Source organism: Nonomuraea sp. NPDC050680 (assembly GCF_040654555.1).
In the GTDB taxonomy this organism is placed as follows: domain Bacteria; phylum Actinomycetota; class Actinomycetes; order Streptosporangiales; family Streptosporangiaceae; genus Nonomuraea.
Genome location: NZ_JBFAIF010000005.1, coordinates 228432 through 285759, shown reverse-complemented (window position 1 = coordinate 285759; position 57328 = coordinate 228432). Strand labels below are relative to the sequence as shown.

The window sequence follows — 57328 nt, the reverse complement described above, 5'->3', positions numbered from 1 at the left end:
CAGAAGGCAGCAATATTTCGACGACATTTCGCAAAGAATTGACTGACAAGTGACGGCTGCAGCCCTCCCCTCTGGCTGGTCAGGAGGCGTAAGTCCGCTAAATATCGGCGGCGACCGGCCGCAAGCGGGAGACGTCGGATCCGCGTAAGCGGTTGCAAGCCCTTGCGTGATCGGCCTTATAGTTTGCGCATGACACGACGACTCGCAGAGGTGGCCAAGAAGGTCGGGGTGAGCGAGGCGACCGTGAGTCGCGTGCTCAACGGCAAGCCCGGGGTGTCCGAGGCGACCCGCGAGGCCGTGCTGACCGCGCTCGACGTCCTCGGCTACGAGCGCCCCACCCAGCTGCGCGGCGACCGGGCCCGGCTGGTCGGCCTGGTGCTGCCCGAGCTGCAGAACCCGATCTTCCCCGCCTTCGCCGAGGTGGTCGGCGGCGCGCTGGCCCAGCAGGGCTTCACCTCGGTGCTCTGCACCAGGACGGTCGGCGGCGTCTCCGAGGCCGACTACGTCGATCTGCTGCTCCAGCAGCAGGTCAGCGGCGTGGTCTTCGCCGGGGGCCACTACGCGCAGGCCGACGCCTCGCACGCCCACTACGCGCTGCTGCACGAGCGCAAGCTGCCCACGGTCCTGGTCAACGCGGCCGTCGCCCACCTCGACTTCCCGCAGGTGTCGTGCGACGACATCGTGGCCGCCGAGATGGCCCTGGCCCACCTGCGGGCGCTCGGTCACGAGCGCGTCGGCATGGTGCTCGGACCGAAGGACCACATGCCGTCGCGGCGCAAGCTGGAGACGTTCCTCGCGGGTGGCGGCGATCCCGAGCTGGTCGAGCACACGATGTTCGCGCTGGAGAGCGGGCACGCGGCGGCCGCGAGGCTGGTCAGGCGAGGAGTGAGCGGCATCATCTGCGCCAGCGACCTGCTCGCGCTCGGCACGGTCCGGGCCGCCCGGCGCGCGGGGCTGACCGTGCCGGCCGACGTGTCGGTCATCGGCTTCGACGACTCGGCGCTGATGAACTGCACCGACCCGCCCCTGACCACGGTCCGCCAGCCGATCGACGCGATGGGCCGGGCCGCCGTGGACCTGCTGGTCGCCCAGATCGACAAGGCCGTGGTCCCCGCCGACGAGCTGCTGTTCGAGCCGGAGCTGGTCGTACGGGCGTCCACGGCGCGCAAGGCTTAATCCAGTCGTTATCTTGCAATCCACAGTCGTAATATTGCGGAGATCGGTCGGCGAACCTATGGTGTGGGCACCTCGCATTAGAAGGGTCAGCCCATGCAGAGATCCACAGGACTGTTAGTCGTCACCGTTCTCGGCCTGTCCGCCACGGCCTGTGGTTCGGGCGAGCCCGCCAAGTCGACGGCGGGCGGAGCCGCCCCGGTGTCGATCACGGTGGCCTGCCAGCCGGCGAAGTCCGCGCCCAAGGAGCGGCAGGCTTGGGACGACGACGTCGCCACGTTCATGAAGGCGCACCCCGGCGTGACAGTGAAGAGCACGGACCAGCAGCCGTGTTACGACCCCAAGACGTTCGGGCCCAAGCTGGCGGGTGGCCAGATGGAGACCGTCTTCGTGGTGCCCGTGACGAACTACAACGACGTGATCGGCCAGGGCCAGGCGCTGGACATCACCCCGTACACCAGCGAGATCAAGAACTGGAACGACCTGCGGCCCGACGTGAGGCAGTTGGTCACCAAGGACGGCAAGGTGTACGGCGTGCCGAACGTGCACTACGGCGTGGGCCTGGTCTACAACCGCGCGCTGTTCACCAAGGCCGGGCTCGACCCGAACACGCCGCCCAAGACGTGGGCCGAGGTCCGCGAGGCGGCCAAGAAGATCGCCGGCCTCGGCGCCGGGTACGTCGGCTACGGCGAGTACTCCGGCGGCAACACCGGCGGCTGGCACTTCACCCAGGCCATCTACGGCCGCGGTGGCAGCATGGTGACCGACGACGGCAAGAAGGCCGCGTTCAACTCGCCCGAGGGCAAGGCCGTGCTGCAGAACCTGCACGACATGCGCTGGGTCGACAACAGCATGGGCAACAAGCTGCTGGTCGGCTGGGAGTCGCTGATGATGGCGATGGGCAGCGGCAAGGTCGGCATGATGCTCGGCGCGCCCGACGTGGTCACCGACGTCGTCAACAAGTTCAAGGGCAGCGTCGCCGACTACGGCATCACCGGCCTGCCCGAGGCCAAGGCGTCGCTGAGCGGCGGCGAGGCGTACATGATCAACCCGAAGGCCACCCCCGCCGAGGCCAAGGCGGGACTGGAGTGGGTCGACTTCCGCTTCAACACCGCAGGCAAGGGCCGCTTCGACTTCGCCCGCGGCAAGACGCTCGGCAACCCCGTCGGCGTGCCCGACAACGACGTCTACGGCGACTCGGCCACCGGCAAGGCGATCAAGCAGGACCGCACGGCGAACGCCACGCTGCCGGTCGCGAACTACCAGCCGTACGTGGACGCCGCGGCCACCATCCCGCCGAAGGCCGAGCCGGTGCACGCCCAGGAGCTGTACGCCATCCTCGACGTGGCCATGTCGGGCGTGCTGAGCCGCCAGGACGCCAACATCGACAGCCTGCTCTCCGACGCCGAGACCAAGGCCAACTCGATGCTGGCGACCAAGGGCTGACCTGGATGCGTGTCCTCAGGCGCAATCTGACGGCCTACGGGTTCCTGTGCGCGGCGCTGGCGTGCTTCGCGGTCTTCGCGTGGTACCCGATGATCAGGGAGTTCGTCCTCAGCTTCCAGAAGACCACCCTGGTCAACCCGCCCACCTGGGTGGGACTGGACAACTTCCTGACCGTCGTCCAGAACCCGTCGTTCGGCAAGGCATGGCTGAACACCGTGGAGTTCACGGCACTCGCCCTGCTCTGCGGCTACGCCGTGCCGTTCGTCATGGCACTGGTGCTCAACGAGTTGCGCCACGCCCGGGCCTACCTGCGGTTCGTGGTCTACCTGCCGGTCATGCTGCCGCCGATCGTCGCGGTGCTGCTGTTCAGGTGGTTCTTCGACCCCGGGCCCGGACTGTTCAACCAGCTGCTCGACTTCTTCCACCTGCCGGCCCTGGCCTGGCTCGACTCCTCCTCGACCGCGCTGATCTCCCTGGTCATCGTCGCGACCTGGATGAACATGGGCAGCGCGACACTGATCTACCTGGCCGCGCTGCAGAACATCCCGCCCGAGCTGTACGAGGCGGCCGAGCTCGACGGGGCCGGCATCTTCAAGCGGATCAGGCACGTCACCATCCCGCAGACCCGGCTGATCCTGCTGCTCATGCTGATGCTGCAGGTCGTGGCCACCATGCAGGTGTTCATCGAGCCGTACATGCTCACCGGCGGCGGCCCGGAGGACGCCACGATGACCGTCGCCTTCCAGATGTACCAGTTCGCGTTCACGCTCCAGGACTACGGCGCGGGCGGCGCGCTCGGCATGATGCTGATGATCGTGCTCCTCGCCTTCGCGGCCTTCCAGCTGCGATTGACCAGGGAGGACAAAGCATGATCTCCGTCGGTGCCCGGGCGGCTACCGGGGCGCGGCGGGAGAAGAGAGCGCCTAAGCGGATCGAGGTCCAGTTTCGTACGATCGTCTCGCCGCATCAGCTCAACAGCAGGTGGGGGCGACGCATCTACTGGGCCGTCCTGATCGCGGTCGTCACCGGCTCCACCCTGGTCTTCGTCTTCCCGCTCTACTGGATGATCACCGGCGCCATGAAGACGGGCGAGGAGATCGCCCAGATGCCGCCGACCCTGTTCCCCGCCCACCCCACGTTCGACGCCTTCATCGAGGCGTGGGACCTGTTCGACATCGGCGTCCTGCTGAAGAACACCGCCTTCTACGCGCTGGGCGCCTGGCTGTTCTCCATGGCCGTGGACGTCGCGGCGGCGTACGCGCTGTCGAAGCTGCGGCCGATGTTCGGGAACGTGGTGCTGGGCGCGATGCTGGCCACGCTGATGATCCCGCCGATGGTGGTGATCATCCCGCTGTACGTCACGATCGTCGACCTGCACCTGCTGAACAACGCCTGGGGCCTGTGGTTCCCCGCGGCGGCGAACGGCTTCAACATCTTCCTGCTCAAGCGCTTCTTCGACTCCATCCCGCGGGAGCTGGTCGAGGCGGCCCAGATCGACGGCGCCGGGCCGCTGCGGGTCCTGTGGTCGGTGATCCTGCCGATCTCCAGGCCGATCCTCGGCGTGGTCTCCATCTTCACGATCGTCACCGCCTTCAAGGACTTCCTGCTCCCGCTGCTGGTCATGACCGACAGCGAGAACATGACGGTCAGCGTCGGCCTGTCGCAGACCGCCGGCGCGGTGAGCCAGAACCAGATCATGGGCGGCCTGGTCATCGCCGGCATCCCGATGATCATTGTTTTCTTCATCTTCCAACGGCACATCATGGCGGGTCTCACCGCCGGGAGCATTAAGGGATAGCGCATGTCGCAAACGTGGTGGCGGGGGGCCGCGATCTACCAGGTCTACCTGCGCAGCTTCGCCGACGGCAACGGTGACGGCATCGGCGATCTCGCCGGGCTGCGCTCGCGCCTGCCGTACCTGAAGGAACTCGGCATCGACGCCATCTGGCTGAACCCGTGGTACCCGTCGCCGATGGCCGACGGCGGCTACGACGTGGCCGACTACCGGGGTATCGAGCCGGTGTTCGGCACTCTGGCCGAGGCGGAGACGTTCATCGAGGAGGCGCACGAGCTCGACATCAAGGTCATCATCGACGTGGTGCCGAACCACAGCTCCACGGCGAACGCCTGGTTCCAGGAGGCGCTGACCGACCGCGGGGCCAGGGACCGGTTCTGGTTCCGTGACGAGCCGAACGACTGGCAGTCGATCTTCGGCGGGCCCGCCTGGACACAGGTCGCCGACGGACAGTGGTACCTGCACCTCTTCGCTCCAGAACAGCCGGATTTCAACTGGGACAACCCGGAGGTCCACCGCGAGTTCGAGGACGTGCTGCGCTTCTGGTTCGAGCGCGGCGTCGACGGCTTCCGGATCGACTCGGCGGCCCTGCTGTTCAAGTCGGACACCTCGTACGAGGACCTCGACGAGGTGCACGAGGTCTACCGGCGCTGGCGCGAGGTCGCCGACGAGTACGGCGACCGGGTGCTGATCGGCGAGGTGTGGCTGCCCGACCAGGAACGCTTCACCCGCTACCTGCGCCCCGACGAGCTGCACACCGCCTTCAACTTCGACTTCCTGGCCTGCCCGTGGGAGCCCGCCGAGCTGCGCCGGGTCATCGACCTCACACTGACCACGCACGCGCCGGTCGGCGCCCCGCCGACCTGGGTCCTGTCCAACCACGACGTCACCCGCCCGGTGACCAGGTACGGCCGGGCGGACACGACGTTCGCGCACGGCGGGCGCCTGCACGGCGTGCCCTCCGACCCGGAACTCGGCTACCGACGGGCCAGGGCGGCGGCCCTGCTGGCCATGGCGCTGCCCGGCAGCGTCTACGTCTACCAGGGTGAGGAGCTCGGCCTGCCGGAGGTCGAGGACCTGCCCGACGAACAGCGCCAGGACCCCATGTACCACCGCTCGGGCGGCACCAACCGGGGCAGGGACGGCTGCCGGGTGCCGCTTCCGTGGGCGGGCGACGAGCCGCCGTTCGGCTTCGGCTTCGGTGGGGCCCGCACCTGGCTGCCGCAGCCCGACAGCTGGCGCAAGGTAACGGCCGAGGCCCAGTCGGCCGACCTCGGCTCGATGCTCAACCTCTACCGCACCGCGCTCGCCCACCGCCGCGACCTCCTGGGCGACGGCACGCTCAAGTGGCTCACGATGGGGCCAGACGTCCTGGCCTTCACCCGGGAGTCCGGCCTGACCTGCGTGTCCAACCTGGGCACCGCTCCCGTACCGCTGCCGCCGGGCCGGGTGCTGCTGACCAGCGGACCTCTGGAGGACGGCGCCCTGCCGTCCGACACGACCGTCTGGCTAACATCGCCAGCGTGAAACGCCTGCCGTCCAAGCCACCGGCCCATCTCGACGCTGACGCCCTGTCCCTCTACGAGAAGATCATCGCGGGCCCACGCGGCACCTCGATGCTCGACGACGAAGGCGGGCTGATCGGCCCGTTCAACGCGATGCTGCTCAGCCCGCCGGTGGGCGACGCGCTGCAGGAGCTCGGCGCGGCGATCCGCTACCGCTCCGTGCTGAGCTCCCGGGCCAGGGAGATCGCGATCCTGGTCGTGGCCGGCCACTGCGACAGCGCCTTCGAGCAGCGCGTACACGAGGAGATCGGGCGCGGGCTCGGCCTGACCGACGACGAGCTCATGGCGCTGCGCACCGGCGCGCCACTGGACCTGCCGGATCCGGAGGAGGCCGCGGTGCTCGGCGTCACCAGGGCGCTGGTGGCACGGGCCGACCTCGACGACGCGGAGTACGCGCGGCTGGGGGAGCGCGTGGTGTTCGAGCTGACCACGCTGGTCGGCTACTACACCACGCTGGCACTCCAACTGCGCGTCTTCCGCGTCTAGGCCGTCAGCCGTCCCAGCCGTATGTTGAGATCAACGAAAGGGACAACATGCATCGAACGGTCACAACCTGCCTGACACTCGCTTTCGCCGCCATTACCGCCGTCCCCCTCTTCGCCGCTCCGGCATCGGCTGCCGCTCCCATAGCGGCTGCGGCCGCGAAGCCGCCGAACGTACGCGCGTGCTTCGACGGGAAGTGCAAGATCACGATCACCAAGGCGGTGAGATTCCGCATCTCCAGCCGGTACGGCTTCACCCGGCTGTCCATCGCGCGAGTCGGTTCCGGCATGGTGAAGGTGCAGGGCACGGGGCCCGGCGTCTCCTCGACAGTGGTGCTCGGCTCGGGCGGCCGGGGGACGATCAACAACCTGTCCGTGAGGGTGTCGGTCGCCCAGAAGTCGGCGACCATCCGCCTCACACCACGCTGACGCACTCCCGTTGCGTGTCTTCCGGGTCTCGGCGTTCTTCTCGTCACTACCCTTGGTAGCTGATCAGTCACATCAGGTCGCTTGACCTGACGGAGACCACCGAAAGGGACACCATGCATCGGATGGCCACAACCTGCCTGGCGCTCGCCTGCGCCGCCGCCGTCGTCGTCTCCGGCGCGTCCGTCGCCGCGGCTTCGGCGGGGAAGACGCGCGACGTCAGCGAGTGCTTCGACGGGAAGTGCAAGATCACCATCACCAAGCCGGTGAGCTTCCCCGTCTCCAGCACCCTCGGCTTCACCACGCTGTCGATCGCGCGCATCGGCGCCACGGTAAAGGTCGAGGGGACGGGGCCCGGCGTCTCCTCGTCCACGCAGCTGAGCGTGGGCGGCAACGGCTCGGTCGGCGCGCTGGCCGTACGAGTGCTGTCGATCACCCACAACTCGGCGACCGTCCACCTGGCACCCTCCTCATCCCGCTGACCACCCGCGCCCGGCCATGCGTCAGGCAAGGGCCGGGGCGCAACTCCGACCACTGAAACCACTGGAGAGTCACTGGAACCATTCGGCTAGGCACCAAGTTTCGGGCAGGTCTGGGGAGTTCTCCCGAGCAGATCGGGATCCTTCCATGAGGCTCGGCACCGGAGACCGCAGGGGCGTCGGGGGACGTTCACACGCCGCGGTCCTCAGGTCATTTCCGGAATGCCCGGAAGGGGATTGCACGTGCCTAAACCACGCCCACGCCAGACCGCGGGGGCCATCGCCCTGACGCTGGCCGCCTCCGGCAGCGCGGTGGTGATCCAGCCGCTGGCCTCGGCCCCGGCCATAGCCGCGAGGGTGAGCGCCACCTGCGTCAACACGGCCGCCGACGCCAGGACCATCCAGGCCGCCATCGACGCCTCCAAGGAGGGCGACGAGGTCGTGTTCAAGGGCCCGTGCCTGATCAACAGGACCATCACCCTGCGCGGCCGCCGGACGTACCGGGGTGACGCCAAGGCCGGGACGGTGATCAAGCAGGCCGACGGCGCGAACCTGCCCGCCATGCTGGCCTCGGAGTCCTGGGTCACCGACCAGGCGTACAGCTCCGACCCTGTCCGCATCGAGCGGCTAACACTGGATGGCAACCGCGACCACAACACCGGCACCGTGGGCCTGATGCTGCGCTCATGGGACAGCCGGATCTATGACGTGGACATCCTCGGCACGCCCAGCGACGGCATCCGCGTCAGCAACCCCTCCAAGAACGGCACCCGGCTCCGCAACACCATGGTCAACAGCGTGATCAGCGACGTCTACATCGAGCGGGCGGGCGGCTCCGGCCTCAAGGTGGTCGACCCCGGCAACGCGGTGACCGACTGGACGTTCCAGCGCTCGTGGATCGGCTTCAGCGGCGAGAGCGGCGTCGACGCGGAGAACTCGGCCGGATGGACGTTCAGCGACCTGCACCTGTACGCGACGCCGAAGAACGCCATCGACGCCCACCGCTGCTTCGGCACCTCCATCCACAACAACTACATCGAGGACTTCGGCACGAAGGCCACCGCGAGGCAGACCTATTACGGCATCCGCTGCGACCTCCAAGGCGAGGCCGGCACCACGATCTCCAACAACCTCATCCACAAATTCGGGCCCCGACCCGCCGTGACCCAGCCCGCGAACACCCGCCAGTACGGCAAGGCGCCCGCCCCGCAGCAGGACCCCTCCTTCGTCTACCTGGCCCTCGACTCCGTGAACTACGGCACCGGACACGCCACGGTGACCGGCAACTCCATCCTCGGCCACGGCACCAGACGGGAAACCGGCCTGCTGTTCAGGAGGGGCAGAGGCAACGGGCTGTCCATCGCGTCGACCGGCAACCTGGTCGACAACGTCGGCATCCCACGCTCGATCGGCTCCGGCGTACGGGTCACCGGCGGCTACTGACGCCGAAGCGACTGCCTGGCGTCAACGCGAGGTTGACGCCATGCGTCCGTCAACCTATGGTTGACGCATGTCGTGTGTCAATCGTTCACGTTCTGGCAGGATGTCCTGGCAGGGCCTCGCATGAGAGGCACGCGCCCGGTCCTCTCCAGAGCCCTCCGCTTCACTCTCGTCGCGCTGATCCTGGTCGCCGTGGTGATCGGAGCGCTGTGACCAAAGGGACGCTCTGGCGGCCGTCCCCGGTCAGACAACACGATCAGGCCGATGGACGCGGCCACGCCGAGCATCGGCGTTCTCCGGGAATCGGCGGCGTGTTCTGACCACTGTTGATCATCGACCCCGACGCGGACAACCTTGGCGAAAGTTCCAGGCATTTCGAAATGGGACGATCGCCCACCATGTCTGGATAGCGTCCTTCTCGCTTGATCATCCATATGCAGCTTGGTCATCCACACGCAGGGGGAACGCATGAGAAGAACGACTATGTACATCGGTGCGCTCGCGTTGGCGAGCACGATGGCCGTGGCCTCGGTCTCACCAGTGGCCTGGGCGGAGGTGAAGCGCTCCACGGCGGCGGTGAGCGCCGACCGTACCGTATGGCTGAACCCCGGTCAGACGCTGACAGCCGGCCACTCCGTACGCTCGTCCGGCGGGGCCTACGTCCTGCAGCAGCAGGAGGACGGCAACCTGGTGCTGTACCGGGGCAGGACGCCGCTGTGGAGCAGCCAGACCGGTGACAGCCCAGGCGCGTTCGCCGCCATGCAGAGCGACGGCAACCTGGTCGTCTACCGGGGGAAGACGCCCCTGTGGGCGTCCAATACCGGCGACAGCCCAGGTGCCCGCCTCGCGGTGCAGGACGACGGCAACCTGGTCATCTACGACGGCAAGACGCCGGTGTGGAACCGCCATGCCACGATCAGCGTGCTCGCCCCGGGCTACGCGCTCAAGCCCAACCAGTACGTCCGCTCCCGCAATGGTGACTACCAGCTCGTCCAGCAGGAGGACGGCAATCTGGTGCTCTACCGCGCCCGCCGGGCCCTGTGGGACTCCAAGACCGGAGGCAACCCCGGGGCCGTCACCCAGATGCAGAAAGACGGCAATCTGGTCGTCTACCTGGGCAAGACGCCGCTGTGGAACTCCGAGACCGGCAAGAACCCCGGGGCGCGACTCGAGGTGCAGGATGACGGCAATGTGGTCCTCTACGACGGCAGGACACCGCTCTGGTCCACGAAGACGGGCAGGTAACCAGCCCGGGTCATTGCCGGAAGGCGTCGGCGTTGTCAGCGACCCATTCGGCGTAGGTGCGAGGGGGGCGGCCGAGGATCCGCTCCACCTCGCCCGTGATCGGTACGGGCTTCCCGATGCTGTCCGCGAAGTAGCTCAGCAAGGAGTCGACCTGCTCCTTGCGCACCCCGTGCGCCATCATCGCCTGCGCGGCCATGTCCGGGCTGATCTCCTCATACCGCAGCGGCCGGCCCACCACCGAGCCGATGATCTCCACCTGCTCGGCGAAGGACAGCCCCTGCGGTCCGGTCAACGTGGGCGCCTGTCCCAGCAGGTCGTCTCCGAGCAGCGCCCGTACGGCGACGGCGGCGATGTCCGCCTCGTGGATCGGCGAGGTACGGGCCTGGGCGTACGGTCCGCGGACCACGTCTCCGGCCTGGAGCTGGGGGGTCCAGCGCAAGGAGTTCGCGGCGAAGGCGCCGGGGCGCAGATGCGTCCATTCCGGGACGGCGGCCTCCACCGCCGCCTCCAGCTCCCGGTGGATCGCGGCATTGCTGCCCTCCTCGGGGTCCTCCTCCTCGGCGACGACCAGGGCCGAGACGGTGACGACCCGCCGTACCCCCGCCGTCCTGGCCGCCTCCAGCAGGGCGACGGAGCCGCCCGTGATGTTCAGTACGAGGGCGGTCACGCCGTCGAAGTCGGGCCTGGCGCTGTCGCAAGCCTCGACTCCCTCGGGGAAGCGGGCCGTCTCGGGGGTACGGGTCAGGGCGCGTACCTTCACACCCTTGGCGGCCAGCTCGGCGACGAGCGGACGGCCGATGTTGCCGGTGGCTCCGGATACCAGAATCATGAGGTGCCTCTTTCCAGGTGGGAGAGTTTGTCGGGGTTGGTCACGGCGTAGATGCCGCATACCTGAGTCCCGTCGGGGACGAGGTCGAGGACGATGACCGCGAACGTGGTGTCACCGGACAGCAGCAGCGCCGACGGATCGCCGTTGACGGTCCGGAAGCGGATGTTGAGATCCGTGACAGGATGCAGGGTCGCGTTTCCGACGATCAAGCGGGCGATCTTGTCCCGCCCGTAGAGCGGCCGCAGCCCGGCCGCCCGTGCCTTGCCCCCGCCGTCGGCCCACATGACCACGTCCGGCGCCAGGACCCGCATGAGCGAGTCGAGGTCGCCGCCGGCCACGGCCGCGATGAACCGCTCCGTCACCTCCTGCCGAATCCGCGGGTCGGCCTGGTAACGCGGGCGGCGGGCGTGCACGTGCTCGCGGGCGCGGTGAGCGAGCTGGCGGATCGCCGACGGGCTGCGGTTCAGGATGCCCGCGATCTCAGTGTGGGCGTACCCGAAGACCTCGTTCAGGACGAACACCGCCCGTTCCAGCGGGGTGAGCGTCTCCAGCACCACGAGCAGCGCCATCGACACCGACTCGGCCCGCACCGCCGGATCCACGACATCTGGCTCCTGGGTGATGAGCGGCTCGGGCAACCAAGGACCGACGTAGTCCTCCCGGCGCCGGCTGATGCTCTCCTGCCGGGCCAGCGCCCGGTTGACGGCGATCCGCACCAGGTACGCGCGCGGGTTGGCGATCTCCTCACCCGTCTCGCTCCTGGGCGCCCAGGCGAGCCAGGTCTCCTGCAGTACGTCCTCGGTGTCGGCGACGCTGCCCAGCATGTTGTAAACGATCGAGAACAGCAGCTCGCGATGGCCGTTGAAGACGCTTGTCGCCTGCTCGCTCATTGTGCGCTCCTCCCTTCCGGGCCACGGGGTCATCAATGGAGAGCGGCGCCGCACCCTGGAGTGTGACCCGTTCCCCGCGAATGTGACCGGCATCTCACTGAAAGAATTTCGCCCGGCATGTACAGAACACGCGGACGGCTCCGACCCCCTCGTGAGCGGCGCGAGACGAGCGCCGGAATGTGGAAGGCAGTGAGATGAGCAAGGTCACCTGTGACATCGCGATGTCCGTCGACGGCTTCGTGGCGGGACCGAACCAGAGCCTGGAGAAACCGCTCGGCGAGGGCGCGGAGGAGCGTCTGCACCGCTGGATGTTCGACGAGCCCGAGGCGCACGCGGCCGTGATCGAGGGCATCACCGCGGCGGGGGCCTTCATCATGGGCCGCAACATGTTCGGCCCGAGCCGGGACGCCTGGGACATGGACTGGAAGGGCTGGTGGGGCGACGAGCCGCCGTACCACGCGCCGGTCTTCGTCCTCACCCACCACCCGCGCGAGCCGTTGACGATGCAGGGCGGCACGGTGTTCAACTTCGTCACCGAGGGGATCGAGGCGGCCCTGGCCCAGGCCCGTGAGGCCGCCGGAGACCGGGACGTCGCCATCGCGGGCGGCGCGCTGACGGTGAACCAGTACCTGGCCGCGGGTCTCATCGACGAGCTGCGCCTGCACGTCGCGCCGGTGATCCTCGGCAGGGGCGAGCGGCTGTTCGACGGCGTCGGAGACACCAACCTCGAACCGGTCAGCGAGGTGTCGGGCACCGATCTGGTCACGCACCTGATGTACCGCGTGATCCGGTAGCGGCGAGGGTTGCATCCGGTACCTAGGTCCAGGTTTACCGTCGAGGTATGAAACACCAGAACATAGCTCTTGGCCAGCAGTGGGTCCCCTCGGCGTGCACACTGCCCACTGCCGAGCAGCCGTTGCGGGTGGCCGAGTTCGACGCGTTGTTCGCCGAGGTCGTGCTGGCGATCCAGCGGCCGGACCCTACCCGGCTGCGGCTGGAGCTGATCATCACCGCGGAGAACGCGGCCCGGGCCGCTGAGCTGGCGGCCCGGGAGAACGGCTGCTGCTCCTTCTTCACCTTCACCCTCACCATCGCCGACGGCGCCATGGGTCTGGAGGTTCGGGTGCCCGAGCAGCGGGTCGACGTGCTGAACGCACTCCAGCGGCAGGCTGACGCGGCCATCCCGTCGGCGTGAACGCCGGACCGATCATGAGAGGCTTCTTCGATGGCCGCAGCGCGGGTCAGGGCGTGGCGGCTGACGGGGGCACGCATGCCGCATGAGATTCGGGAGCCGTTCCTGCTCATTGGGCAGGTCGCAGAGCCTGCCGAGATCAACGTCGAGACCCTGCGCACCGGACAGGTCGCCGAGCGCGCTGGGGTCAACGTCCAGACCCTGCGCTATTACGAGCGGCGCGGCCTGATCGCCGAACCGGGGCGCAGCCCTGGTGGGCACCGCGCCTACCCGCCCGAGACGGTCACCCTGCTCAGAGTGATCAAAGCCGCACAGCGGCTCGGCTTCACCCTGGAGGAGGTTTCCGAGCTGCTGGAGACCGGACGGCGCAGCCGCCCTGCGCCGGACTTGCAGGAGCGCGCCAAGCGCAAGCTCGCCGAGATCGAAGCCAAGATCGCCGACCTGCACACCATCCACGACGCCCTCAGCCAGGTGATCGCCGCCCGCTGCGCCAGCCTGACCCACTGCGCCTGCCCTGACTGCCCGCTGCCCTATGTACAGCTCGCTGACTAGCGAAGCACAGGACAGTGCCCACTGCCGCCCCCGCCACCGACGCCCGAGTATCCCACCAGCACGCAACGAGTCCAGGCCCGCACTATTCCCGGGCTGCGCCCTCTGGCCAGATCACGGTCACCTTCACCCCACGCGTCCTAGCCTCGGCAACCACCTCAGCCGTCCCGCCTGCCCCTGTGCCTGGCTGGCCATCCCAGACGGCCACCATCTCGTCCACAGACCCGAGCATGGCTTCATTGGCCGCCTCGTAGGCGCCCCTGTTGGCGTGGTCGAAATCCATGACGCGGACCAGCTTCGCGACGTCCATCAGCCGGTCGAACTGCTCGGCATGGTCTGCCTTCACCTTGGCCTGCCGGTAGTCGCGCGACGGGATGACCACTTCGAGTGTTCCGCCAGCTGCCAGGACGGCATCGGCGAACAACGAGTCGGCACCGCGAGCGATGCATGATACGCCCGTCAGGTCGTCGCCCACCTGTGCGAGGTGCTCGCGGATCGCTGCGAACATGAGGGAGCTTGTGCCTTCCGTCAGGTTCATGTGGCCGGTCACGCCGATCCGCATAGTCATACCCTTCACGTCAGGTGATCTCTAGCGGGCCAGCGTGTCGCGGATGTGCTGGCTCAGGTCCGCCGCCGCAGGATCATTGCGAGTTTTGACCTCAAGGTAGAACTCGCGGAGCTGCACGCGCACTCGATCCGCACCTGATCACGTCAGCTGGGTGAAGGAACTGTCCCGCTGGCTCCTGGAAGGCGATGGCCAGCGCGAACACGACGCCGAGCGCCACCTTGAGCCGATCGGGAACATGCACGGCGTCCAGGCTAGGGCAGGGGTTCCGGCGGTCTGTACCAGCCGAAAGTACTGTTGCGTTCCCTTCTTTCAGTCGATGTGGACACCGGGTCCTGTTGTGCAGGATGAGGTCCCATGCCACCTGAAGTGCCTCAACGACGCCTGGGGATCGCGGGGCTGGACGTGGTCCGTGGGTTCGCGTTGTGCGGGATCTTGTCGGCCGACGTCCAGCCGATCGCCAGTATCGGGGCTCCGCCCGTTGCGGCGACCTCGGCGAGCTCCGCGGACGCCTGGCTCGGGCTGCTCGTCGAGCAACGCTTGACCGGCCGCTGCCGGCCGGCCGCTCCCGCTTGAGGCGCTCAGCCCCGCCTGAGCGGTGCTCCGCCTCACGACCACCAGATCTCGCGACGGCTTTTCCCGGCCCCACAGTTTCCGCTCCATGCCGCGCGAGGAGTTCCCCACCAGCCGGCCGTCACCACCGAAAGACGGAAGAAGGACACCCTCATGACTCATACGACCGAGCCGAAGCCCACGGCCACGCCGCGCCGTCCTCTCCTGCGCCGCGGCCTGGCCGCTGCCGCCGGGCTGGCCACTCTCACGGCGTCCGCCTGGCTCACCCTCATCCCCGGCGCCTTGGCCGACGCCACGCCCACCCCGGCTCCCACGCCCACCCCGGCTCCCACGGCCACACCGATCGCCACCCCCTACCTGCCCGCGCCCACCGGCCCGCATCGGGTCGGCACCGCCTCCCTGTACCTGAAGGACAGCTCCCGGCCCGACCCGTGGGTCCCCGAGGTCAAGGCCAGAGAGCTCATGGTGTCCCTGTGGTACCCGACCGAGGCGCGCAGCGGGCAGCGGGCCCCGTACATGACGCCGAAGGAGTCGGAGCTCAACCTGAAGGGCTCGAAGATCACCGGCGTGCCGTCCGACATCCTGAGCAAGACGCGGACCGGCAGCCTCGTCGGCGCCGCGCCCGCAGGAGGCAAGCACAGCCTGCCGCTCGTGGTGCTCTCACCCGGCTTCACCCGGTCCCGCAGCTCGCTCACCGGCCTGGCCGAGGACCTGGCGAGCCGAGGGTACGTCGTGGCCGGCATCGACCACACTTACGAGAACTACGCCACGACTTTCCCCGACGGGCGCGTCGCCACCTGCGCCGCCTGCGAGCTCGACACCGCCGAGAACATCGGCCAGAAGGTGGTGGAGAACCGACCGGCCGACATCTCCTTCGTCCTCGACCAGCTGACCGGCCCGCACCCCAAGTGGAAGGGCGGCGCCCTGATCGACACCTCCCGGATCGCGATGGCGGGCGCCTCCGTCGGCGGCGCGAGCGCCGCCGGGGCCATGCTGAAGGACTCCCGGATACGCGCCGGGATCAACCTGGACGGCAACATGTTCGTCCCCGTTCCCGACAGCGGACTGGCCAGGCCGTTCATGTTCATGGGCCAGCCGGCGCACCAACCCGGCGGCCAGGACACCACGTGGGATCGCGACTGGAAGAACCTGACCGGATGGAAGCGCTGGCTGGTGCTGGAAGGAGCGGTGCACCCGTCCTTCACCGACCTCGACATGCTGGCCCGCCAGATCGGCGTCAACCTCGGCAGCACCCTGACGGGAACCCGCTCGGTGGACCTCACCCGCAAGTACGTCGCAGCCTTCTTCGACCTGCACCTGCGCGGCAAGCGGCAACCCCTGCTCGACAAGCACTCCACGCGTTACCCCGAGGTCGCATTCTGCTCACCGCCGACGACGACCTGCCAATAGCAGATCGCCCACATGCAGCCAGTCCACCGAGATGATCAAAGGCCCTGCCTCTTCGTGGGCGGGCCGCGGCGGCACTCCCCTGAGCTCGGGACATGGCCATCAAGGTCCATCTTGGAAGTGGTTAACCGCCGGGGGGCGGGGGCCGGCAGGCCCTCGCCGAATGGCGAAGCCCCCAGGAAGACAGCCCGAGCGAAGAGCGAGGACCTTGCTGGTAAATGGGGGCGTCAGCCCCTGGCAACACAGCCCGAAGCCCCAAGGCGCGAAGCGCCCCATAGGGGAGGTCATTGCTTTCAGGCGGATTCGCGGACGACCAGTTCGGTGGGGAGGATGACGGGCTCGGCGGGGCCGCCTGTGAACAGGCCCAGCAGTAGGCGCACCATGGCTGCCGCCTGTTCGGGCACCGGGTGGCGCACGGTGGTCAGTGGGGGTTCGGTGTACTTGGCGGCCTCTATGTCGTCGAAGCCCACCACGGCCACGTCGTCCGGCACCCGCCGGCCGGCCAGGCGGAGTGACTGCAGAGCGCCCACCGCCATCAGGTCGTTCGCCACGAAGACGGCGTCCAGGCCGGGGTCGTCGCCCAGCAGTTGGCGCATGGCCACCGCGCCGGACTGCCGGGTGAAGTCGCCCACCGCGACGATGGAGCGGCGGTCGGAGTCGCGCAGGATGTTGCGGTAGCCCGTGAGGCGGTCCTGGCCGCCGATCATGTCCTGGGGGCCGGCGATCGTGGCGATTCGGCGTCTGCCCGCCTCGACCAGGTGGCGGACCGCCGCCTCGGCGCCGCCGACGTTGTCGTTGTCGACGTACGGGATGTTGACGGGTACGGCGGGCCTGCCGTACGAGACGACCGGGACGCGCAGGTGGGACAGCGCGGCGGGCAGGGGGTCGGCGCCGTGCATGGAGATGAGCATGACGCCGTCCACGTGGCCGCCCGCGATGTAGCGCTCCACCCGCGCATGGCTCTTGGGGGAGGAGGCGAGCATGAGGACGACCTGCTTGTCGGCCGCTTCCAGTTCGACGCTGGCCGAGCGGATGGCCGTGGCGAACAGCGGGTCCTCCGAGAACACCCTGGTAGGTGGTTCGGAGACGACCAGGGCGATGGAGTCGGTGCGCTGGGTGACCAGGCTGCGCGCCGCCGGGTTGGGCAGGTAGCCCAGTTCGTCGATGGCACGCAGGACGGCGTCGCGGATTTCCGGCGCCACCGTCGTCTGCCCGTTGACGACCCGGGACGCGGTGGCGCGCGAGACCCCCGCGCGGGCGGCGACCGCCTCCAGCGTCGGCCGTCTCACGGCCGTGCCACCGTCTCAGCGCGGGAGTCCGCCATGTGGGAGAGCACGGAAGGAATCTACAGGCCGTTCCTGCGGATCACGCCCCGATACCACAGCGCACTGTCCTTGGGCACCCGAGCCGGCGCGTTCAGGCCGGGTCGTGGCGCAGGCGCTCGACCATCTCGGCCGCCCTCGCCCGCCAGATCGGCTCCTCGACCAGGTCGAGACAGAGCTGGAAGTAGTGCAGCGCCTCGTCGGGCCGGCCCTGCTTCAGGCTGACCTCGCCCCGCGCGTAGAACGTCATCCCCTGGCCATGGCCGTCGCCCGCCCGGGCGAACATGGCGGCGCACCGGTCGAGCGTGGTGGCGGCGAGCTCGTACCGGCCCAGCTCGGAGTACGCCTGGCCGAGCCTGCGCAGCGCCATCCGCTCGCCGGTGCCCCAGCCCAGCTCGCGGCTGGCCTCGATGCTCGCCTCATAGTGCCCGATCGCGGTCTCGACCTCGCCCAGCTCGAAGTGCGCGATGCCGAGCACGCGGCGGAACCTGATCGCGAAGTCGGCGAAGCGCGGGTCGGCCGCCAGCTCCAGGCCGCGCCGGCAGGTCGCTATCGCCAGGTCGTACTCGGCCCGGTCGAGGTGGATCCCCGAGGTCGTGACCAGCGCGCTGATCAGCCCGTTGGTGTCCCCGTACGCCTCGAAGAGCGGCAAGGAGCGGGTGACGAGTGTGAGAGCGCTTTCGTAGCGGCCGGAGATCAGCTCGCAGATGGCCAGCGTGGCCAGCGCGTACGCGACCGCGTGCCGGTCGCCCGCGCCCTCGAAGTAGTCGATCAGCAACCGCAGCTCGGGCTCGGCGAGCGCGGTCCGGCGGCGGTCCGTGAGGATGTCGGCTCTGACCAGGCGGATCAGCATGGTCGTGTGGGTGTCGCCGGTCCGTTCGGCGACGTTCTCCAGCAGGCCGATCGCCTCGGCGAAGAAGCCGTGCGCCACGAGGAACGGCGCCAGCCGCTGGGCGAGCTCGGCGGCGGTGACGGGCTCGGCCAGCGCGACGGCGTCGGCCAGCGTCTTGCGCTCGGCGTGCAGCCACGCACGCTGCCAGCCGCCGTCCACCCGCGCGGACTCCACTGGTGGCGGCACGGTGTCCATGGAGGGCCTCATGGGCGGGGGGTACTCCAGCGCCGCCGCGCGTAATCGGGCCAGGCACTCCTCGACGAACCCCAGGAGCGCGGCGGCCCGTCCGGCCGGGCTCTCCTCCGCCTCCGCGCGCTCGCGGGCGAAGGCGCGCAGCAGGTCGTGCATGCGGTAACGGGGCTGGCCGCTCTCGTCCACCTCGTTCGCCGTCACCAGCCCGGCCAGCGCCAGCGTCTCGACCGCGGACTCCGCCTCGCGCCGCGGTACGCCCATCAGCGCCGCCACGCTCCAGTCCGCCGCGCTCTCCAGCCCGGCCAGCCCCAGCAGGCGGAACGCGCGGCGCGCGGGCGCGGACAGCACCTCGTAACTCGCCACGAAGTGGGCCCGTACGTTCTGCCCGCCGAGCGCCAGTTCGTCGAGCGGCGCACCGGTGACGGCCAGTCGCGCGGCGAGGTCCTTGAGCGACCAGGCGGGCCTGGCGGCGAGCCGGGCGCCGGCGATCCTGACGGCCAGCGGCAGCCGTCCGCAGGCGTGCAGGATGGCCCGCGCCGCGTCGGGCTCGTCCCGTACGCGTGAGCCGCCCGCCACGCTCTCCAGCAGTTCCCGGGCCTCGCGCTCCGGCGGCACGCCCAGCGAGACCGCGACCGCGCCGGGCAGCGCGATGAGCGGACCCCTGCTGGTCACCAGCACGGCGCAGCGCGGCGTACCCGGGAGCAGCGGCGCCACCTGGAGCCCGTCGGCGGCGTCGTCGAGTACCACGAGCACGGCCTTGTCGGCGAGCAGCGACCGGTAGAGCGCGGCCCGCTCCGCCACCGTGTCGGGGATCGAGTCGCCCTCGACCCGCAGGGCCCGCAGCACCTCCGCCAGCAGCGCGCCGGGCTCCTGCGGCACCGGCGAGGCGCCGGAGAGCCGCAGGTAGAGCTGGCCGTCGGGGAAGTCCTCGCGCAGCAGGTGCGCGGCCCGCACGGCCAGGGTGCTCTTGCCGACGCCCGGCGGCCCCGTGACGGTGACGATCGGGAGGGCGGCGGGCGTGATCTCGGGGCGCAGGAGCGTGGCGATGGCGGTCAGCTCCTCGGACCTGCCCACGAAGTCGGCGATGTCGGCCGGCAGCTGGCAGATCGCGCCCCGCTGCTCCGGTCTGTTCGCGGAGGGGGCGCCGGACAGGACGGCGGCCTGGAGCAGCCGCAGCTCGGGTCCTGGCTCGATGCCCAGCTCGGTGACCAGCGCCTCGCGGGCCTGCCGGTAGGTCTCCAGCGCCTCGGCCCGCCGGCCGGAGCGCGCCAGCGCCAGCATGAGCTGCTGCCAGGCCCGCTCGCGCAGCGGCTGCTCGGCCACGAACACCCGTAACGCGCCGATCACCTCATCGTGCATGCCGAGTTGGAGTCGCAGGTCGGCCCAGTCGGCGCGGACGTCGGCCAGCCGCTCCTCCAGCTCGGTCAGCCGGGGGGTCATGACGTTCCCCAGCGAGGCGTCCTCGGCGGGACGGCCGCGCCACAGGGCCAGGGCGTGCTCGAGCCGCCGGGCGGCCGACGCGGGATCGGATTCGACCCGGGCCCTCCGTACCTCGTCCTCGAACAGGAGCAGGTCGAGCTCGTCGGGCGCGGCCTCGAAGAGGTACCCCGCGCCGCTGGTGTGCAGCCGGGCCTCCGGCTGCAGCGCCCTGCGCAACTGGGCCACGTACGTCTGGAGGTTGGCCACGGCGGACGGGGGCGGATCGTCCCAGACGGCGGCTATGAGGCGGTCACGGGAGACGGTCGTGTTGACGTTGAGCAGCACGGTGGCCAGCACGGCGCGCTGCCTGCCGCTCAGACGGATGTGGCGCCCGGTCGCGTGACGTGCGCGAACAGGACCGAGGACGCCGAAGATGGCATCAGCCAACGGGCTCCGCTCCCTGCTGTAACCATTTTGTGGCGATTGTATGGGGACTTAACAGATTTCATCCCGTGAACGAGCAGAGGATTTCGGCTAGCCGCTAAGGACGCGGCCGACCATCCGGGCGTACATCCGGCCCGGGCTCGGCGACCTGTCCAGGAAGCCGGGCAGCATGGGCAGCCCCACGGCGAACGGTTCCAGCCGCTTGTACAGCGTGTTGGCGTCGGCGGGACGGTGGCCCGGCGTCTTCTCCAGCAGCCCGGCCAGGAGCGCGCCCAGCGCGTCCGGCAGGCCCGGAATCGCGGGCGGGCGCTCCTTGACCTGCTTCTCGAAGACCACGTAGTCGGTCGGCCCGGTGAACAGCTGCCGCCCGGTCAGCATCTCGTGCAGCACGCAGCCGAGCGCGTAAAGGTCGCTGCGCGGCTCGGCGACCCCGTGCTGGATCTGCTCGGGAGCCATGTACGCGGGCGTGCCGAGTATCTGGCCGATCCTGGTGAACGTGGTGACGTCGGCGTCGCGCAGCAGGGCCAGGCCGAAGTCGAGCACCTTCACGCTGCCGTCGGGACAGAGCATCAGGTTGGTCGGCTTGAGATCGCGATGGCAGATCGACAGGGCGTGGGCGGCCGACAGGACCGCGCATGCCTGGGCCGCGATCGCGGCGGCCCACGGCACGGGCAGCGGGCCGTGCTCGCTGACCACGTCGGCCACCGTGACGCCCTCGATGAACTGCATCACCTGGTAGAGGCGCTGCTCGTGGGCGCCGAAGTCGTAGAGCACCGGGGCGCCAGGATGCTCCAGCCGGGCCAGGATGCGGGCTTCGCGGATGAAGCGGCGTTCGAGCTCCTCGTCGGGGCCGCCCGGCAGGTGCAGCAGCTTCACGGCCACCCGGCGATCGAGGTGGCGGTCGTGGCCCGCGTAGACGGCGCCCATCCCACCCTGACCGAGCGGGAGATGGTCGAGCACATAGCGGTCACCGATGACCATTTGCCCCTCCCAGCCCCGCCTTTTCCCGGAAAAAGCTACACCGTCAGGACTGCGGACGCAGGTGGCCGTCGGTCAGGCCGTCGAGACCGAGGCGGATCAGCGCCTGGCCGAGAGCCGAGGTCTCGCGCAAGGCGTCTTCGAGCACGGCCAGTTGCCGGAAGGCTTCGCCGTAGGACTTCTGCTCCTTGAGCGAGAGGCGGGGCAGGCGGGTGCGGCGCACGTCGAAGCGGCTGGAGCCGGTGGTCGCGCGCCCGCCGGCGGCCCGCAGGTGGCCGGCCAGGAAGTCGGGGTCGAGCCGGCGCGCGTCGACCCGGTAGAGCGTCAGATGCGGGCCGAGCACGCAGCCGCCTTCGGTCATCACCCGCACGCTGGAGTAGGACGCGACCACGTCGCCCGGCTGGACCGGGACGAGCCCCTGCTGCGCCGGAGCCCGGCCGGAGGCGCCGCCGCCGCCGGTCACGTCGTCGGCGGTGAGCATCGGCAGGTCGCCGCCGCCGGTCGCCATCTTGGGCGGCGCCTGCAGCGTGGTCAGCAGACCCTCTTTGATCAGGTCGCCGACCGTGGTGACGGGCTGGTCGAGCGGCTCGTCGAGCACCTTGAGATCGGGCGGAGTGGCCGCGGCGGCCAGGAACCGGTCGCGCGCCTCGGTGAACGCCCGGCCGAGGTCGTCGCGGCGCTGGTGGCGGGCCGGGGTCATGTCCACCTCGTCGGCCAGCAGGTCGATGATGCGTACGGTCTGGTCGGAGCGCTCGTCGAGGTAGGCCCGCCACGCGGGATCGACGATGGACAGGTCGGCTGTGGCGTCGACGATCAGCACGTCGGAGGGCGGGCGCTCGCCCGCGGCCGGGCGGCGCAGCAGCCACAGGTCAGAACCCGTCAACGCGATCACGGCCCGCAGGGCGCCGGCGCGCAGCAGGTTGGCCCGGATCCGCCGCCCCGCCTTACGGCTGGCCGCGGCCGGGGGCATCAGCACGGCCACCATGCCGCCGGGCCTGACGTGGGTGAGGCAGTGCTGGACCCAGGCCAGCTCGGGCTCGCCACGGGGCGGCAGGCCGTACTCCCAGCGGGGGTCGCCGGTCAGCTCCTCGTAGCCCCAGGCCCGCTCGTTGAACGGCGGGTCGCAGACGACCGCGTCGGCCTTCACGCCCGCGAAGCCGTCGTGGCGCATCGAGTCGCCGGGCACGACCGCCGCCTCGGCGCCGCGCAGCCGCAGCCGCGCGGCGGTGATGACCGCCGAGGTCTCGCTGAGGTCCTGGCCGAGCACCTTGACCGCCCCGGAGTTCAGCAGGAGGGTGCCGACGCCGCAGGCGGGGTCGAGGATCGTCGCGTCGTCGGTGCGGACCAGGCCGACCATCAGCTCGGCCACGTCGTCACGCGTGACGGACAGCTGCCTGGAATGCGCCTCCAGGTAGCGCTCACAGAGGAATTCGTAGGCGGTGAGCGGATCGTGCTGTTCGGCCAGCTCGGCCACCAGCCCGGCCAGCTCGGGCTCCAGCTTGCTCTCGCCCGTGGTCAGCAGCACGCCGGCCTGCGCGACCAATTCGCCCAGCCGCAAATCGCCGGCGGCTTTCAGGCGTTGCCACACGCGATCACCCAGCGAGACCTGGTAGGACTTCCCATAGCGCCGCAACCATGACTCGACCTGGCGCAGCGAGAACAACGGTTGATTGGCGGTGCCGCCGATGGGCAGAGGGAAGTCGTCGTGGCGGCGGCGCCAGTTGCTCACCGCGGCCCGCCCGACACCGGCGAGCCGGGCTATGTCCCCGGCGTTCACGGTCGGGTCGTGGGTCATGTAGCCCACAGTAGTTCACAAGAGTCTTCAGTGCATCTGCTTGTGAAGTCTTTCAACCAATGATTTACTGCTGGGTATGAAGCACAACATCCGCTATGCCGCCGGATCAGACGTGGGCCGCCGCAGGGAGCAGAACGAGGATTCCGGCTACGCGAGTGGCCGATTGCTCGTGGTGGCCGACGGAATGGGCGGACACGCGGCCGGCGAGCTGGCCAGCTCGGCCGCGATCGCGGTCATGCGCGAAATGGATGCCACGCTTCCCGAGACGGGCTCGGACCTGGAGGCAGGCCTGGAGGGTGCCGTGCACGAGGCGGCCCGCAGGCTGGTGGAGCTGGCCGACATCGACCCGGCGCGCAGGGGGATGGGGACCACCGTGACCGCCATGCTGTGGGACGGTTACCGGTTCGCCCTTGCTCATCTTGGTGACTCCCGCGGATACCTGCTGCGCGATGGTGCTCTCTACCAGATGACCAAGGATCACACACTTGTGCAGTCCATGGTGGACGAAGGACGGATAACGGAGGATCAAGCGGCCGTGCACCCGCGCCGGTCGATGGTGCTGCGCGTGCTGGGCAGTGAGGGCAGAGCGGAGCCCGACATGGCGCTGCGTGAGGCCGAGCCGGATGATCGCTACCTCCTCTGTTCGGACGGGCTGACGACCGTCCTCGGGCCCGAGGTCCTGCACGAGGTGCTGACCACGGTGACAGACCCGGCGGCGGCCGTCCAGCGGCTGATCGACCTGGCCAACGAGGGCGGCTCGCCGGACAACGTGACCGTGATCGTCGCCGATGTGGTGGCGCCGGGCGCGGGCGACGAGCAGATCTTCCGGGTGGGCGCGGGGGCCTGAGGACGATCACGCCTGGTACGGAGCCTCAGGAGTCCCACCAGTCACATAGCCGAAATTTCGCCTCATAGGTTGACACTTTCCCGGTGTTCGGCGCGCGCATGGGATCTCCCTATTACAGTCCATCCTGATCTGCCGGTTTTTCTGGGAGGAGTGGGCTCTGGACCCGATCGCGGAGAATCTGCTGAAAGAGGTGCGTGGGGAAGTCGGCTACCGCGAGAAGGGCGGCCAGCTCACCAAGTTCGGACAGTGGTACGCGGATCGCGTCAAGGACCCGCAATACCGGGACGCGCCGTGGTGCGACATGTTCATCGCCTGGGCGGCCGACAAGGCCGGGGTCGGTGACTACGTCGGCCAGTTCGCCTGGACCCCCTCGCACGCGTCCTGGTTCATGAAGCAGCGCGCCTGGTCCCAGCAGCCCGAGCCCGGAGCCCTCGTCTTCTTCGACTGGGGCGGCGGCAAGAGCTACAAGGGCGTCGACCACGTCGGCATCGTCGAGCGGGTCGACGGCAAGAAGATCCACACGATCGAGGCCAACGTCGACCACGTCTGGCTCAAGCGCAAGTTCCGTGACACGGACAAGGTCGTCGGCTACGGCTTACCCCGCCTGGTGAAGGCCAACGCCACCCTGAACGAGATCCGGACCACCGAGCAGCCGCTGGCCCGCCAGCCGGAGCCGGTGTCACAGGGATCGCCGATGGACGTCCTGGGCTCCCCGCTGGCCCTGCTCACCGTGATGGTGCTCACCACGGTCGCGATCTCCTTCCGCCTGGCGGGCCGCCGCCGCGGCAGCCACACCAAGCCGGAGCTGCGGGCCGCCGCCGCCGAGAAGAGGGCCGTCGAGAAGAAGGCTGTCGAGGAGAGGGCTGTCGGGAAGAAGGCGAGGTCCGCCAGCTACGCGGAGGCGCCACCCGAGCCGGTCCGGGTGGGTGGTCCGCCCGACCCGGACGAGACTCCCGCGCCGGCCAGAACGCTCGTGGCCGCCCACCGCTCCACCACCCGCCGCAATCCGTACGAGCGGCCCTGACCGCTACAGGTCGCTGACGACCTCCCGAACCAGCACCCGGCTGTGACGTCGGCGTCCGCATGCCGGATTACTGCCCGCCTGAAACCTTGGGATTTAGTAGGACGTCCTAGTATCTTGTAAGAGGACCCCTCACAAAGGAGTGATCAGGCGTGCACGTTCCGGCGTACCCAGTCCGTTTCGTGACCGCCGCGGCGCTGTTCGACGGCCATGACGCGGCGATCAACATCATGCGGCGGATCCTCCAGTCGCAGGGGGCGGAGGTCATCCATCTCGGGCACAACCGATCGGTGGACGAGATCGTCACCGCCGCCGTCCAGGAGGACGTCCAGGGCGTGGCGATCAGCTCCTACCAGGGCGGCCACGTGGAGTTCTTCAGCTACCTGGTGGATCTGCTGCGCGAGCGCGGCGCCGGGCACGTGAAGGTCTACGGCGGTGGCGGCGGCGTCATCGTCCAGGACGAGATCGACCTGCTGCACTCCCGCGGTGTCACCCGCATCTTCTCGCCGGAGGACGGCCAGCGGTACGGCCTGCCCGGCATGATCAACAAGCTGATCGAGGAGTGCGACGTCGAGCTGGACGGCCTTCCCTCGGTCGAGGCCGTCGGCTCCGGCGACCAGGCGGCCCTGGCCAGGGCGATCACCCTGATCGAGTCGGGCCGCGCCCCGGCCGAGCTCCTGGACGGCCTGCGCGCCGGTCCCGGCTCGGGCGACGGCCGCGCTCCCGTGCTCGGCATCACCGGTACGGGCGGTTCCGGGAAGTCATCGCTCACCGACGAGCTCGTACACCGCCTGCGGGTGGACAACGACGACAAGCTGCGCGTCGCCATCATCGCGATCGACCCGACCCGCAGGCGCGGCGGGGGAGCGCTGCTCGGCGACCGCATCCGGATGAACAGCCTCGGCCCGCAGACCTTCTTCCGCTCGCTGGCCACGAGGGGCGCCGCCAACGAGGTCCCCGTCTGCCTCGACGACGTGACCGCCGCCTGCCGGGCCGCCGGATACGACCTGGTCATCGTGGAGACCCCGGGCATCGGGCAAGGCGACGCCGGGATCGTGCCGCACGTGGACGTGCCCATCTATGTCATGACCCCGGAGTTCGGCGCGGCGTCCCAGCTGGAGAAGATCGACATGCTCGACTTCGCCGAGGCCGTCGTGATCAACAAGTACGAGCGGCGCGGCGCCGAGGACGCTCTGCGCGACGTCCGCCGCCAGATGGTGCGCAACCGCGCGGCCTTCGGGGTCGCGCCCGACGACATGCCGGTGTTCGGCACGATAGCCGCCCGCTACAACGACGCCGGTGTCACGGCGCTCTATCACCACCTGAAGACGCTGCTGGCGGACAGGGGCCTGCGGGCCGGGCCGGGCCTGCTGGCACCGGTGCGCGGCCGTACATCCCAGGTGGCCGCCGCGATCGTCCCCCCGGCGCGGGTCCGCTATCTGGCCGAGATCGCCGAGACCGTCCGCGACTACCACGCGGAGACGCTCGCTCAGGCGGAGGTGGCCCGCCGCCGCCAGCAGCTCACGGCCGTCCAGGCCCTCCTGGACGACGGCGCCGACGGTACGGGCGACGGCGACGGTACGAGCGGCGGCGCCGACGGTACGCGCGGCGGTCGGCCCGGCCCGGGCCGGACCGATGGCAGGCTGGCCGAGCTCGCGGCCGAGGCCGAGCGGGAGCTGAGCGACGAGAGCCGCGCGCTCCTCGACGACTGGCCCGCCACCAGGGAGCGGTACTCCGCCGACGAGCTGGTCGTGAAGGTACGCGACCGGGAGATCCACACCCCTCTCTGGCGCGAGACCCTCTCGGGCAACCGCATCCCCCGCGTGGCCCTGCCCCGCTACACCGACCACGGCGAGCTGCTCAGGTTCCTGCGGAGCGAGAACCTGCCGGGCCGGTTCCCGTTCACGGCCGGGGTGTTCGCCTTCAAGCGGGACGACGAGGACCCCACCAGGATGTTCGCCGGAGAGGGCGACCCGTTCCGCACCAACAGGCGCTTCAAGCTGCTGTCCGAGGGCCAGCCCGCGACCAGGCTGTCCACCGCGTTCGACTCGGTGACCCTGTACGGCCACGACCCGGACCTGCGGCCCGACATCTACGGCAAGGTGGGCACGTCCGGCGTGTCCATCGCGACGCTCGACGACATGAAGGTGCTCTACGACGGGTTCGACCTGACGAGCCCCAGCACCTCGGTGTCGATGACGATCAACGGCCCGGCCCCGACGATCCTCGCCTTCTTCCTCAACGCCGCGATCGACCAGACCCTCGACCGGTTCGAGGCGGAGCACGGGCGCCGGCCGCACGAGGAGGAGGAGCGCGAGCTGCGCGCCCGGACCCTCGCCACCGTCAGGGGGACCGTGCAGGCGGACATCCTCAAGGAGGACCAGGGGCAGAACACCTGCATCTTCTCCACGGAGTTCTCGTTGCGGATGATGGCCGACATCCAGCAGTGGTTCACCCGCAACAGCGTCCGCAACTTCTACTCGGTGTCGATCTCCGGCTACCACATCGCCGAGGCCGGGGCCAACCCGATCAGCCAGCTCGCCTTCACCCTGGCCAACGGCTTCACCTATGTGGAGGCGTACCTGGCGAGGGGGATGCGGATCGACGACTTCGCGCCGAACCTGTCGTTCTTCTTCTCCAACGGCATGGACCCCGAGTACAGCGTGCTCGGCCGGGTGGCCCGCCGCGTCTGGGCGGTCGCGATGCGGGAGAAGTACGGCGCGGCGGAGCGCTCGCAGAAGCTGAAGTACCACATCCAGACCTCGGGCCGGTCCCTGCACGCCCAGGAGATGGACTTCAACGACATCCGCACCACGCTGCAGGCGCTGATCGCCATCTACGACAACTGCAACAGCCTGCACACCAACGCCTTCGACGAGGCCGTGACCACGCCGTCGGCCGACTCGGTGCGCCGGGCGATGGCGATCCAGCTCATCATCAACCGCGAGTGGGGTCTGGCCCGCAACGAGAACCCGCTCCAGGGCTCGTTCATCATCGACGAGCTCACCGACCTGGTGGAGGAGGCGGTGCTGCGGGAGTTCGAGCGGCTCTCGGACCGGGGCGGCGTGCTGGGCGCCATGGAGACCGGCTACCAGCGGGGCAGGATCCAGGACGAGTCGATGCTGTACGAGTCGCGCAAGCACGACGGTTCGCTGCCCATCATCGGCGTCAACACCTTCCGCAACCCACGCGGCGACGAGCCCCACCAGAAGAAGGTGGAGCTCGCCAGGGGGACCGAGGACGAGAAGCGGTCCCAGCTCGACCGCCTGCACGCCTTCCACGACCGCAACCGGACCGAGGCTCCCGTGGCACTGGCCCGGTTGCGGGACGTCGCCATGTCGGACGGCAACGCGTTCGAGGTATTGATGGAGGCGGCCCGCGTCTGCTCACTCGGCCAGATCACGGACGCGCTGTTCGAGGCCGGAGGACAGTACCGGCGCAACGTCTGAACCGGCCCAACGTTCTGAGTCAGCAGTACTTCGCGCCGTCGAACGTGCGGATGCCCCTGGGCACCGTGCTCCAGATGGTCCCCTTCGGGGCCACGGAGTGGCAGGCCCCATCGGAGCCGTGTGCCCAGACGATCTTCATGTTCAACCGGCGGCCGCATCCGTTGTAGGCGTAACCGGTCTTGTGGGCAGTGCCGGTCTTCTGCCAGACGCTCACGCAGGACGGGACCTTGCCCAGCGTGCTGGCCTGTGCGGGGGCGGCGGCCACCAGGCCGGCGGACGCGGCTCCGGCGATGACCAGGGCGGCGAACGACTTGCGGAGGGTGATGTTCATTGTCGTGTTCCTCTCTCGATGTGCTCGATCGATGTGCTCGATGAGAGGAAGGTAGGTCCGTAGGTGTTGAGGATCTGTTGAGGTTCTGTTCGGTCCTGTGGGCGTCGATAGGATTGCGGGTCGGGGCACTATCGCTAACTGGAGGCATTCATGGCTGACGTCACTTTCAAGGGCAACCCGATCACCGTGGGCGGGACCTTTCCGCAGCCTGGCGACCAGGCGCCCGCGTTCCGGCTGGTGGGCGGGGACCTCGCTGACACCACGCTGGCCGGTTTCGGCTCCGCGACCAAGGTGCTCAACATCTTCCCGAGCGTCGACACGGGCGTCTGCGCCGCCTCGGTGCGCCGGTTCAACGAGGTGGCCGCCGGGCATCCCGGCGTCGCTGTGCTGTGCGTCTCGGCCGACCTGCCGTTCGCGCAGAAGCGGTTCTGCGCCGCCGAGGGGCTCGAAGACGTGACCATGCTGTCGCTCATGCGGGGCCGCGAGTTCCTGCGCGACTACGGCGTGGCGCAGGAGAGCGGGCCGCTGGCCGGGCTGGCCGCCCGCGCGGTGGTCGTGCTCGACGGCGACAACCGCGTCATCTACTCCGAGCTGGTGCCCGAGATCACCCAGGAGCCCGACTACGAGGGCGCGCTGAGCGCGCTCAAGTAGGCCGGACCAGGCCGTACGCGGGGTCACCCCAGCGCCCGACCAGGCCGTACGCGGGGTCACCCCAGCGCCCCACCAGGCCGTACGCCGGGTCACCCCAGCGCCCGACCAGGCCCTACACCGAGCCGCCCCGGGTCTCAGTTCTTCCTGCCCACCCCGCAGAGGATGAGCGACGACTCGGGGCCGGCCGCGAGGTCGATCAGGTCGGCCTCGTCGGGGCGCCACTGCGGCAGCCAGGTCAGGCCCGGCTCGATCAGCTCGAACCCCGCCCACAACTCCTCGATCCGCCGGCGGGTGCGCAGGGTCAGGGGAGCGCTGGCCCGGCGATAGACCTCGGTGCCCTTGCTGACGGCGGCGGCGCGGGCGTCGCTCGTGCCGTGGGACATGACGACATAGCTGCCGGGGGCCAGGGATTCGCGGATGGCGGCCATGATGCGCAGGGGGTCGTCGGCCTCGCCGATGTAGTGCATGATCGCGACGAGCAGGACGCCCACCGGCTGGTCGAAGTCCAATGCCCCCACCACGTCCGGATTTTTCAACAGGTCGTGGGGATCGCGAAGATCGCCGTCCACCACGGTGATCCCTTCGCTGCCCGCCAGCAGCGCCCTGGCATGCACCAGCACGACGGGGTCATGGTCGACATAGACCACCCGCGACTCCGGCGCGACCGCTCTGGCCACCTCGTGGACGTTGTCCCGCGTCGGCAGACCTGTACCGATGTCGAGGAACTGGGTGACGCCGGCGCCGGCGAGGAAGCGTACGGCACGACCGAGGAAGGCCCGGTTGGCGCGGGCGGCGGTACGAACCTCGGGAGCCACCCGCAGCAGCCGTTCAGCGGCTCGCCGGTCGGCCGGGAAATGATCTTTCCCGCCGAGATAGTAGTCGTACAGCCGGGCGACGTTGGGCGTGTTCGGGTCGAAGCCCAGCGATTCTCGCTCCAACCAGCGATCCCCCGATCGATAGTTAACGATCTTTTCTCGGGATTCTACGGATTTGTGACCTGCCTTGGGGTGATATTCCCGCAGGCTGGGCGTTACTTGCCTTTAGTCCCTTTTGTCGTCCGGGTGGCGGTCTAAGGTGCGAGTGTGAGCCTCGACGACACCGGTGTACCCGTCCCCGTTCCCTCGAACGTCCGGCGGATCGTGTCGCTGGTACCCTCGCTCACCGAGTCCGTGGCCGCGACCCTCCCTGAGGCGCTGGTCGGCGCGACCGACTGGTGCTCGCACCCGGCGGACCTGGACGTGGTCAGGGTGCGGGGCACCAAGAACCCCGACCTCGACGCCATCCGGCGCCTCGCCCCCGACGTGGTGCTCGCCAACGCCGAGGAGAACCGGCAGCCGGACGTCGACGCGTTGCGCGAGGCGGGCCTCGCGGTGTGGGTCACCAGGATCGAGACGGTGGACGAGGCGTTCAGGTCGCTCGACCGGATGTTCCACTACGCCTGCCGGACCGGGCGGCCCGACTGGCTCGACCGGGCGGAGTCGGTGTGGGCCGAGCCGGTGGAGGTGCGCCGGACTGCCATCATCCCGATCTGGCGGCGGCCATGGATGGTGGTGGGACGCGACACGTTCACCGGCGATGTGCTCGCGCGGCTCGGAGTGGGCAATCTCTACGCCGGTCATGCCGAGCGCTATCCCAAGATCCCGCTGGCCGAGCTGGTGGCGCGAGGCGCCGACCTGGTGGTCCTGCCCGACGAGCCCTACGCGTTCAGCGCCGAGGACGGGCCGGAGTCGTTTCCCGGTCACCGGTGCGCGCTGGTGAGCGGACGCGATCTGACCTGGTACGGTCCCTCTCTCGTCCAGGCGCGCGACCGCCTCGTCCGAAGCCTGGACTGACAGAGGCCAGGCTCAGATCGAGCCGGGTTCCAGGATCAGTTCCTGGATGTCGCGGAGCGACAGCGTCACCGTGTAGAAGAACGGGAACGCGGTGATCACGAACAGAAAGAGGATCACCAGCGGCTTCAACGCCCGGAACAAAGAGCGCTCGAACCGATCCCTGCTCATCGGTCGCGCTCACCTCCTGAGAAGAACCGGAGATACAGGGCCAGGAACACGACCAGGACGACCGCCAGCACGATCGCCTGGGCGGCCGAGGCGCCGATGTCGTCGCGCGCGGTAAGGAAGTTGTAGACGCGCACGCTCACCGCCTCCGTGCCGGCCCCGCCGCCGGTGCGCGCTCCTACGTCCGGGGATATGCCGCACTTACCCCCGAGCGTGAAGGCGCAACTACGTAGGCGATTCCGAGACCCGTCTGTACTCCGTCTCTGTTCCGTCCCCAGGCTTTCTGGCGCGCCGATCACAGAAAGCGATCTCCAGGCGGGTTATGTCGGTAAGATCGCTTACCGGAAGACAGTCGGGGAGAAGCCCTAATTCGCTGGTTGCCGGCGGTGGCCGTCATTTGACTTAAGGGTTCCGGGAGAGCAACTATGGTATAGAAACGCCTACTAAACCTTTAAGTTGCGATTGATCATAAAGCGTAAGTGTGGGGAATGCGCGTCATCACCTTTGAAGAGCCAGGCCGTGTCCGCGTCAGCCTGGAGTCGCCCGCCGATCTTGAACCGGGTTGCGTGCGGGTTCGCACGATCTATTCGGGCGTCTCCGCCGGCACCGAACTGACCGCCTATCGCGGCACCAACCCCTATCTCACCCGAAAGTGGGACACAGAGCAGCGGCTGTTCCTCGACGGCCAGACGCACGCCTATCCGCTGACCGGCTGGGGCTACCAGGAAGTCGGTGAGGTGGTGGAGGCGGCGCCCGACGTCACCGATCCGCCGGTCGGCCACCTGGTCTGGGGCGTCTGGGGCCACCGGGCCGAGGCCGTGGTGCCCGCCGAGAGGCTGGTCGGCCACGGGCTGCCGCCGGACGCCGATCCGCTGAGCGGAGTCTTCGCCCGGGTGGGCGCGATCGCGCTCAACGCCGTACACGCCGCCGACGTGCACCTGGGCGACCAGGTCGCGATCTTCGGGCAGGGCGTCATCGGCCTGCTGGCCACCCGCCTCGCCGTGCTGAGCGGCGCCCGGGTGGTGGCCGCCGACGCCATCCCGGCCCGCCTCGAGCTCGCCAGGCGTTACGGCGCGGCCGAGACGTTCGACATCGCGTCCGGCTCCGTGGCCGAGTTCGTCCGCAAGCGGATCGAGGGCGCCGACACCGCCATCGAGCTGAGCGGCAGCCACCTGGGCCTGCAAGAGGCGATCAGGACCGTCCGCAAGGGGGGCAGGGTCGTGGCCGGCGGCTTCTACCAGGGCGAAGGCGTGGGGCTGCGGCTGGGCGAGGAGTTCCACCACAATCAGGTGCAGCTCGTCTCCTCCCAGATCGGCGGCGTCGCCTCCTGGCTCGCCCACCGCTGGGACGTCGAACGGCTGCAGCGCACGTTCATGGACCTCGTCCACGAGGGCCAGGTCGACGTGAGCGCCCTCGTCAGCCACGTCGTGCCCGTCGGCGACGCTCCCGGGGCCTTCGACCTGCTCGACAAGCACCCGTCCGAGGTGCTCCAGCTCGTCTTCGCCTTCGAGGAGGAGCCACTGCAACAGGAGCCACTGCAACAGGAGCCACTGCAACAGGAGCCACTGCAACAGGAGCCACTGCAACAGGAGTCACCGCAACAGGAGTCACCGCAACAGGAGGAGTCACAGTGAAGCTCGCGGCACAGGAGCAGCTGCTGCCCGGCCGTTCCCTGCAGGAGAAGTTCGCGTTCGCGACCGAGGCCGGGTTCGACGCGATCGAGCTGCGCGGGAAGGGGGACTTCCACTTCGCCAACCGCCTGACCGAGCTCAAGCGGGCGCTGGCCGACGGCGTGGTCATGCCGACGGTGTGCGTGGACATGCCGCACTTCATCGGCGACTTCGACCCCGCCAAGCGCACGGACGCGATCCAGCAGCTCCGATCGCAGCTCACGGTCATCGCCGAGCTCGGCGGCGTCGGGGTGATGACGCCCGCCTCCTGGGGACAGTTCTCGCGCCGCCTGCCGCCGTTCGAGCCGCCGCGCAACGCCGCGGAGGACCGCGAGGTGCTCACCGAGGCACTCGGGGTGCTCGGCGAGCACGCGCAGCGCAACGGCGTGCTGATCATGCTGGAGCCGCTCAACCGCTACGAGAACCACATGGTCAACACCCTCGCCGACGCCGTGTCGTACTGCTCGATGGACTCCATCAAGGTCGTCGGCGACACGTACCACATGAACATCGAAGAGGACGATCCCTGCCGCTCGCTGATCGAGGCGGCCCCCTACCTCGCGCACATGCAGATCAGCGAGTCCAACCGGAACGAGCCCGGAACCGGCCATCTCGACTGGGGCGCGCAGCTGGCCACGCTCGACGCCCTCGGCTATGACGGCTACCTCGCGCTCGAATGCCGCCTGCGCGGCGAGCCCGAGATCGTCCTGCCGCAGACTGCCGCCTTCATCAGGAAGTTCCTGTGATCCTCCGCGACGCCGTGCGCGTGCTGGTGGCCAACTGGGACGGCAGCTACACGGTTCCCTCCCGGCGTCTCTATCCCCACCAGTGGAGCTGGGACTCCGCCTTCGTCGCGATCGGCAACGCCCGCTGGTCCCCGCGCCGGGCCAGGTCGGAGCTGCTGGCCCTGTTCGGCTCGCAGTGGCGTGACGGCAGAGTGCCGCACATCGCGTTCAATCCCAGGGTGCCCGAGGGCGCCTACTTCCCCGGCCCAGAGTTCTGGCAGTCACGGGCCCCGTCCGGCTCGGCGACCTCCGGCATCGTGCAGCCGCCCGTGCACGCCCTGGCCGCCTGGCAGGTGTACCTGGCCGAGCCGGACCCGACCTTCCTGCGCCGGCTCTATCCCCGGCTGGTGGCGCAGCAGCAATACCTCCGCACCGCGCGGCGCTCTCCCGAGGGGCTGATCTCGATCGTGCACCCGTGGGAGTCGGGCATGGACAACAGCCCGGCCTGGGACGGTCCGCTGGCCGCCGTCGACGCGGGGTCCGTCGCGGTCACGCGCCGAGATCTGGACACCGTCAGCGCCGACGAGCGGCCCACCGACCTGGACTACGAGCGCTACATCGCGCTCGCCCGTGCCTACCGCGACACCGGCTACCGCCGGGCCGGCGCGTTCTGCGTCGAGGACCCGCTGTTCAACGCCGCGTACGGCGTGGCGGAGCTGACGCTGGCGAAGATCGCGAAGGTGTGCGGCGGCGACCCGGAGCCGCACCTGCGCGAGGCCGCCGCGGTCACCGAAGCCATGGTCGAGCACCTCTACGACGACGGCCTGTTCCACTCCCGCGACGTGCTCACCGGCTGCCCGATCCGTTCCAACAGCGCCGCCGGGCTGGTGCCGCTCATGCTGCCCGACCTGCCGCGCGACATCGTCAACGGGCTGATCGGCACGGCACTCGACCGGTTCGGGTTGAAGGACGGCGTGCTGCCCAGCTTCGCGCCCGCAGCGCCGGAGTTCGACCCGGCGCGTTACTGGCGCGGGCCGAGCTGGATCAACCTGACCTGGCTGGTCTGGCAGGGCCTGCGGGACCGCCGCCCGGACCTGGCGGGTCCGCTGGCCGACGGCATGATCAGGGCGGTCACCGAGTCCGGTTTCCGCGAGTACTTCGACCCGTTCAGCCTCCAGGGACACGGCTGCCGCGACTTCAGCTGGTCAGCCGCGCTCATCCTCGACGTGGTCGCGGAGCACGGCCTGGACGGTATGCCTCCTACGGGCGGCGAGATCGGCCAGGAGCTGGGGGGCCTCGGCGAAGCCGACGACATCGGTGATCAGGTGCTCGCGTAGCAGGTCGCCCCGCTGCCTGAGCAGCGCGATCGTCTCGTACGACAGCCGCTCCCGGTCCCAGGCGTGGGCCAGCCCGCGCGGCACCCGGCCGATCTGGGCGCAGCGTAGCGACAGGCCGTTGTGGTGGAACTCCTCACCCAGTCGCACCTCGTCGGCGCCGTCGGTATAGAAGGCCAGGTCGATCACCGTGCCCTGCGGCCTGAGCAGCTTCAGCGCCATGGCGAGGGCGCGGGGCCTGCCGCGGCACTGGAAGACCACGTCGGCGCCGCGGTCACTGGGCGCGTGCCGCCAGCGTCGCTTCAGCTCGATGGCCGGGTCCTCGTCGAAGGCCAGGCTCCCGGCGCCGAGCGCCACGGCGATGTCCAGCCTGGCCGGGGTCTCGTCCACGACCACCACCTCCGCGGCGCCGTACGAGAGGGCGAAGGAGGCGGTCAGCAGGCCGACCACGCCCGCGCCGACGACGGCCACGCGCCGCCCGCGTACCCCGTCACCGAGGTCCGCGACACCGGGACCGTGCAGGTCGGTGGCCGCGTGCAGCAGCCCGTTCGCGCAGATCGGCCCCATATGGGCGACGAAGACGCCGAGCATCGGGTCGAGGTCGCCGGGCAGCTCCACAAAACGGTCGTTCATCGGGTCGGCCACGTAGCCGGTGCGGTGCCCGTAGGCCATAGCGACCAGCGCGCCCTCGCGGACCGCCCGGGTGCGCGTCTCGACCACCCGGCCCACCTGCATGTACCCGATGCCGCGCACCGGATAGCCGATCGACGGGGTGCCCTCGGCGAACAGCCCGAGCGCCGGATCCCAGGTCGCGGCCAGGTAAGGGTTGCTGCCCTTGACGTAGGTGAGCTCGGTGCCCGCCGAGATCCCGCTGTGCGTGGTAATCACCCGGAACCCGCCCTCGGACACGGCGCCGAGCTTCTCCGCCACCAGCCTGACCTCGCCGGGCGCCTCTATGCTCAGCACCTCACCCATCGAGCGTCGTCACCGGCTTCCGTGACGCCGCGGACCGGGCCAGGGCGAGCGCGAGCCGGTGGGTCTTCAGCGCCTCCCGGTACGGCACACGCACGTCGGCCTCCTTGCCCTGTACCGCGTCGATGAAGGTCCGGTCCACCCGCACCTTCGCCGCCCCGCCGTCCTGGACCGTGGTCTCGCCGTCCACCAGCAGCCGATCCTCGCTCAGGTCGAGCGAGACGCCCTCGGCATGCACCTCCAGCCCCGCCCGGTGCTTGCGCGCGAGCAGGCTGGTCGCGGCGAGCAGTCCCGCCGCGCCGCCCGCGAACCGCAGCACCGCCGCCGTGGCCCGGTCGACCTCTCCGTCGGTGTCGTTGTCGGCCGGTACCGCATGCACCATCGTCACCTCGCCCACCAGGACTCTGGCCAGGTCGAGGACGTGGATGGCCTGCTCGACCAGCTGGCCACCCGACATTTCAGGCTTCAGCCACCAGCCGACCGGCGGTACCTTGTCCAGCCAATGGCCCAGCGCCAGCCGTACTGGACGGTCGCCCAGCACTTCGCGTGCCTGGTCAACGATGTCCAGGTAACGCCAATGATGTCCGACGGCCGAGGGGAGGCCCCGGCGATCGATTTCATCGGCGATCTTTTCCGCTGTCGAGAGGTCAAGTGAAAGCGGCTTTTCTACAAAAATCGGCAGATTGAACTCTAGGACCTCCTTTTCCGGGTTACCGTGCGCAAAAGGAGGCACACACACATAGACAGCGTCCAAACCGCCGGCATCCAGAAGCTCGGTATGGCTGCTGTAGGCAGGGGAGCCATACCGCGCGGCCAGAGCCCCGGCCCTTCGGGGATCTGTGTCGGCGATCCCCGCGATCACCACGTCGGAGAAACCGGACAGGACATCCGCGTGGCGAGCAGCGACATTTCCGGCACCGATGAAGCCGACCCGCGTGATGGGGAACACAGACCGGCTTATCCCACATTTACGGAGAATGAAACAAACATGTTCGAGGATGCATCGTCGGGGCAGATGTCGCCAACCTGACCAGATGAGATCGGGGCTAACCGTATGGAGACAGATCTGCGCGCCTTGGCCAGGGTCCAGGACTGGTACGGACCCCACTCGAGCGTCGCAGCCGAGTGGCCGGTAGAGGCGCTCCTCCGGGCCAAGGGACGGACCACGATCAGTGTCATCCTGCCCGCTCGCGACGAGGAGCGGACGGTCGGCGAGATCGTCACCGTGCTCCGTCGCGACCTCGTCCAGCGGGCGCCGCTCGTGGACGAGATCATCGTGGTCGATTCGAACTCCACCGACGCGACCGCCGCCAGAGCGGCCGCGGCGGGGGCCCGCGTGGTGGCGCAAGGCGCCGTTCTCTCGCATCTGCCGCCGCTGAGCGGCAAGGGAGAGGCGCTGTGGAAGGGGCTGGCGGCCTCCAGCGGGGATCTCATCGTGTTCGTGGACTCCGACCTGCGTAATTTCGGCTCGCACTTCGTCTCCGGGCTGCTCGGGCCGCTGCTCGCCGACAATGCCATCCAGTTCGTCAAGGCCGCCTACGAGCGGCCCTTCACCGGCGCGGACGGGGTGGCGTGGCGTGGCGGGGGCGGGCGGGTGACCGAGCTGGTCGCCAGGCCGTTGATCAACATGTTCTGGCCGGAACTGGCCGGTTTCGTCCAGCCGCTCGGCGGGGAGTACGCCGCCCGCCGCGCGGTGCTGGAACGGGTCCCGTTCGTCACCGAGTACGGGGTGGAGTTCGGGCTGCTGGTGGACCTGCTCGAGCTGGTCGGGCTGGACGCGATGGCCCAGGTGGACCTGGGTGTCCGGGCGCACGGGCACCAGGCCATGCCCGCGCTCGGCCGGATGGCCGGCCAGATCATGCTCACCGCGTGGTCGCGGCTGGAACGCCAGGGCCGCGTGCTGTCCGCCACCTCCCCGGACCACCGGCTGCTGCAGTTCGGGCTCGACGGGCAGGTCGACCTGGTGGATATGTCCGTGGCGGAGCGCCCGCCGCTGGCCTCCCTCGCCGTCGAGGACGTGGCATGAACGTCCTGGTGAACGCCGGGCCGTGGCTGCGGGTGCCGCCACCGGGTTACGGCGGGATCGAGAACGTGGTGGCCACGCTGGTCCCCGCCCTGCGCGAGCGCGGGGTGCGGGTGGTCCTGGCCTCCGTGGGATCGAGCACGCTCGAGGTGGACGAGCTGATCAGCGTCTTCGACGAGGGCCAGTTCGCCGAGCTGCAGAAGCCGTACAACCAGGTGATGGGCCTCGCGCACGCGCACCAGGCCCGCGTGGCGCTCGAAATCGGCCGCCGCGACGACCTCGACCTCGTCCACGACCACCTGGAGGTGGTCGGCCCGGCCGTGCTGTCCGCGCTCGGGGGCCCGCCGGTCCTGCACACCCTGCACTGGGACCTGCGCAAGCACGCCGCCTTCTATGGGGCCTTCCCGCGGTCGATCGCGGTCAACGGCGTCTCGAACTCCCAGCTCGCCCGCGCGCCCGACGCGCTGCGCGCCGCCTCGCTCGGCGCCATCCACCTGGCCACCCCGCTCGCCGACCGCGATATGCGAACCGAACGAGGCGAGCACCTCGTCGCGATGGGCCGCGTCTGCGGGCTCAAGGGCACGCACGTGGCCGCCAGAATCTGCCAGAAGCTCGGCCTCCCGCTGGTCCTCGCGGGCCCGGTGAGCGGCCTGAACACCCCCGCCGAGCTGGAGGCCGTCGTCCAGGACCCGGACCATCCGCTGAACGGCCACCCCGACGTCCGCTACCACGTCAACGCGGTCACCCCTTACCTCGACGGCGATCTGGTCAGATGGGTCGGCTCCGTAGGGGGCGAGGCCCGCGACCACCTGTACGCCTCGGCCCGCGCCGCCCTGTTCCCCATCCAGTGGGACGAACCCGGCGGCACCGCCGTCGTCGAGGCCCTCGCCCTGGGCGTGCCGCCCGTGGGGCTGCGCCGCGGCTGTCTGCCCGAGATCATCGACCACGGCCGGACCGGGTTCCTCGCCGACACGGAGGAAGAGCTGGCCGAGTGGGTGCTGCGGGTGGCGGAGATCGACCCCGAGGAGTGCCGCCGGGAGGCCCGCCGCCGTTTCTCACCGGCCGTCATGGCCGACCGCTACCTGGAGCTGTACGCGGAGGTAAGGAGGTACGAGGGGATCAGGAGAACCCGCGCGGCAGCACGGTGACGGGACACGACGACGCCCGCAGCACCTTCATCGCCAGTTCCCCGAGGAACACCCGGTGCGGCTGCGCGTCCTCGCTGGCCGCGCAGACCAGCAGCTCGCCCGGCAGCCAATCGATCGCCTCCAGCGCCGCGGTCACGTCGTGCCCCTCGGCGATCTCCGTCTCGGCCTCGATCCCGCTCGACTCCCATGCCAGTCGTACGGCCAGCGCCAGGTCGTCCCCGAGCCGGCCCGGATCGTCCGTACGCAGGTCGAGCGTGATCAGCCGGAGCGGCACCCCGAGCCGGAGCGCGGCCTGCGCGACCCGCTCGACGGCCTCGTCACACTGCGGGCGATGGACGTAGGCGAGCGTCAGCCGCGAGGGCTCACCCGGCGCCCGGTAGCCGGCGGGCGTCAGCATCACCGCCTCGGACGACAGGTGGAGCAGGCTGTCGGACGTCGCCCCGATCGAGATGCGCCCGGCCTGCCCGCCGCCCGCCGAGCCGGCCACGATCAGATCGGCCTTGATCCGGCCGGCCAGCACCGACAGCCCGCGCCCCGCGCCCCTGCTCTCGAACGCGATGTACTCGGCCGGCACCCCGCCGAGCTCCTCCGCCGCGTGCGCCAGGCCGGCCTGCGCCTCGACCGCCAACCCCGGGCTGCCGGGCGGGTAGATGGCGGCCACGGTGAGCTCGCCGCCGGTGACTCGCGTGATCGCGGCACCCAGGGCGAGAGCGTCGTGCCCCCCTGACTCGCCGGTATAGCCGACGACCACGTGCTCTCCGATCACGATTACCTCCCTACCCGCTCTGAACTGGGACCACGCGATCTGCCGGACCTCTCCTAGGGGGATCGGCAGGCCTCTCAGCTGAAGATCGGGCGATCGTCCGGACCTTTGGCCGTTCGGCGGAGGCGGCGAGCGGTGATCGTTCGTAGGGTTATGTCCATTACCCGTTCACGGATTGGACACCTGTTGTACCGCGACATCGTCGACTTCGCCCTCTCCACGCCCGCGTGGCTGCACACTCTCGCCGAGAAGGGCACCGACGCCGGGCTGTTCCTCTTCGCGGCGCTGTTCGCGCTGTGCTGGTGGCGGGCGAGGAACGCGCCGGCCCGAGACCTGGCCATCACGATCGCCGGACCCGCCGGTGTGGTGTGCGCGTACGTCCTCAGCGAGGTGGTGAAGACCTTCGTCAGGGAGGACCGGCCGTGCCGCGGCGGGATCCCGACGATCGCAGAATGCCCGTCCCCGAGTGACTGGTCGTTCCCGAGCAACCACTCCGTCATCGCCGCCGGCGCCGCCGGGGCGCTCATCCTGGCCTGGCGCGCTCTGGCCTGGGTGGTGCTCCCGCTGGCGGCGGTGATGGCGTTCTCGCGGGTGTTCGTCGGCGTGCACTACCCGCACGACGTGGCCGCGGGCTTCCTGATCGGCGTGGCGCTGGCCCCGCTCTTCACGCTGCTGCTGGTGGGGGCCGTCACGCCGATGGTACGGCTGGCGCGAAGCCGTCTGTCGCCGCAACGAGCCGACTGACGATGCCCGGCTCGGTGGCGGCGTGCCCGGCGTCGTCCACCACCTCGAACCCCGCTTCCGGCCACGCCTTGTGCAGGTCCCAGGCGGTGGCCATGGGCGTGCACACGTCGTAGCGGCCCTGCACGATGACGGCGGGGATGTGGCGGATCCGGTCCACGTTCGCGATCAGCTGCCCGGGTTCGAACCAGCCCAGATGCGTGAAGTAGTGGTTCTCGATCCGCGCGAACGCCAGCGCCATCTTCTCCTCACCGAACTCCTCGACCAGCCCGGGATCGGGCAGCAACGTGACCGTGCTGCCCTCCCACTGCGCCCATGCCTTGGCCGCGGCCAGCCGCGCGTCGGGATCGTCCCCCTCCAGCCGGGCGCGGAAGGCGGCGATCAGATCGCCGCGCTCCTCGACGGGGATCGGCGCGACGAACGACTCCCACACGTCAGGGAAGAGGCGGGAGGTGCCCTCCTGGTAGAACCAGCCCAGTTCGTCGGGGCGGAGGGTGAAGATGCCGCGCAGCACCAGCTCGGTGGTCCTGTCCGGATGCGTCTGCGCGTACGCCAGGGCCAGCGTGCTGCCCCACGACCCGCCGAACACCTGCCACCTGTCGATGCCCAGGTGCTCGCGCAGCCGTTCCATGTCGGCGACCAGATGCCAGGTGGTGTTGGCTTCCAGCGAGGTGCCAGGGTCGCTGGCATGCGGCAGGCTACGACCGCAGTTGCGCTGGTCGAACAGGACGATGCGATACAGCTCCGGGTTCCACTGGCGGCGGTGCTTGGCGCTGCACCCGCCACCGGGGCCGCCGTGGAGCATGACCGCGGGCTTGCCGTCCGGATTGCCGCAGACCTCCCAGTAGATCTGGTTACCGTCACCCACGTCGAGCAGGCCCGAGTCGTAGGGCTCGATGGCGGGATACAGGTTTCTCATGCGCGCTCCTGTGGTTGATTCCTTCCGGAACTTAGCCGATACGGCCTGCTCTCGCCTGGTGCCGATCACCGAAGATCAGGGTGAGGTATGGAGCTGGTGACGATCGATGGCATCCGGGACGCGGCGGAGCGCATCAAGCCGGTCGCGGTGCGTTCGAGGGCCGGACGGTCCTGGTGCTGTCCGGCGGCAACGTCGACCCGGACCTGTTGCGCGAGGTCGTCCAAGCCAGGTCGTCTTAGACGTCCAGTCGTCTAGGAAGTCCACTCATGGCGGGCAAGGAACGACCGGTCCCCGGTGGCGTACTCCTGAAAAGCCCGCCGCACCTCCGCCAGCTCGGCCACCATCGTCCGCGCCAGCGCCTCCTCCTTGTACTCCAGCTCGTAGCCGGGGGAGACCTGGATGAAGTGGCGCCCGAAGTTCACCAGCGTGACGAACGGGTTCTGCGGCGACATGGTGGCCAGCACGTCGTGCACCAGCCCGAGGTCCGGATCGTGGACGATCATCCCGTCACCGGTGTGGAGCTGCATGCCCTCGTAGACGCCGAGCGGCGCCACGTTGTGCACGAGATCGCGCTGCGGGTCGTAGCAGACGAGCCCATGAGCCCGCGCGACGGTGAACACCTGGGCCGACATCTCGTCCATCGTGTCGAGGTCCATCGTCACCAGCACATGCCCCGGATAAACCGTGACCACGCCGGGCAGCTCCTTGGCCACCTCCGGCACGTCGCCCGCGACGGGTTCGCTCTTCTTGACCGCCAGGTAGGCGGCCCGCGCCTGATCCCTGCTGATCGGCGCGGACTCGTCCCAGACCATCAACTCAACGCTCACCCGCCCATCTTGTCGGATAGAGCAGCAGTTGGTGGCGCTCACCCCCGCACAAGCGGGAACGCCCACCTTCATGACCGCGTCTAGCGCGGCTTCTCGGACTCCGGAACCAGCTCCGCCGTGCAGTGAGCGCATCGGCGAGCCTCAAGGGGGATGTCACTCAGACATTCCGGGCACTGCCGGGTCGTCGCGGCCTCGTTCTTGTCGAACAGGCTGATCAGCCGGTTCATCGGCAGCACGATCAGCCAATAGACCACCGCCGCGATGATCACGAAGGTGAGCAGGTGGTTGAGGAAGTCACCGTACTTGAACTGGCTCCCGTTGACGGTGAAGGAGTATTCGGCGAAGTTCGGCTGCCTCCCCCCGGTGACCGCCCCGATCAGCGGTGTGACCAGGTCGGCGACCAGCGCCTGCACGAGTCCGCTGAAGGTGGCGCCGACGATCACCGCGATCGCCAGCTCGACGATGTTGCCGCGTAACAGGAACTTCTTGAATCCGCCCATGGCTTGGGTAAATAGCCAGGCAAGGAATGGTCAAACCCTGCCCTGCCGCTACGGGCATATATCCATTCCCTCTACGTGGGTCGCCTCTGACCCCGCGCCGTCAGGGGCGGCCCACCGGCGGGAAGCGTGCGAAGCCGTCTGGTGGGAAGGACCTGTGATCAGCCAGGGCCGGACGCCTCCTTCGAGGCCGGGCTTGTCCGGCGAAGCGAGGGAACGGAACATGGGGAAAGACGGCAAGGGAGCCTCGATGATCGAAATCTGGCCGGGAGACCCCTATCCTCTCGGTGCGACATATGACGGGGCAGGCACCAATTTTGCGCTTTATACGGAAGTGGCGGACAAGGTCGAACTGTGCTTCTTCGACGAGGCCAACGCCGAGTCCAGGGTGCCGCTGACCGAGGTCGACGGGTTCATCTGGCACGGTTACCTGCCGGGCATAGGTCCGGGGCAGCGCTACGGATATCGCGTCCACGGGCCCTACGAGCCGGCGCGCGGGTTGCGGTGCAATCCGGCCAAGCTGCTGCTCGACCCGTACGCGATGGCGATCGAGGGTGGCGTCACCTGGAACGAGGCGGTGTACGGCTACCCTTTCGGACAGCCCGACGCGCGCAATGACGCCGACTCGGCGCCCTATGTCCACCGCTCTATCGTGATAAATCCGTTCTTCGGGTGGGGACACGACCGGCCGCCCACCACGCCGTACCACGACACCGTGATCTACGAGGCGCACGTGCGCGGCCTGACGATCAGCAACCCGAAGATCCCCGAGCACCTGCGCGGCACGTACGCCGCACTCGGTCACCCGGAGATCATCGATCACCTCACCAAGCTCGGCGTGACGGCGCTCGAACTGATGCCCGTCCATCAGTACGTCACCGACGACCTCCTGGAGCAGCGCGGGCTGACCAACTACTGGGGCTACAACTCGATCGGCTTCTTCGCGCCGCACAACCGCTACTCCAGCCAGGGGCAGCGGGGTGGTCAGGTGCTGGAGTTCAAGGCCATGGTGCGGGCGCTGCACGAGGCGGGGATAGAGGTCATCCTCGACGTCGTCTACAACCACACGGCCGAGGGCAACCATCTCGGGCCGACGCTGTCCCTCAGGGGCATCGACAACCCCGACTACTACCGGCTGGTCGACGGTGACAAGCGTTACTACCTGGACACCACGGGCACCGGCAACAGCCTGCTCATGCGCTCGCCCCACGCGCTCCAGATGATCATGGACTCGCTCCGCTACTGGGTCATCGAGATGCACGTCGACGGGTTCCGCTTCGACCTGGCCTCGACCCTGGCCCGGGAACTGCACGAGGTCGACCGGCTGAGCTCCTTCTTCGACCTGGTCCAGCAGGACCCGGTGTTGTCGCAGGTCAAGCTCATCGCCGAGCCGTGGGACCTCGGGCCGGGCGGTTACCAGGTCGGCAACTTCCCCTCACGTTGGACGGAGTGGAACGGCCGCTACCGCGACACCATCCGCGACCTGTGGCGGGGGCAGCCCGCGACGCTGCCCGAGTTCGGCTCCAGGTTCACCGGCTCCAGCGACCTCTACCTGGACGACAGCCGCCGTCCCGCCGCCTCGATCAACTTCGTCACCTGTCACGACGGTTTCACCCTCCAGGACCTGGTCTCGTACGACGGCAAGCACAACGAGGCCAACAAGGAGGGCAACTGCGACGGCACCGACGACAACCGGTCCTGGAACTGCGGCGCGGAGGGCCCGGCGGGCCTGGCCATCGAGTCGCTGCGCGAGCAGCAGAAGCGCAACTTCCTGACCACGCTCTTCCTGTCGCAGGGCGTGCCCATGCTGTCCCACGGCGACGAGCTGGGACGCACCCAGCACGGCAACAACAACGGCTACTGCCAGGACAACGAGCTGACCTGGGTCGACTGGTCCGATGTCAGGGAGAACTGGCTGCTGCTGGAGTTCACGCAGAGACTGGCCGCGCTGCGCAAGAAGCATCCGGTCTTCCGGCGCAGGCGCTTCTTCTACGGCAAGCCGGTGCGCGGCCTGAACGACATCGCCTGGCTCACGCCGTCGGGGGAGGAAATGACCGACAGCGATTGGAATGTCGGCTACGCCAAGTCGCTGGCCGTCTTCCTCAACGGCGAGGCCATCACCGAGCCCGACCGGCGCGGGCGGCCGATCCGGGATGACTCGTTCCTGCTGCTGTTCAACGCCCACCACGACATGATCACCTTCACGGTCCCCAAGCACTACGGCGAAATGTGGCAGACCGAGATCGACACCGCCATGCCGATCATCCTCGACGTCCGGATGTGCCGAGCCGGGGAAGGGGTCGCGGTGCCTGGTCGCAGCGTACGGGTGCTCCGGCGTGTCTAGGCCGGTCTCGACCTATCGGGTCCAGCTGACGCCCGACTTCGGGTTCGCCCAGGTGGGGGAGATCGCCGCGTACCTGCGGGATCTGGGGGTCAGCCATGTGTACCTGTCGCCGATCCTGCAGGCGACGCCCGGCTCGCTGCACGGCTACGACGTCACGGACCACTCCCGGATCAGGGCGGAGTTCGGCGGCGCCAAGGGGTTCCGCGAGATGGCCGAGCAGCTGGCCGCGCAGGATCTCGGCATCGTCCTCGACATCGTGCCCAACCACATGAACACGATGAATGCCCAGTTCTGGTCCGTACTCGCCGAAGGCCCCGCATCGCCGTACGCCGGCTGGTTCGACATCGACTGGGATGGCGGGAAGGTGGCACTGCCGGTGCTCGGCGACGACGTCGAGCCGGTGGTCGACGGTGACGTGCTGCGCTACCACGAGCACGTGTTCCCCCATCCCGGGCACTACCGGCTGGTCGACTGGCGTCAGGGGCCGGGCTACCGGCGCTTCTTCGACGTGTCGACGCTGATCGGACTGCGGGTCGAGGACCCCGAGGTGCTCTTCGCCACGCACGAGGTGATCTTCTGGCTGCTCGACGAGGGCCTGATCGACGGGCTGCGCGTCGATCATCCGGACGGGCTGGCCGATCCGCGTGGCTACCTCGAACACCTGCGCGCCAGGTCCGGCGGCGCCTGGACGGTCGTGGAGAAGATCCTGATCGGCGACGAGCGGCTGCCCGAGGACTGGGAGTGCGAGGGCACCACCGGCTACGAGGTACTGAACCGGGTCAACGGCCTGTTCGTCGACCCGGCCGGTGAGGCGCCGCTGGTCGAGCTGTTCACCCGGCTCACCGGCCTGCCCGGCGATTTCCGGCCGGTGGTGGCGCAGGCCAAGCGCGAGGTCATCGAGCTGTTCTTCGGCGCGGAGGTGCGCCGCCTGGCCCGCGCCGCCGGTTGCGCTCCGGCCGCCGTGGCCGAGCTGCTCGCCGCGATGCCGGTGTACCGGGCGTACATGATGCCGGGCGAGTCGCCGCCGCCCGCGTCGGTGGAGATCGTCGAACGCGCCGCCGACGCGTGCTCGCCCGCCGTGCAACCATTCGTCCAGCAGGTCCTGTCCGGCCCCGCCGACGTGATCACGCGTTTCCAGCAGACCTGCGGGCCGATCATGGCCAAGGGGGTCGAGGACACGGCGCTGTACCGGTGGTTCCCCCTGTCGTGTCTGAACGAGGTCGGCGGTGATCCGGATCTGTTCGGCGTCTCGGTGCCGGACTTCCACGCGTTCTGCCGTGACCTGCGGCCGTACACGATGACCACGCTGTCCACGCACGACACCAAGCGGTCGGAGGACGTACGCGCCCGGCTGGCCGTACTGTCGGAGCTGCCCGGCGAGTGGGCGGAGGCGGTGTCGGAGTGGTCGGCGGCCGTGAGCTTCGATCCGCGGCTCGATTACCTGGCCTGGCAGAACCTCATGGCGGCCTGGCCGATCTCCGGCGAACGGTTCGCCGAATACCTGCTCAAGGCGGCGCGGGAGGCGAAGACCTCCATTTCCTGGATAAATCCGGATCCGGGGTACGAACAGCGGCTACGCGACTTCGCGGCCGCGGCCGTAAAGCTGCCGGTGGGTGAGTTCACCGAGCGCATCGACGCCTTCGCCATGGCCAACTCGCTCGGCGCCAAGGTCGTCCAGCTGATGATGCCGGGGGTGCCGGACGTCTACCAGGGCAATGAGATGACCGATTTCTCGCTGGTCGACCCGGACAACCGGCGGCCGGTGACGTTCGGGCGGTCGCCGGTGTCCCGCTGGGACGCGGCCAAGCTCGCGCTGACGACCCAGGCGCTGCGGCTGCGCCGGCGGCTCGACCCCGCGGCGCCGTACACACCGCTTCTGGCGGAGGGTGAGGCGGCGGAGCACGCGATCGCCTTCGCCCGCGGTGACGAGCCGCCGAGCGCGGTCGCGGTCGCCACGCGGCTGCCCGTCCGCCTCGCCCGCCGCGCACAGACCGCAGGTGCACCGACCACGGGCTCGCAGGCCGCAGATGCACATACCCCCGATGTACGGTTTGGCGAGCGGGAGATGCGGCTCGGCTGGGGCGGCACCACGTTAACCCTCCCCAACGGCACCTGGCGCGAACTGCTGACCGGCGGCGTGTACACCGGCCGCGTCCCCCTTGCTCACCTGCTCGCCCGATACCCCGTCGCGCTGCTGGAGAGACATGATCCTTGAGGTGTGGGCCCCGAATGCCACGACCGTGGAGGTCGACCTGGACGACGTCCTCGACGGGCGTCGCGCGATGACCGCAGGTGAGGGCGGTTGGTGGGCGGCCGACGTACCCGAGGCCGGCCATGGGACTCGCTACCGGTACGTACTCGACGGCGAAGGCCCGTACCCCGACCCCCGCTCCCGCCGCCAGCCCGATGGCGTCTTCGGGCCCAGCGCCGTCTACGACCACGCGCGCTACACGTGGGCCGACCACGAGTGGACCGGCCGTGACCTGCGCGGCTCGGTGATCTACGAGCTGCACATCGGCACCTTCACCCAGGCTGGAACATTCGAGGCGGCCATCGAGAAGCTGCCGCATCTCGTCGAGCTGTCCGTGGACTTCGTGGAGGTCATGCCGGTGGCGCCGGTGCCCGGGGGGCGCAATTGGGGTTATGACGGGGTGGACCTGTACGCGGTCAACGAGACCTACGGCGGCCCCGACGGGCTCAAGTCGTTCGTCGACGCCTGCCATCGCGCCGGCATCGGCGTCCTGCTCGACGTCGTCTACAACCACCTGGGACCGTCGGGCAACTTCCTGCACCCCTTCGGGCCCTACTTCGCCGGATTCAGCGGGAGCTACTGGGGCGAGGCGGTCAATCTCGACGGGCCGGGGTCCGACGAGGTACGCCGCTACTTCATCGAGAACGCCCTGCAGTGGCTGCGCGACTACCACATCGACGGCCTGCGGATCGACGCCGTGCACGCGCTGCACGACAAACGCGCCACGCACCTGCTGGCCGAGCTGTCCGACCAGGTGGACGCGCTGTCCTGCGCGGTGGGCAGGCCGCTGTCGCTCATCGCCGAATCCGACCTCAACGACCCGCGCATGATCCGCTCCCTCGACGCGGGTGGGCTCGGAATGACCGCACAGTGGGACGACGACGTCCACCACGCGCTGCACTGCGCGGTGAGCGGCGAGAGCCACGGCTACTACGCCGACTTCACCGACCTGTCCGCGCTGGCCAAGGCGCTGACCCGTGGTGTCGTCCATGAGGGCGGCTGGTCGAGCTTCCGCGGCCGTACGCACGGCGCGCCGTTCGCCGGAGTTCCCGGCCACCGGCTCGTCGCCTGCCTGCAGAACCACGACCAGATCGGCAACCGGCCCCTGGGCGACCGGCTGCCCGTCTCCGCCCTCAAACTCGGCGCCGGGCTGCTGCTGACCTCGCCGTTCACCCCGATGCTGTTCATGGGCGAGGAGTGGGGGGCCGGTACGCCGTTCCTGTTCTTCTCCGACCATGTCGATCCGCAACTGCGCGAGAGCGAGGGCGGGCGGAGAGAGCAGGAGTTCGACGGGTTCGGGTACGCCTGGGACGCTCCAGACCCGTCGCGTGAGGAGACGTTCCTGCGCTCAAAGCTCGACTGGGACGAGGTGAAACAGGAGGTCCACTGGTCGCTGCTCTGCTGGTACCGCGACCTGATCGCACTGCGCAAGGCGCTGCCCGAGCTGTCCGACCCGCATTTCGACAGGGTCCGGGTGGAGTTCGATCCGGACGGGAAGTGGCTGGTGATGTGGCGGGGCTCGGTCTGCGTCATCGTCAATTTCGGGGCGGACTCGGTGACGTTGCCGGTGTCGGTGGGGGCGGCCCTGCTGGCCTCTGATGAGCCGGTCGCCGCTGGTGAAGAGGGGGTTTGGCTGCCTGGGCAGAGCATGGCGATCTTCAGATCTCCCAGTGGTCAGAAGAGCGGGCTTGGATCACCTGTCTGACCATCCAGAAGAGCGGATCTGGATCACCTGTCTGACTACCCAGAAGAGCGGATCTGGATCACCGTTCTGAACATCGCTGGTCGGTTCGGCATTGGTCTGGCGGCCCGCAGGAGTCTCGACGGATGTCCTTATCCACAGCCCTGGCTCCGGTTGCCGAAACTTATCCCCAGAACGCTGTTCGCCTCCACGCCTCCACCTCCCGATCTCCGATCCTGGTGCCCCACCGCACATCCGGAGGCTCTCGTGAAGATCACTTTGCCCCTGCCTGCCCGCCTGACGTCTCACTTCATCGTCCCCGTCGAGCGCGTCCCTTTCGACATCGAGTCGTTCGTGCCATGGCGGGTCGGCAGGCCCTACAGACGGGCAGTGAGCGCGGCTCTGGGCAGCCCGCTTCTGACCGTCACCCATCACCGCTCCCCCTGGAGACCGGCCGGTGTCACGCTCGCGATCGAGGAGCGCCACCTGCTCCGCCGAGCCCAGCAGCATGTCGTGGTCTCCACGACAGCACCCCCGCACACGCTGCCCACCAGCATCCAGGTGGCCCGCGCGGCGGCGCGCGCGGTGGCGCAGGAGTGCGAAGGGCTGGTCATAGATCCGCTGACCGGCATCACACTGCTCACCTGCGATCGACACACCGACATTCCCACCGCTCCCTCGCCATCACCCAGATCCTGCGGCTCTCAACCAACCTCTGGACCAGTGTCCGGGCCGACTTCTGGGCCGGTGTCCGGGGCGACCTCTGGGTCGGTGTCCGGGCCGGTCTCTAGGCCGATGTCCGGGCGGGTATCCAGGTCGGCTCTCGGGTCGGCTTTCGGGTCGGTCGTCGGGGGGCCGGTGTCCGGGGCGGTCGGTCGTCGGCGGGGAGACGACCCGGTCACCTTTCCGGCAGTCGGTGAGCCGCCCATGTTCCGGCTGGCTGACGACTGGCTGGGCTGGGACGTGCAGGTGCACGGGGACGCCACCTGCCCACCATGGGACCCGGCTGACACCGGCGCCTGCGACTGTCTGCGCGTCACCTCCCGGGGACTGCGTCGCTTCGCCCTGCCCGAGATCACCTTGGACGGCGCAGCCTGCGCCCACAGCCTGTGCGCCACGAGCCTGCTCCGCAGAGTGGCACACCACCTCGTCACCGATCACCTGGCCTTCGTCGCGACCCACCCGGACGCCACCGAGCGCGCGATCGACGACCACGTCCGAATAGCGACCTCAGCCGGGCATGGCGGCTCACCGTTCACGGTCCACCTCACCCCCTGCGGCACCGACCCGACCAGCCACGGCCGCATCGGCCGCATCGGCCGGCTCAAGGTCGCGCAGGTTCCGGGCGCGGGCCAGGTCGCCTACCTCAGGACCGACTCACCCCCTGGCACAGGCCAGGTCACCCACCTCAAGGTGGGCCCACCATCGAGCTTCACCGGCTCCCTCAACGACTGGCTGTGCGCCACCCACCGCACCGCCCACGACATGCCGACCGTCATCGGCTGCGACCTGACGGACCCGTCCCCAGCTCTCGTGGCATAGACCGGCTTACACCTTCTGGGAGGAAGCCCGGCATGCGACCTGTCGGCCATCATCGGCAGTGACCAGGTAGACCCGCACCAGCCCACGGCAACCCTGGCATGCGACTTGTCGGCTGTCGTTGGCGGTGAGCTGACGGACCCGTCCCCAGCCCACAGCCCATAGCCCACAGCCCATAGCCCCCAGCCCATAGCCCCCAGCCCACAGCCCATAGCCCACAGCCCATAGCCCACAGCCCATAGCCCACAGCCCATAGCCCCCAGCCCACAGCCCTGGCGGTGTAAACCGGTCGACACCCTCTTTGGAGGAACCCCGTATGGCCGCCATTCGTAGAACCCATGTGGACGCTTTCGCAGACGTTGACCGTAAATTACGTGAGTCCCGCGAGCAGATTCGCCGATTCGACCACCTGACCACCCAGCGGCAGGCGACAGCCGACCAGATCCGGGCGGTCACCGAGCTGACCGGCCGGCTGGAGACGCAACTGGCCAAAGAGCAGCATGACGTCGCCCGCCTCGAAGGCAGGCTCGGGGCCTTCCTGGCCCTGCTCGCCGCCCCCGTCGCGGGCTCCAAAGAGGACAGGCTGGCGAGGGAACGAGCCGAAGCCGAGGCCGCCTGGGAGCGGCTGCACGGCCAGCGGAGGCGGCTCGACGATCTGACCGCCGACCTGGAGGGCACCGACCGCGAACTGGCCTCGATCTCGGGGGTACATCAGGCGTACGAGAAGCTGCTGGCCGACAAGGAGCGGCTCCTGATCGGGCTAGACAAGGAACGCGGTCGGAAGCTGCTCGGGACATCGAAGAAGCTGGCCGACACACAAGCCGACATCAGGGAACATGTCGAAGCCTGGCAAGCGGGCACGGCCGCGCGCGAGGCGCTGGGCGTCGTCCTGATGCTGCTGAACAAGGCACGCGGCGCGTCGACCTGGGACATGCTCGGTGGCGGTGTCCTAGCCGACGCGATCGAACACGGCCACTTGTCAAGGGCGGACCAGGCGGCCTGGCACGCCCAGCGAGCGCTCGACGTCTTCTCCCGCGAACTGGCGGACATCGGATGGGTCGCCGACCTCCAGATGCCCAAGGTGGACACGCGGTGGTTCGTGGACTCGTTCTTCGACAACATCATCACTGACGCGCTCAAACACCAGCGCATCAACAAGACCCGCGACGAGGTGGCCTCGATCTCCCAGTGGGTCGCCAAGACCGTACAGGCCTTGGCCAGCCGCAGAACGCAACTGGAAGCCCAGCACAGAGCACTGCTGGCGGAGCGAGAGCAACTGATCGCCAGCTAATCCCCCGGCGAGCCTCGGGGATGGCGAGAGGGGGCGCCGTTCGAGGATCGGGGGGATGGCCGGAGGGGGCGCTGGACGAGGATCGTCAGGTGTTTGCGTTGCTCAGCTGATAACTTCGGCGGCTGTCAATGCCTCGGTGATGGCGGCCGGGATGTCCAGTACGGGGAAGATGACGTGGCGGATCACCCGGGAACGGTCCACGACCAGGATCAGGCGCTTGAGCCGCAGGGCCTGGCCGGCGCGGAAGGTGGGGAGGCGGAGAGCCGCCGCCAGGCGCAGGTCCATGTCCGAGAGCAGGGGGAACGGGATGTCTTCAGCGGCGGCGAAGGCGGCCTGCTCGTCGGGGCGTTGCGTGCTCACTCCAAGGATGGCGATGTCATGGGCGGCGAACTCGGGATGCCTATCGCGGAAGATACGGTTCTCCAGCGTGCAGCCCGCTGCTCCAGGGACTTGATTCCAGCCGGGCGGTAGCGGCGCGGGCATGCCCGTCGACGGATACGCGAACAGGACCGTCGCCCGCGCATCCGCCACCACATCGAGCGACGCCGTTCGATCGGTGGGGTCGGTTGTGGCTTGCGTGTGGACGCCAGTGCCGTTCGAGTGAGTGGTGAACGATAGGCGGTTGGCGCTACCGGCCTGGCTAGTGCTACCGGCTTGGTTAGCGCTGTCGGCCCGGTCGGCCCGGTCGGCCCTGCCGGTGCGGTTGGCGCTGCCGATGTGATCAGTGGCGTCGGTCTGGTCAGTGGCGTCGGTCAGGTCAATGGTGTTGGTCTGGTCAGTGGTGACCGGTAGACGGTTGATGGCGGCGGGCAGGCGTAGCGAGCCCGGGATTTGGGTGCCCAGTAGGGCGTGGACGCGGGCGGCTTCTGGGCTTCGTGGGGCCGCCACACCCGTGAGGGTGCCGTCGCCGAGGAGCCAGCGGTCCGCCCAGTCCTGCATCGTGATGAGCATGGGCGCCAGTGCCCAGCCGGCGTCCGTGAGTACGTACTCGTACCGCACCGGGCCGCTCTGATACGGCTCACGAGTCAGCACCCCATGCTCCACCAGGTGCTTGAGGCGTTCTGTGAGGACTTTGCGGGAAATGCCCAGCTCGCCCAGCAGGTCGTCGAATCGGCGGTGGCCGCGGGTCACCTCGCGGACGATGAGCAGGCTCCACCAATCGCCCATCACGGCGGCCGCCTGGGCGATCGAGCAGTCGGCGTCCTGCGAGCGCAGCTCTCTGGCCATTCCCCGACTTTACCGTCAAGTGAGTCTCTGATAGAAACTCAGTAAGTTCCCAAAGGAGACTTATGAGCGTGGCATGGGCGACCCTGAGACGGTCGTGGTTGGTGACCAGGCGGGCTTACCCATGGTCATACTTCATCGGCACCTTGTTGCTGGGTTTCTTCACCATCGGGCTGGCCTATCTGGGGCTGCGGGCCGTGGCGGGCGGGGAGATATCCGCGGAGTTCCGCGGAAAGGCGGGCACCGGCGACTATCTCGGGTACATCGCCGTGGGCGCCGGCGCGTACATGTTCGTCGTCCACGGCATCCTCTGGATCGCCAAGGCGATGATCCAGGAGCAGCGCGAAGGCACGATGGGCGCGCTGCTCGTCGCTCCGGCGCGGCGCCTGCCGTACCTGCTGGGGTTCTCGGCGTTCGCCTTCACCGCGGTGGCGGTAGAGGTGGCCGTGTTGTTCGGGTGCGCGGCATTGTTCGGGGTACGGCCGGCGCCGACGGGGGCGGTGGACGCGGTACTGGCCGTAGCGGGGCTGGCTCTGGCGGTGTTCGGGATGTCGGCCGTGCTGAGCAACGTGATGATCGTCGCCGGTGAGGCGCACATCACCCAGAACAGTGTGTTTCACGCGATCGCCCTGCTGTCCGGGTTCACCTTTCCGAGGGAGTACCTGCCTGAGGCGGTCCGATGGCTAGGCGAGGTGGTGCCGGTGACGGCCGCCATGGACGTGGTGCGCGGTGTCTTCACCGGCGGCACCGGGCTGAACCCGGAGCGCCTCGCCGTCGCCGTCGTGCTCGGTCTCGCCTACGCCGCCGCCGGATTTCTCGCGATGCCCTGGGCGGAGCGCAGGGCCATGGAACGGAATTATTGATGAGCGGAATTATTGATGAGCGGAATTATTGGTGAAAGGAATTATTGGTGATCGAGACAGTGAACCTGCGCAAGGAGTTCGGCGCGAAGGTGGCCGTTGACGGCTTGAACCTGTCGATCCCTGGCGGCCGCGTCACTGGGCTGCTCGGGCTGAACGGCGCGGGCAAGACCACCACCATCAAGATCTTGTCCACTCTGCTCCGGCAGACGTCCGGCACCGTCAGCGTGGGCGGCCTCGACCCGGTCAAACAGCCGCATGCCGTACGCAAGAGGATCAACCTGATCGCCGGCGGCGAGCGCATGGTCTACGCACGGATGACCGGCCGGGAGAATCTCTGGTACTTCGGCCAGCTCTATGACATCCCCACAAAGGTCCTCAAGCCGCGCATCGAAGAGCTGCTAGCACTCGTCGGTCTGACGGACGCCGCCGCCACCCGTGTCGAACAGTATTCGCGCGGCATGACCCAGCGCCTGTCCATCGCCCGGGGCCTGATCAACGACCCCGACTACCTTCTGCTCGACGAGCCCACGCTGGGGCTCGACGCGCCGATCGCCCGTGACCTGCGCAGGGTCGTGGCCGGGCTGGCCGAGCGGGGCAAGGGCGTGCTCCTCACCAGCCACTACCTGGCCGAGGTCGAGCAGCTCTGCGAGCACGTGTACGTGATCGGCGACGGTCGCCACCTCGCGGCAGGCTCGCCGGCCGAGCTGATGGCCCAGACCGGTTGCCATCGTACGGTCCGGGTCACGGTCACGAACCTGTCGCCCCAGATCGAGGCCGCCGTACGGGCCTTCGACAGCCGCGTACGGGTAGCGCCGGGCGGGGTGGTCGAGCTGAACCATCCGGACGACCTGACCGGGGAGCTGACCACGACGATCATCGAGGCGGGCGGCGCGCTCGGCGGGCTGGAGATCGTCGAGCCGTCCCTCGAGGACGCGATCCTCGCGCTGAGCGACCGCTCCCTGGAGGTGGTCGCATGATCGCGCTGAGCGACCGTTCCCTGGAGGTGGTCGCATGATCGCGCTGAGCGACTGTTCCCTGGAGGTGGTCGCATGATCGCGCCGCACACGAGCTGGTCGCCGTGCCGCACGGGGATGGGCGTGACGTCGACATGGTGCCGCCCCCGGATGGGCGTCACCCCGCCGTGGACCCGCGCGGAGGTGGGTGCGGCTCCGGTGTGGTGCCGGACGGAGACCGGCACCGGATGTACGGCCTGCGCGCTCGGCAACCGCACCAGCCGGTGGCAGGTGATGACATGAGGCACGCGGTGAAGGTCATGCGGGCCGAGGCGCTCAAGCAGCATCGCCAGATCTTCGGCAGCAAGCTGGTCCTGCTCTCGATGCTGGTCTGGCCATTGCTGAAGCTCGCCGAGACCTACTACACGCTCCGGCCGCTGGCCGCGACGCCGGGCATCGCCGAGCGCTGGCCGCTGGCCGCCGACCCGGAACGGCTGCTCGCCTTCCTGGCCACGGGCGCGCTCGGGTTCACGTTCTTCTTCTCGCTGGTGCAGTCGGCCTGGCACTTCTCCTTCGAGCGCCAGACCGGCACGCTGGAACTCCTCTTCCTGTCACCCGCGAACCGGCTGGTCGTGGTCGTCGCCAACGGGTTCGGCGCGCTGGTGCAGAACGCCTGGCTGTTCGTGTGTTTCGCGGTGGCGATGTTCACGCTGCTGGACGTGGTGAACGTGGCCCACCCCGCCATGTACGCGGTGGTCTTCCTGGCCATGCTGGTGCCCGCGGTCGCGTGGGGGGCGTTCCTGAACAGCCTGCTGATCTTCTCCAGGGACGCGGCCTTCCTCTACACGCTGCTGGATGATCCGATGTGGTTCGCCAGCGGGGTGCGGCTGCCGGTGTTCGCGCTGCCCGGCTGGATCCGGGCCGTCGGCTCGGCGCTCCCGCTCACCGGCAGCCTGGCGGTCGTACGTGGTGCGCTGCTCGACGGGCAGGGCATGGGCGACCTGGCCGGGGAACTGGCCGGGCTGGCAGCACTGTCCGGAGTCCTGCTGCTCGCGGCGGTCGTCGCGCTCCGGCTGGGAGAGGCACGAGCGCAACGAACCGGGCAGCTGCGCCTCTTCTGAGGCGACCAGGTGGACCGGGCGGCTGCGCCACTTCCGAGGCGACCAAGGTAACCGAGGCGACCAAGGAAACCGAGTGGCCGCGCCAGCGACAGATGGCGCGCCTCTTGGGGCGCCGTCAGCGGTTGAGCACCTGCCGGAGCACCCCTTCGAGAGTGGTCGCGGGGTCTGGGTCGGCGTACGGCGAGCGCCAGGCGACGTAGCCGTCGGGCCGGATCAGCACGGCGCCACCCCTGTCCACGCCGTACCTCTCCGTCCAGCAGCCTTCGACGTCCATCAGCTCCTCATCCACCAGCACGCGCGTCAGCTGGATGCGCAGCCGCTCCTTGATCAGCCGCCCCGCGTCCATCCAGTGCTGCCCCCCAGGCCCGGCGATCAGTACGAAACCGGATCCGAACAGGTCGATGGTCGAGATCAGCTGCCCGTCCCAGTCGAGCGGCACGTGCGGGGCGCGGCTGCCCGGACGCCCGGTCGGTACGCGCGGATCCTCCAGGATCGCCCCGTCGTCGTCGGGCTCGGCCAGGATCGCCGTCGAGTGGTAGCGGTATCCGATCATGGCGGCCATGGGGTCTTCGAGCGGTTCCGGGTACTCGGTACGCATCGCCGGAGGCATGCGGTGGCCGAGGTTGGCGAGCTGGGCGTCGGCCATCAGCGTGCCGATGGGACGGCGTTCGGCGTCGTAGGTGTCGAGGAAATCCGGTCCGGCCTGCCCGGTCGCCACCAGCCAGAGCCGCCACGCGATGTCGCAGCCGTCCTGGAGCGCCGTGCTGCCGCCCTGCCCGCCGGTGGGCGGCATCGTGTGGGCCGCGTCGCCGGCCAGGAACACCCGCCCGTCGCGGTAGCGGTCGGCCAGGACGTGCGCCATGGCGAAGGTGGTCTTGTCGAGCACGCGTACGTCGAGGTCGGGCACGCCGGTCGCCACCCGTACCAGCTCGACGCAGCGCTCCTCGGTGAAGTCGGCCTCGCTCTCACCCTTGGCGGGGTCATAGTTGACCCCCACCACGTGCGCGCCCACGCCCGTGCCGGTCACGATGGCGCCGGTGAAGACCTC

General features: G+C 69.2%; 53 protein-coding genes (1 of these 53 running past the window's edge). 34 read left to right on the top strand and 19 right to left on the bottom strand.

All coding sequences use genetic code 11. The features are described 5' to 3' along the window. Positions 1–189 precede the first annotated feature (189 nt). The 10 genes from AB0H88_RS21260 (at position 190) to AB0H88_RS21215 (ending at position 10051) form a co-directional block, all read left to right on the top strand. Positions 190–1176, top strand: coding sequence for a LacI family DNA-binding transcriptional regulator (locus tag AB0H88_RS21260; RefSeq protein ID WP_357646879.1), 987 nt, complete (start codon positions 190–192; stop codon positions 1174–1176). A 93-nt stretch (positions 1177–1269) separates the two neighbouring features. Continuing rightward, positions 1270–2619 (top strand): extracellular solute-binding protein, encoded by a 1350-nt coding sequence (locus AB0H88_RS21255; protein ID WP_357646877.1) that lies wholly within the window; start codon positions 1270–1272, stop codon positions 2617–2619. 5 nt (positions 2620–2624) lie between these two features. Further along, a complete protein-coding gene (locus tag AB0H88_RS21250) occupies positions 2625–3491 on the top strand; it encodes a sugar ABC transporter permease (RefSeq protein WP_357646875.1) in 867 nt (288 codons plus the stop codon). Then, positions 3488–4417: a carbohydrate ABC transporter permease gene (locus AB0H88_RS21245; protein ID WP_357646873.1), complete on the top strand. Its 930-nt coding sequence runs from the start codon at positions 3488–3490 to the stop codon at positions 4415–4417. The genes AB0H88_RS21250 and AB0H88_RS21245 overlap by 4 nt, the downstream gene beginning before the upstream one ends. Positions 4418–4420: 3 nt before the next feature. Then, positions 4421–5941 carry a glycoside hydrolase family 13 protein gene (locus AB0H88_RS21240; protein WP_357646871.1) on the top strand — a complete coding sequence of 507 codons (1521 nt, stop codon included), beginning with the start codon at positions 4421–4423 and terminating at the stop codon, positions 5939–5941. Beyond that, entirely contained in the window at positions 5938–6465 is a 528-nt protein-coding gene (locus tag AB0H88_RS21235) for a carboxymuconolactone decarboxylase family protein (protein WP_357646869.1), read from the top strand. Before AB0H88_RS21240 ends, AB0H88_RS21235 begins: the two co-directional genes overlap by 4 nt. 47 nt (positions 6466–6512) lie before the next feature. Further along, the gene (locus AB0H88_RS21230) at positions 6513–6890 is read left to right on the top strand and encodes a hypothetical protein (RefSeq protein ID WP_357646867.1); all 378 of its coding nucleotides are present in this window, start codon (positions 6513–6515) and stop codon (positions 6888–6890) included. A 122-nt stretch (positions 6891–7012) separates the two neighbouring features. Then, positions 7013–7369, top strand: a complete 357-nt coding sequence (locus AB0H88_RS21225; RefSeq protein WP_357646865.1) for a hypothetical protein — start codon at positions 7013–7015, stop codon at positions 7367–7369. Between the two features lie 240 nt (positions 7370–7609). Further along, positions 7610–8809, top strand: a complete 1200-nt coding sequence (locus AB0H88_RS21220; RefSeq protein ID WP_357646863.1) for a hypothetical protein — start codon at positions 7610–7612, stop codon at positions 8807–8809. Between the two features lie 465 nt (positions 8810–9274). Further along, positions 9275–10051, top strand: a complete 777-nt coding sequence (locus AB0H88_RS21215) for a hypothetical protein (RefSeq protein WP_357646861.1) — start codon at positions 9275–9277, stop codon at positions 10049–10051. A gap of 10 nt (positions 10052–10061) precedes the next feature. Here AB0H88_RS21215 and AB0H88_RS21210 read toward each other — a convergent pair whose 3' ends face one another. Together AB0H88_RS21210 and sigJ are read right to left on the bottom strand one after the other, a co-directional pair. Beyond that, positions 10062–10880 carry an NAD(P)H-binding protein gene (locus AB0H88_RS21210; protein WP_357646860.1) on the bottom strand — a complete coding sequence of 273 codons (819 nt, stop codon included), beginning with the start codon at positions 10878–10880 and terminating at the stop codon, positions 10062–10064. Next, positions 10877–11770, bottom strand: a complete 894-nt coding sequence (gene sigJ, locus AB0H88_RS21205) for an RNA polymerase sigma factor SigJ (RefSeq protein ID WP_357646858.1) — start codon at positions 11768–11770, stop codon at positions 10877–10879. Before sigJ ends, AB0H88_RS21210 begins: the two co-directional genes overlap by 4 nt. A 194-nt stretch (positions 11771–11964) precedes the next feature. On the opposite strand from sigJ, the gene AB0H88_RS21200 reads away from it, so the two are divergent. From AB0H88_RS21200 to AB0H88_RS21190, 3 genes are all read left to right on the top strand, one after another. After that, positions 11965–12564: a dihydrofolate reductase family protein gene (locus AB0H88_RS21200; RefSeq protein WP_357646856.1), complete on the top strand. Its 600-nt coding sequence runs from the start codon at positions 11965–11967 to the stop codon at positions 12562–12564. Positions 12565–12611: 47 nt separating this feature from the next. Continuing rightward, a complete protein-coding gene (locus tag AB0H88_RS21195) occupies positions 12612–12965 on the top strand; it encodes a hypothetical protein (RefSeq protein ID WP_357646854.1) in 354 nt (117 codons plus the stop codon). Positions 12966–13040: 75 nt separating this feature from the next. After that, a complete protein-coding gene (locus tag AB0H88_RS21190) occupies positions 13041–13514 on the top strand; it encodes a MerR family transcriptional regulator (RefSeq protein ID WP_357646852.1) in 474 nt (157 codons plus the stop codon). A gap of 82 nt (positions 13515–13596) precedes the next feature. Here AB0H88_RS21190 and AB0H88_RS21185 read toward each other — a convergent pair whose 3' ends face one another. Then, positions 13597–14079, bottom strand: coding sequence for a hypothetical protein (locus AB0H88_RS21185; RefSeq protein ID WP_357646850.1), 483 nt, complete (start codon positions 14077–14079; stop codon positions 13597–13599). Positions 14080–14433: 354 nt separating this feature from the next. Here AB0H88_RS21185 and AB0H88_RS21180 point away from each other — a divergent pair, with 354 nt between their 5' ends. Then, positions 14434–14652: a hypothetical protein gene (locus AB0H88_RS21180; protein ID WP_357646848.1), complete on the top strand. Its 219-nt coding sequence runs from the start codon at positions 14434–14436 to the stop codon at positions 14650–14652. 150 nt (positions 14653–14802) lie between these two features. Beyond that, complete coding sequence (locus AB0H88_RS21175; RefSeq protein WP_357646846.1) at positions 14803–16059, top strand: alpha/beta hydrolase; 1257 nt, start codon at positions 14803–14805, stop codon at positions 16057–16059. A gap of 290 nt (positions 16060–16349) precedes the next feature. Here the strand turns inward: AB0H88_RS21175 and AB0H88_RS21170 are convergent, their stop codons facing one another. From AB0H88_RS21170 to AB0H88_RS21155, 4 genes are all read right to left on the bottom strand, one after another. Further along, positions 16350–17345: a LacI family DNA-binding transcriptional regulator gene (locus AB0H88_RS21170; protein ID WP_357646845.1), complete on the bottom strand. Its 996-nt coding sequence runs from the start codon at positions 17343–17345 to the stop codon at positions 16350–16352. A 127-nt stretch (positions 17346–17472) separates the two neighbouring features. Beyond that, positions 17473–20328 (bottom strand): BTAD domain-containing putative transcriptional regulator, encoded by a 2856-nt coding sequence (locus AB0H88_RS21165; protein WP_357646843.1) that lies wholly within the window; start codon positions 20326–20328, stop codon positions 17473–17475. Positions 20329–20415: 87 nt separating this feature from the next. Beyond that, positions 20416–21306 carry a serine/threonine-protein kinase gene (locus AB0H88_RS21160; protein WP_357646841.1) on the bottom strand — a complete coding sequence of 297 codons (891 nt, stop codon included), beginning with the start codon at positions 21304–21306 and terminating at the stop codon, positions 20416–20418. Between the two features lie 43 nt (positions 21307–21349). Beyond that, the gene (locus tag AB0H88_RS21155; protein ID WP_357646839.1) at positions 21350–23098 is read right to left on the bottom strand and encodes an N-6 DNA methylase; all 1749 of its coding nucleotides are present in this window, start codon (positions 23096–23098) and stop codon (positions 21350–21352) included. A 76-nt stretch (positions 23099–23174) separates the two neighbouring features. Here AB0H88_RS21155 and AB0H88_RS21150 point away from each other — a divergent pair, with 76 nt between their 5' ends. The 3 genes from AB0H88_RS21150 to icmF all read left to right on the top strand — a co-directional run bounded on the left by AB0H88_RS21150 (position 23175) and on the right by icmF (position 28415). Beyond that, positions 23175–23945, top strand: a complete 771-nt coding sequence (locus AB0H88_RS21150) for a protein phosphatase 2C domain-containing protein (RefSeq protein WP_357646837.1) — start codon at positions 23175–23177, stop codon at positions 23943–23945. 190 nt (positions 23946–24135) lie between these two features. Further along, entirely contained in the window at positions 24136–24969 is an 834-nt protein-coding gene (locus tag AB0H88_RS21145) for a CHAP domain-containing protein (protein ID WP_357646835.1), read from the top strand. 149 nt (positions 24970–25118) lie between these two features. Continuing rightward, a complete protein-coding gene (gene icmF / locus AB0H88_RS21140; protein ID WP_357646833.1) occupies positions 25119–28415 on the top strand; it encodes a fused isobutyryl-CoA mutase/GTPase IcmF in 3297 nt (1098 codons plus the stop codon). Between the two features lie 19 nt (positions 28416–28434). Here icmF and AB0H88_RS21135 read toward each other — a convergent pair whose 3' ends face one another. Continuing rightward, positions 28435–28746 carry a hypothetical protein gene (locus AB0H88_RS21135; RefSeq protein WP_357646831.1) on the bottom strand — a complete coding sequence of 104 codons (312 nt, stop codon included), beginning with the start codon at positions 28744–28746 and terminating at the stop codon, positions 28435–28437. Between the two features lie 150 nt (positions 28747–28896). Between AB0H88_RS21135 and tpx the strand changes: the two genes are divergently transcribed. Next, positions 28897–29397, top strand: a complete 501-nt coding sequence (gene tpx / locus AB0H88_RS21130; RefSeq protein ID WP_357646829.1) for a thiol peroxidase — start codon at positions 28897–28899, stop codon at positions 29395–29397. A 134-nt stretch (positions 29398–29531) separates the two neighbouring features. Here tpx and AB0H88_RS21125 read toward each other — a convergent pair whose 3' ends face one another. Continuing rightward, a complete protein-coding gene (locus AB0H88_RS21125) occupies positions 29532–30335 on the bottom strand; it encodes an SAM-dependent methyltransferase (RefSeq protein ID WP_357646827.1) in 804 nt (267 codons plus the stop codon). Positions 30336–30479: 144 nt separating this feature from the next. On the opposite strand from AB0H88_RS21125, the gene AB0H88_RS21120 reads away from it, so the two are divergent. After that, a complete protein-coding gene (locus AB0H88_RS21120) occupies positions 30480–31229 on the top strand; it encodes a helical backbone metal receptor (RefSeq protein ID WP_357646825.1) in 750 nt (249 codons plus the stop codon). 12 nt (positions 31230–31241) lie between these two features. Here the strand turns inward: AB0H88_RS21120 and AB0H88_RS21115 are convergent, their stop codons facing one another. Then, complete coding sequence (locus AB0H88_RS21115) at positions 31242–31397, bottom strand: hypothetical protein (protein WP_357646823.1); 156 nt, start codon at positions 31395–31397, stop codon at positions 31242–31244. Further along, positions 31394–31537, bottom strand: coding sequence for a hypothetical protein (locus tag AB0H88_RS21110; protein ID WP_357646821.1), 144 nt, complete (start codon positions 31535–31537; stop codon positions 31394–31396). Before AB0H88_RS21110 ends, AB0H88_RS21115 begins: the two co-directional genes overlap by 4 nt. 423 nt (positions 31538–31960) lie before the next feature. Here AB0H88_RS21110 and AB0H88_RS21105 point away from each other — a divergent pair, with 423 nt between their 5' ends. Both AB0H88_RS21105 and AB0H88_RS21100 read left to right on the top strand, forming a co-directional pair. Then, entirely contained in the window at positions 31961–33028 is a 1068-nt protein-coding gene (locus AB0H88_RS21105; RefSeq protein WP_357646820.1) for a zinc-binding alcohol dehydrogenase, read from the top strand. Then, positions 33025–33810, top strand: coding sequence for a sugar phosphate isomerase/epimerase family protein (locus AB0H88_RS21100; RefSeq protein ID WP_357646818.1), 786 nt, complete (start codon positions 33025–33027; stop codon positions 33808–33810). The genes AB0H88_RS21105 and AB0H88_RS21100 overlap by 4 nt, the downstream gene beginning before the upstream one ends. Positions 33811–34994: 1184 nt before the next feature. Here AB0H88_RS21100 and AB0H88_RS21095 read toward each other — a convergent pair. Further along, positions 34995–36098, bottom strand: a complete 1104-nt coding sequence (locus tag AB0H88_RS21095; protein ID WP_357646816.1) for a zinc-binding alcohol dehydrogenase — start codon at positions 36096–36098, stop codon at positions 34995–34997. Further along, on the bottom strand, positions 36091–37044 hold the full coding sequence (locus tag AB0H88_RS21090) for a Gfo/Idh/MocA family oxidoreductase (RefSeq protein WP_357646814.1): 954 nt from the start codon (positions 37042–37044) through the stop codon (positions 36091–36093). The genes AB0H88_RS21095 and AB0H88_RS21090 overlap by 8 nt, the downstream gene beginning before the upstream one ends. Before the next feature lie 105 nt (positions 37045–37149). Here AB0H88_RS21090 and AB0H88_RS21085 point away from each other — a divergent pair, with 105 nt between their 5' ends. Both AB0H88_RS21085 and AB0H88_RS21080 read left to right on the top strand, forming a co-directional pair. Next, positions 37150–38121, top strand: a complete 972-nt coding sequence (locus tag AB0H88_RS21085; RefSeq protein WP_357646812.1) for a glucosyl-3-phosphoglycerate synthase — start codon at positions 37150–37152, stop codon at positions 38119–38121. After that, the gene (locus AB0H88_RS21080) at positions 38118–39266 is read left to right on the top strand and encodes a glycosyltransferase (protein WP_357646810.1); all 1149 of its coding nucleotides are present in this window, start codon (positions 38118–38120) and stop codon (positions 39264–39266) included. The genes AB0H88_RS21085 and AB0H88_RS21080 overlap by 4 nt, the downstream gene beginning before the upstream one ends. Here AB0H88_RS21080 and AB0H88_RS21075 read toward each other — a convergent pair. After that, on the bottom strand, positions 39238–40032 hold the full coding sequence (locus tag AB0H88_RS21075) for a universal stress protein (protein ID WP_357646808.1): 795 nt from the start codon (positions 40030–40032) through the stop codon (positions 39238–39240). The two genes, AB0H88_RS21080 and AB0H88_RS21075, sit on opposite strands and share 29 nt — an antisense overlap. 183 nt (positions 40033–40215) lie before the next feature. Between AB0H88_RS21075 and AB0H88_RS21070 the strand changes: the two genes are divergently transcribed. Beyond that, positions 40216–40773: a phosphatase PAP2 family protein gene (locus AB0H88_RS21070; protein ID WP_357646806.1), complete on the top strand. Its 558-nt coding sequence runs from the start codon at positions 40216–40218 to the stop codon at positions 40771–40773. On the opposite strand, the gene pip is transcribed toward AB0H88_RS21070, so the two are convergent. The 3 genes from pip to mscL form a co-directional block, all read right to left on the bottom strand. Next, positions 40718–41689: a prolyl aminopeptidase gene (gene pip / locus AB0H88_RS21065; RefSeq protein ID WP_357646805.1), complete on the bottom strand. Its 972-nt coding sequence runs from the start codon at positions 41687–41689 to the stop codon at positions 40718–40720. The two genes, AB0H88_RS21070 and pip, sit on opposite strands and share 56 nt — an antisense overlap. Positions 41690–41940: 251 nt before the next feature. Next, positions 41941–42516, bottom strand: coding sequence for a hypothetical protein (locus AB0H88_RS21060; protein WP_357646803.1), 576 nt, complete (start codon positions 42514–42516; stop codon positions 41941–41943). Positions 42517–42596: 80 nt separating this feature from the next. Continuing rightward, positions 42597–43016: a large conductance mechanosensitive channel protein MscL gene (mscL, locus tag AB0H88_RS21055; protein ID WP_357646801.1), complete on the bottom strand. Its 420-nt coding sequence runs from the start codon at positions 43014–43016 to the stop codon at positions 42597–42599. 247 nt (positions 43017–43263) lie between these two features. Between mscL and glgX the strand changes: the two genes are divergently transcribed. The 5 genes from glgX to AB0H88_RS21030 all read left to right on the top strand — a co-directional run bounded on the left by glgX (position 43264) and on the right by AB0H88_RS21030 (position 52119). Then, entirely contained in the window at positions 43264–45357 is a 2094-nt protein-coding gene (glgX, locus tag AB0H88_RS21050) for a glycogen debranching protein GlgX (RefSeq protein WP_357646799.1), read from the top strand. Further along, the gene (gene treY, locus AB0H88_RS21045; protein WP_357646797.1) at positions 45350–47572 is read left to right on the top strand and encodes a malto-oligosyltrehalose synthase; all 2223 of its coding nucleotides are present in this window, start codon (positions 45350–45352) and stop codon (positions 47570–47572) included. The genes glgX and treY overlap by 8 nt, the downstream gene beginning before the upstream one ends. Continuing rightward, positions 47562–49313 (top strand): malto-oligosyltrehalose trehalohydrolase, encoded by a 1752-nt coding sequence (treZ, locus tag AB0H88_RS21040; protein WP_357646795.1) that lies wholly within the window; start codon positions 47562–47564, stop codon positions 49311–49313. The genes treY and treZ overlap by 11 nt, the downstream gene beginning before the upstream one ends. Positions 49314–49556: 243 nt before the next feature. After that, positions 49557–50831: a hypothetical protein gene (locus AB0H88_RS21035; RefSeq protein WP_357646793.1), complete on the top strand. Its 1275-nt coding sequence runs from the start codon at positions 49557–49559 to the stop codon at positions 50829–50831. 337 nt (positions 50832–51168) lie between these two features. Continuing rightward, positions 51169–52119, top strand: a complete 951-nt coding sequence (locus tag AB0H88_RS21030) for a hypothetical protein (protein ID WP_357646792.1) — start codon at positions 51169–51171, stop codon at positions 52117–52119. Between the two features lie 102 nt (positions 52120–52221). Here AB0H88_RS21030 and AB0H88_RS21025 read toward each other — a convergent pair whose 3' ends face one another. Beyond that, positions 52222–53346, bottom strand: coding sequence for a winged helix-turn-helix transcriptional regulator (locus AB0H88_RS21025; RefSeq protein WP_357646790.1), 1125 nt, complete (start codon positions 53344–53346; stop codon positions 52222–52224). A gap of 62 nt (positions 53347–53408) precedes the next feature. Here AB0H88_RS21025 and AB0H88_RS21020 point away from each other — a divergent pair, with 62 nt between their 5' ends. From AB0H88_RS21020 to AB0H88_RS21005, 4 genes are all read left to right on the top strand, one after another. Beyond that, positions 53409–54206, top strand: a complete 798-nt coding sequence (locus AB0H88_RS21020; protein WP_357646788.1) for an ABC transporter permease — start codon at positions 53409–53411, stop codon at positions 54204–54206. Between the two features lie 47 nt (positions 54207–54253). After that, entirely contained in the window at positions 54254–55183 is a 930-nt protein-coding gene (locus tag AB0H88_RS21015) for an ABC transporter ATP-binding protein (protein ID WP_357646786.1), read from the top strand. A 72-nt stretch (positions 55184–55255) separates the two neighbouring features. Beyond that, complete coding sequence (locus AB0H88_RS21010) at positions 55256–55462, top strand: hypothetical protein (protein ID WP_357646784.1); 207 nt, start codon at positions 55256–55258, stop codon at positions 55460–55462. Next, positions 55459–56280 carry an ABC transporter permease gene (locus AB0H88_RS21005; protein WP_357646782.1) on the top strand — a complete coding sequence of 274 codons (822 nt, stop codon included), beginning with the start codon at positions 55459–55461 and terminating at the stop codon, positions 56278–56280. Before AB0H88_RS21010 ends, AB0H88_RS21005 begins: the two co-directional genes overlap by 4 nt. 115 nt (positions 56281–56395) lie before the next feature. Here AB0H88_RS21005 and AB0H88_RS21000 read toward each other — a convergent pair whose 3' ends face one another. After that, positions 56396–57328, bottom strand: the 3' portion of a protein-coding gene (locus AB0H88_RS21000) for an FAD-dependent monooxygenase (RefSeq protein WP_357646780.1). 663 nt of this gene lie beyond the right edge of the window; the window shows 933 of its 1596 coding nt (coding positions 664–1596); its start codon lies off the right edge, out of view; its stop codon occupies positions 56396–56398.

Coding starts and splice junctions, on each gene's coding strand:
- AB0H88_RS21260 (WP_357646879.1), top strand. CDS start 190: ATGACACGACGACTCGCAGAGGTGGCCAAGAAGGTCGGGGTGAGCGAG.
- AB0H88_RS21255 (WP_357646877.1), top strand. CDS start 1,270: ATGCAGAGATCCACAGGACTGTTAGTCGTCACCGTTCTCGGCCTGTCC.
- AB0H88_RS21250 (WP_357646875.1), top strand. CDS start 2,625: ATGCGTGTCCTCAGGCGCAATCTGACGGCCTACGGGTTCCTGTGCGCG.
- AB0H88_RS21245 (WP_357646873.1), top strand. CDS start 3,488: ATGATCTCCGTCGGTGCCCGGGCGGCTACCGGGGCGCGGCGGGAGAAG.
- AB0H88_RS21240 (WP_357646871.1), top strand. CDS start 4,421: ATGTCGCAAACGTGGTGGCGGGGGGCCGCGATCTACCAGGTCTACCTG.
- AB0H88_RS21230 (WP_357646867.1), top strand. CDS start 6,513: ATGCATCGAACGGTCACAACCTGCCTGACACTCGCTTTCGCCGCCATT.
- AB0H88_RS21225 (WP_357646865.1), top strand. CDS start 7,013: ATGGCCACAACCTGCCTGGCGCTCGCCTGCGCCGCCGCCGTCGTCGTC.
- AB0H88_RS21215 (WP_357646861.1), top strand. CDS start 9,275: ATGAGAAGAACGACTATGTACATCGGTGCGCTCGCGTTGGCGAGCACG.
- AB0H88_RS21210 (WP_357646860.1), bottom strand. CDS start 10,880: ATGATTCTGGTATCCGGAGCCACCGGCAACATCGGCCGTCCGCTCGTC.
- sigJ (WP_357646858.1), bottom strand. CDS start 11,770: ATGAGCGAGCAGGCGACAAGCGTCTTCAACGGCCATCGCGAGCTGCTG.
- AB0H88_RS21200 (WP_357646856.1), top strand. CDS start 11,965: ATGAGCAAGGTCACCTGTGACATCGCGATGTCCGTCGACGGCTTCGTG.
- AB0H88_RS21195 (WP_357646854.1), top strand. CDS start 12,612: ATGAAACACCAGAACATAGCTCTTGGCCAGCAGTGGGTCCCCTCGGCG.
- AB0H88_RS21190 (WP_357646852.1), top strand. CDS start 13,041: ATGCCGCATGAGATTCGGGAGCCGTTCCTGCTCATTGGGCAGGTCGCA.
- AB0H88_RS21185 (WP_357646850.1), bottom strand. CDS start 14,079: ATGACTATGCGGATCGGCGTGACCGGCCACATGAACCTGACGGAAGGC.
- AB0H88_RS21180 (WP_357646848.1), top strand. CDS start 14,434: ATGCCACCTGAAGTGCCTCAACGACGCCTGGGGATCGCGGGGCTGGAC.
- AB0H88_RS21175 (WP_357646846.1), top strand. CDS start 14,803: ATGACTCATACGACCGAGCCGAAGCCCACGGCCACGCCGCGCCGTCCT.
- AB0H88_RS21160 (WP_357646841.1), bottom strand. CDS start 21,306: ATGGTCATCGGTGACCGCTATGTGCTCGACCATCTCCCGCTCGGTCAG.
- AB0H88_RS21155 (WP_357646839.1), bottom strand. CDS start 23,098: ATGACCCACGACCCGACCGTGAACGCCGGGGACATAGCCCGGCTCGCC.
- AB0H88_RS21150 (WP_357646837.1), top strand. CDS start 23,175: ATGAAGCACAACATCCGCTATGCCGCCGGATCAGACGTGGGCCGCCGC.
- AB0H88_RS21135 (WP_357646831.1), bottom strand. CDS start 28,746: ATGAACATCACCCTCCGCAAGTCGTTCGCCGCCCTGGTCATCGCCGGA.
- tpx (WP_357646829.1), top strand. CDS start 28,897: ATGGCTGACGTCACTTTCAAGGGCAACCCGATCACCGTGGGCGGGACC.
- AB0H88_RS21115 (WP_357646823.1), bottom strand. CDS start 31,397: ATGAGCAGGGATCGGTTCGAGCGCTCTTTGTTCCGGGCGTTGAAGCCG.
- AB0H88_RS21095 (WP_357646816.1), bottom strand. CDS start 36,098: ATGGGTGAGGTGCTGAGCATAGAGGCGCCCGGCGAGGTCAGGCTGGTG.
- AB0H88_RS21085 (WP_357646812.1), top strand. CDS start 37,150: ATGGAGACAGATCTGCGCGCCTTGGCCAGGGTCCAGGACTGGTACGGA.
- AB0H88_RS21080 (WP_357646810.1), top strand. CDS start 38,118: ATGAACGTCCTGGTGAACGCCGGGCCGTGGCTGCGGGTGCCGCCACCG.
- pip (WP_357646805.1), bottom strand. CDS start 41,689: ATGAGAAACCTGTATCCCGCCATCGAGCCCTACGACTCGGGCCTGCTC.
- mscL (WP_357646801.1), bottom strand. CDS start 43,016: ATGGGCGGATTCAAGAAGTTCCTGTTACGCGGCAACATCGTCGAGCTG.
- glgX (WP_357646799.1), top strand. CDS start 43,264: ATGATCGAAATCTGGCCGGGAGACCCCTATCCTCTCGGTGCGACATAT.
- treZ (WP_357646795.1), top strand. CDS start 47,562: ATGATCCTTGAGGTGTGGGCCCCGAATGCCACGACCGTGGAGGTCGAC.
- AB0H88_RS21025 (WP_357646790.1), bottom strand. CDS start 53,346: ATGGCCAGAGAGCTGCGCTCGCAGGACGCCGACTGCTCGATCGCCCAG.
- AB0H88_RS21020 (WP_357646788.1), top strand. CDS start 53,409: ATGAGCGTGGCATGGGCGACCCTGAGACGGTCGTGGTTGGTGACCAGG.
- AB0H88_RS21010 (WP_357646784.1), top strand. CDS start 55,256: ATGATCGCGCCGCACACGAGCTGGTCGCCGTGCCGCACGGGGATGGGC.
- AB0H88_RS21005 (WP_357646782.1), top strand. CDS start 55,459: ATGAGGCACGCGGTGAAGGTCATGCGGGCCGAGGCGCTCAAGCAGCAT.